Below are 57,345 nucleotides of genomic sequence, written 5' to 3'. Positions count from 1 at the left end.
CCTCCGCAGCGGGCGCGCTTTCCGGCGGCGCGGCCCCTCCCTAGGGGGCAGGCCGCAGCTCGAGCCGTGCCGAGAAGAACGGCGCGTCCCCCGCGTCCACGCCCACCGTCAGCGTGCCGCCCATCGCCTCCGCAAGCGAGCGAGCGACGGCAAGGCCCAGGCCGCTGCCGCCGGCGCTGCGCGAGGCGTCCCCCTGGTAGAAGCGCTCCGTCAGGCGCGCGGGGTCTATCCGGGCGGCGTCGGCGGGCGCAACGGGATTCTCCACCGTGAGAGCCGTTCCTTCCAGACGGACGAGCGGGGCGCCGCTGCCGTGGGCAAGCGCGTTCTCCAGCAGGTTGCCCACCACCCGGGTAAGCGCGTCGGGAGCCGCGAGCACGAGCTCGCTCCGTCCCAGGCGCACGTCCGGATCCCAGCCGCGCGCGGAAAAGTCCTCGTATCGGGCGGCAAGCGCGTCCGTCACCGTGACGGCGAGGTCGCACGGGACGAGCTCGGGCCGCCAGGACGGGTCTGCGGCGCGGGCGTAGGTGAAGAGGTCGTCCACGAGCACGCGCATGGCCGCGAGGCGCTTCTCGGCACCCTCGAGGTAGCGGACGGCACGCTCCGGGTCAGCAGTGCGGCGGGCGAGCTGCAGATAGCCCTGGGCGCCGGCGAGCGGCGTGCGGATGTCGTGGCTGAGCGCCGCGAGCTGCTCGCGGAAGCGCTCGTCCGCACGACGACGCTCCAGGTCTCGCTCGAGGTCCGCGTCCAGGTGGCGGTCCACCGCCCGGGCGAGCGCCACCACCGCCGGGTCCGCGGACTCCAGGCGCGCACGAGGGGCGGGAGAGACGGCGGCGCGATCGAGCAGCTCCGCCAGCCGCGCGAGGTCGCGGGCACGAGCCGAGAGGAGGCCGTCCCCTCTCATCGTCACACCGTCCTTCTCGCCATTGCGGAGCGCGCCAGCGCGAGGAGTCCCGCCAGCCACGCCAGGGGCACCACGAAGGCGCGCAGGGGGTCGAGCGGCATGAGCCGCGCGGCCATCGCGAACATCACGTCGGCCTTGAGGCCCTCGAGGGGCAGCGCGAAGCCGATGGCCTCGGAGAGCGTCATCCCAAGGGGCGTGGGCGAGCCCTCCGGCACGACGATCAGCACGAGCACGCAGAGCACGAGGAATGCCACGACAACGAGGCCCGTTGCCGCAATCGCGCTCTGGCTCCTCGTGACGAGGCCCGCCACAAAGCCGACCTCCGCGACCGTGAGGTACGTGAGCACGCCGGCGAGCACCCGGCCCGGGGCGCACATCGCCGGGGACGCGGCGATGACGGACGCGCCCGGCACCAGCGCGCCGGCGATTACGTCCAGCGCCGCCGCCACTGCGAGCAGGCCCAGGGCGAGCGCGGCCGCCGCCACGAAGCGCGAGGCCACATAGCCCGCCCGTCCGCGCTCCGTGCAGCACGCCGAGCGCAGGGCGCCACCGCGCTGGTCGAAGGCCGCGACCCCCGCCCCCGCAAAGAGGACGACGAGCAGGAGCGCCTTGTCGCGGAAGAGCGAGTCCTGCAGGCCGTAGGTCACCCCCTGCGTCACGCTCCAGGCGGCATACGCCTTGCCGAGCACGACGAGAGCGAGCGCGACCCACGTCCGGTAGTTGCGCACGAGCGCATAGAGTGCGGCGCGAAGCTGGTTTGCCATGGTGGGACCTCCTTTTGGTCTAGAGCGGGGCCCGCACCATCACGCGGCGCGAGAGCGCCCAGAAGACGATGACGTAGGCGACGGGCAGCACGACGAGGCGGGCGTCGGCCACGAAGGCGTCGCCGAGCAGGCTGCTCGGCAAGATGGGAACGATAAGCTGGAACGCCCCGAAGGCGAGCTCCTGGGAGAGCGGGATGAGCACCGCCACCAGCACGAGGAGCAGCGCGTTGAGCACCCCCGCGCCCAGGATGACCGCCGCGAAGAACGCTGAGGCAAAGCCACGGGGGCTCCGGGCGAGCCACAGGAGCAGCATGCCAAAGACGGCGTACGTCCAGCCCACCAGGATGTGGGCCGCCACGCGGAGCGCCAGCTCGCCCGCAGGCATCCCCTCGAAGACCACGCGAGGGCCAAGAAGCGGCGCCATGCCCAGCAGCACCGACCACAGGCCGAGAAGAACCGCGAGCACCAACGCCAGGATCGCCCGGGAGGCCACGTACCCCTCTCGCCCGCGCCCCACGAGGACGGCCGCGCGCAGGCCGCCCGACGAGACGTCGTGCGTGACGATCCCCGCCATGGCGAGGCAAGTACCGAAGAGGGCACCCGTGCGGACGATGCCGAGGAGGCCCGACTCAAACATCACGTGCATGTTGGCGTCAGGGAAGAGCAGCACCAGCAGGATGGTCGACACGGCGAGCAACGCCGGCAGCACGAAGGCGCCCTTCACGTAGGCATCGCGCGAGGCAAGAAAGAACGCGGCACGGAGCTGGTTGGCAAGGTTGGTCATGGCGCTCACCTGCCCTTCTCGGTAGCTGCATCGTCGATGAGGCGAACGAGCTCCGCCTCGACGTCGGGCGTGCTGGCGGCAAGCTCCATCACGGCGATACCCGCGGCCAGGAGCACCTGCGCCAGCACCGCGCGGTTAGGCTCCCCGCCGCCCGGCGCCGTCACGCGCAGGGCGCCGTCCGGCAGCATGCGCACCGTGAGACCCGGCAGCTCCTCGGCGAGCACGGCCACCGCGCGCTCCGGCGCGTCGACGCGCAGCATGAGGTAGGTGGCGCAGGCGTCGGCGAGCTCGTCGGAGGTGAGCTGGCGCACGAGGGCGCCGTCGCGCATGATGCCGTAGTGCGTGCACATGCGCTCGAGGTCCGCGAGGACGTGCGAGCTCACCACCACGGTGACGCCACGCTCGCGGCTGAGACGGACGAGCAGCGCGCGCAGGTCCGCCACTCCGGTGGGGTCGATGCCCGTGAGCGGCTCGTCGAGCAGCAGCACCTCGGGATGGCCGATGAGCGCGAGGGCGACGCCGAGGCGCTGGCGCTGCCCGGTTGAGAGGTCGTCCACGTAGGAGCCGCGCGGCCAGAGCAGGCGGCGGCGCCCGTCTCCTGCGGCGCGCGCGTCGAGGCCCACGAGCTCAAGCGCTTCTCGGCACGCCCTCTTTGGGTCCGCCAGGCCGAGCACCAGCGCACGGTTCATGAGGTTCTCGAAGGCGTCGAGCCGCCCGTAGACCGCCGGCGCCTCCACGAGCACGCCAAGCCGCGGGTCGGACTCGCAGGGCCTGAGCTCGCGGCCGAGCACGGACACCGTGCCCGCGTCCTGCCGCATGAGGCCGGCAATGAGCTTGAGCAGCGTGGACTTGCCCGCGCCGTTCTTGCCCACGATCCCAAAGACCGAGCCGGCCGGCACGGCGAGGCTCACGTCGCGCACGGCACGCACCGTCCCGCGCGAGAAGGACCTGGAGAGGCTGCTCGTCTCTATGGCGTTCATGGGACCTCCCATCCTCGAGTTATCCCAAGACTACCCGGCAGGCATGGGGAAACCCTTCAGAGACTTACAAGACTTCGACAAGGAGTGCGAGAGGGGTGACCGCCCCCCTTGCGCAGCGCTACGCGGAGAGCTTGAAGCCAATGCCCCAGACGGTCTGGAGGTAGGAGTCCGTGCCGGAGGGGCGCAGCTTGGCGCGCAGGTTGCTCACGTGCGTCGAGATGGTGCGCTCCTCCGCGAGGGCCTCCTCGTTGCGGACTATCTCGAAGAGGGCCTGCTTGGTGAAGACGCGGCTCGGCTCGCGCATCATGGCGGCGAGGAGGTCAAACTCGGTGCGCGTGAGGCGCAGGGCGGCGCCGTCCACGGAAAACGTCCGCGCGGCCGGGTCGAGCGCCCAGCGGCCAAAGCGCAGCAGCCCCTCCGGGCGGGCCCCGGGGCCGCGGTCGCGCAGCTGCACCTCCACGCGCGCGAGCAGCTCGTCAAGGTCGAAGGGCTTGACCAGGTAGTCGCTCGCCCCCAGGCGGAGCAGCCCCACGCGGTCCGTCACGGCCGACTTGGCGGAGGTCACGATCACGGGCGCCCCCACGCCGGACGCGCGGAGGCGCCCGATGAGCTCCTCGCCCGGCATGCCGGGCAGCATGAGGTCAAGGATGACGAGGTCGAAGCGCAGGTTCTTCTCGCCCGCGCGCTCGGCGAGCAGCAGCGCCTCGGTGCCGGAGAATGCCGGGGTACACGCGTACCCCTCGCCCCCGAGGAAGGTGCAGACCACCTCGGAGAGCGCGGCGTCGTCCTCGACCACGAGGACGCGGAAGGTGTCAGGCCCCGTCTTCATGGCACGAGTATAGCCCTGAGCGCCGCCCCCCTCCGGGTACGTACACTCCCCTTCCGGGTACGTACGAGATTCAATTATTTGTTTGGTACCTTGCAAAGTGCGCGCCGCAGGTAGAGGAGCTATCGAGAAGAACATCAATCAGGAAAACGTGTACGTACCCGGAGGAGGCGCGTACGTACCCGGAGGGGGCAGGGGGCGCGGAGGCCCTATCCCGCAAACGGTCACCCGCCGGCGGCCAGCGCCTCGATCGCCGCCGCCACGGCGTCGTCCTCGCAGGCGCCGATGTGCCAGCGCGCGGCGGCCGCGGCCTCGCCCGTCGCCCCCGCCACCGCGACGGAGTTGGGCACCGCGGCGAACAGGGGAAGGTCGTTGTCCGCGTCTCCAAAGACCACGACCTCGTCAAGGTCCAGGCCCAGGCGCTCGGCCAGCCACGTAACCGCGGCGCCCTTGTTCCAGCCGCGCGGCATGATGTTGGAGTAGGTGGGCATCGCACGGTCGACGTCAAGCTCGGGAACCTCGGCGTTCAGGCGCGCGACCAGCTCCGCCGCCGCGCCCTCCCCCGCCCCGGTGAAGACGTTGGCCTTCACCACGGGAAAGTCCGGCAGCGCCCGGGTCACGCGGCAGCGCTCGGCATAGGCAGGGAAGTGCGCGGCCAGCACCTCGAGCTCGCCCTCCACCAGAAGCGGCGTCGCGCCGTCAAAGCAGACCAGGCCCGCCCCCGGCGTCTGCGCCACGATCGCGCGCAGCGCCTCGAGGGCGCCCGGGTCGAGCGTCTGCTCCATGACCTTCTCGCCGCCGAGGTAGACCTGCATGCCGTTGGTCGCGAGCGCCGTGGCGCAGCAGGCCGCGTCCCCGCCAAAGAAGCCCGGAATCCACGAGTAGCCGCGGCCGCTCGCGGGTCCCACGGCAATCCCCGCGTCGAGCGCCGCGTGAAACGCGGAGACGGTGCGCGCGGAGACGCGCCGGCGGCCCCGCGGCAGGATGGTCCCGTCGATGTCGGTGAGGATGAGCTTCACGGCCACGTTCTTCTCCCTTCGCCCGGGGCTGGACCCGCGGGCGCCCCGACCCTGCGGCGCCCCGGCCTAGTATATGACGCGGCACCCCTGCTCGGCGGCGTCCCCGGCAACAAGGCCGCCCGGGTCGTCATCCATGACCACGGCCTCGACGCCCGCGAGCGTGCCAAACCAGAGCAGCCCCGGCGAGCCCACCTTGCTCTGGTCCATGAGCACGAACGTCCTGTCCGCGCAGGCCAGATAGGCCCGCTTGAGCTCGGCCATGTCCTGGTTGTTGGTCATGAGGCCGCGCCCGGGGACGTAGGAGGTGGGCGTGACGAAGGCCTTGCGGGGGTGGAGCACCTCGAGCGTGCGCATGGCGAGCGGCCCGGCCGTGTAGCGGTGGCCCTTGCGCAGGCTCCCCCCGAGCATGATGACGTCGAGCGAGGGCGCGGAGCGGTCCACGTAGTCGGCGATCGTGAAGTCGTCGGTCACCACGGTCACGCCCGCGCGGCCCGAGATGGCGCGCACGAGCTCGAGCGCCGTCGTGCCCGAGTCCACGAGCACGGAGTCGCCGTCCTCCACGAGCGGCGCCGCGAGCCGCGCGATGGCGCGCTTGGCCTCCACGTTCACGTTGATGCGCCGCTCCTGCACGGAGACGGTGAGCGTCTTGGAGAGCGAGACGGCGCCGCCATGCGTGCGGCGCAGCTTGCCGTCTCGCGCGAGGGCGTCGAGGTCCGCGCGGGCCGTCACGCGGCTCACGCCAAAGGCGTCGGCGAGCTGCGTCACCTGCACGGACGCGGCGCGGTCGAGCATGGAGAGGATGGCCGAGCGGCGCTCCTCGGACGACATCGGCATCGCGAGCCTCCCTCCGCCCAACGGACGCTCCCCCGCGAATTGTGAGCAGAATATGTTTCCTTTGCTTTCCCTAAAGACAATCTAACACAGTGCCTTTTCTTTTCTTTTGAAAAGTCTGGGATGCGGGGGCTCCCGGCGCGGGCGGGTGACGCGGGGAGCCGGCGTCCCCGGCCGGGCCCTCGGTTAGGGAATCGCGGTCGTTGCGCCCACGACACGCAGGCCCGTTAGAGAATCGCAGCCGCTGCAGGACCCGGGGGCCCGCGCGCGGCGCAGAACCGCCTCTCCCCATGCAAGCCCATTCGCCAGCTGCGCGTTCTTCTCGCCATGGCGAGAAGAACGGCCCAGTGCGGCGCAACGACCGCCGTTTTCCAAGCGGTCGGCGCAGCTCGCCCGCAACGACCCCGCTTTTCTAACCAACCTCTACCGAATCCCAGCAACGACCGGCATTTCCTAACCGGGCACGCGGCAGGGCCCGCGGGACGAGAGCGCCCCGCCCCTGCCTTTGCTTTCCTTTTGACGACCCCCGCGGGACCGCCCGCGGCCCTCGTGGGACCCGAGGGAGGACGCGCCGCCCTACAATGGCGTTGCAGGAGCTGGAGCCGGGATGACCCGGCGCGACGAAGGGAGCAACGATGCTCGTCACCACCAAGGAGATGCTGCTCGACGCCCAGGCCGACCACTATGCCGTCGGCGCGTTCAACGTCGAGAGCCTCGAGTTTGTCATGGCCGTCGTGAAGGCCGCCGAGGAGCTGCGCTCCCCCGTCATCATGCAGACCACGCCCGGCACCGTGAAGTACGCCAACCTCGACTACTTTGCCGCCATGTGCCGCGTTGCCGCCGAGCAGGCGAGCGTGCCCGTGGCCATCCACCTCGACCACGGCGACGGCTTCGACCGCTGCGTCCAGGCCATGAAGGCCGGCTACACCTCCGTCATGATCGACGGCTCCCACGACGCCTTCGAGGACAACATCGCCCTCACCGCCTCCGTGACCAAGGTCGCCAAGCCCCTCGGCATCCCCGTGGAGGCCGAGCTTGGCAAGGTGGGCGGCAAGGAGGACGACGGCCCGGCCGTCGAGGGCGAGAACCCCTACACCGACCCGGAGGAGGCGCGCGAGTTCGTCGAGCGCACCGGCTGCACCTCCCTTGCCATCGGCGTGGGCACCGCGCACGGCGTCTACACCGAGACCCCGCACATCGAGCAGAACGTGGTCAAGGCCATCCGCTCCGTCGTGGACGTGCCGCTCGTGCTCCACGGCACCTCCGGCGTGCCCGACGACCAGGTGGCCGAGGCCGTGAAGAACGGCATCTGCAAGGTCAACTACGCCACGGAGCTCCGCCAGGCGTTCATGCGCGGCTTCATGGGCTTCATGGGCGAGAACCCCGGCGTCTTTGACCCCAAGAAGGCCAACAAGCCCGGCATGGAGGAGATCACCAACCTCGTCAAGATCCGCATGACCAACCTCGGCTCCGTCAACAGGGCCTAGGGGCGCGCGACCACCAGATAGCCCACGGTGCGACCGTCCTCTCCGGAGGGCGGCCGCACCCATATGCGAGCGGGGCCCGGTGCAGCACCGGGCCCCGCTTCATGACAAAATGCCCTGACACCTTTGTCAGGTGGCTACTCCGCGTCGATGCCGGCGTTGATGAGCTCGGCGATCTTGGCCGCGTCGTCGGCCGCCTGGACGCTCGAGCGGAAGCCCTCGTCCATGAGCAGCACGGCGACCTTGGAGAGGAGCTGCAGGTGGGTGGTGCCCGCCTCGGAGGCGGGGGTGAGCAGCGCAATGGCGCAGGTGATCGGGGCGTCGTCCATGGACGGCCAGGCCACGCCCTCTGCGAACTTGTCGACGATGATGGCGGACTGCTTGACGGCATCGCTCTTGGCGTGCGGGATGGCAAAGCCGCCCATCATGCCCGTGGTGCCCTCTGCCTCGCGGGCCTTGAAGGCCTCGAAGAGCGCGTCGGCGTCATCGGCGATGCCGAAGGAGGCCGCCTGCTCGGAAAGGAGCTTCAGGACCTCGTCGACCGTGGAGGCCGAGCAGTCGAGAACAACGTGGGACGCAGAGACAAAATCGCTCATGATGACTCCTCACTCACAATCAACGTTCTTATCGCCCCGCGCGACGTCCTTTCCGGTTGGGGCGGCTTGTTCGCACGTAACGTACCTAGGATACCACCGCGACGGCAGTTCGGGGCGAGCGCATTACGATGCGTCGGCATCGAGGCGCAGGGCCTCCCGGCGCAGGCGGAGCGCCTCGTACGCGCAGCCGTACATGGCGGCCTGGTTGCCGAGGCTCGCCGCCTCGATGCGGGCCTCCCTGCTCGCCGGGAAGGCGTACTCGGCGAAGAGCTTGCGCAGCTCCGGGGCGAAGGTCGCAAACGCCCCCGCCACGCCGCCGCCGATGAGATACATCGCGGGGTCGGCCACGCAGGAGATCTGCGCCATGGCCTGGGCCAGGTAGTCGCACATCTTGTGCACCGCCACGCGGGCGCACTCGTCACCGCCCGCGAGCGCGCGGAAGACGGAGAGGGTGTCGGTGGCGTGCTCCACGGACACGGGCGTCACGCCGCGGCGCTCGCACTCCTCGAGGTAGAGGCGGACGATGCCCTTGGCCGAGGCGTACTGCTCGAGGCAGCCGCGCCGTCCGCAGCCGCAGGTCAGGGTCTCCTCGCGGTTGACCGTGATGTGCCCGATCTCACCGCCGGCGCCAAAGGCGCCCGCCACGAGCTTGCCGTTGGCGACGACGCCCGCGCCCACGCCCGTGCCCAGGGCGATGAGCACGTAGCTCGAGACCTGCTGCGCCACGCCCGCCCACATCTCGCCGAGCGCGGCCGCGTTGGCGTCGTTGATAAAGGCGACCGTCGCGTTGGGGAAGGCGGCGGTCAGCGCGCCCACCATGCCCTCCGGGTCGAGCTTGATGTTGGCGAGGACGCCCACCGTGCCGTCGTCGGCCACGGGCCCGGGGATGTCCAGGCCGCAGGCGATGACGTCTCCTGCCGTGGCGTCGTGCGCGGCGAGGATCTTCTCGATGCCGCTGGTCACGACCGCGTATGCCTCCTCGGTCACGAGCTCGGGCGTGGGGATCTTGCGCTCCTCGAGGAGCTCGCCCGACGGGGTGAAGAGCCCCGCCTTGATGCTCGTCCCGCCGACGTCGATGCCAAGAACCGCTTCCATTGGTGCCTCCTTGCCCCACGGGGTCGCGCCTGCATTTCCGTACCACAGATGATACGGTCTCCACTCGGCATCGTGGGCGTTTTGGGCGCAGATTGCAACTGTTCTGTCATGACCGGTAGGACGGGTAGACTGTGAGGGAGGCCCGGCGGCACGCCGCGGCCGCGCACCCCACGAGAAACCACAAGGAGCAGTCATGGCACCCACGGACAACACGCAGTTCAACGCCGCTCTCCCCAACCCGCGCGCGGACATGGAGGCGCTCTGCGCCCTCGAGCGCACGCTCTTCTCGCTCGGCTACGCCATGGGCGAGATCGACTCCCTCGGCCAGGTGATCGACCCGCCGCGCGCCACGGCCCAGCGCGCCGAGGCCGTGGCCAACCTCCAGGAGATGAGCGTGCGGGCGCTCTGCGACCCCGCGGTGGGCCCGCTGCTCGACCGCCTGGAGCAGCAGCCCGAGCTCCTGGGCGAGACCCGCATGGCGCAGGTGCGCGTCCTCAAGCGCGACCGCGCCTCGCTCGTGGACGTGCCCGCCGAGGAGCAGGCCGCCTTCAGCCGCCTCACCGTGGAGGCCAACGACGTCTGGCGCCGCGCCAAGGCCGCCAACGACTGGGCCTCCTTCGAGCCCTACGTGGACCGCATCGTCGACGCGCTCAGGCGCATGGCCGCCTGCAAGGACGCCGAGAAGGACCCGTACGACGTCTGGCTGGACGAGTATGAGAAGGGCACCGACCGCGCCTTCTACGACCGGTTCTTCTCGCAGGTGAGGGAGTGCGTGGTGCCGCTTCTGGCCGACTGCATGGCAAGCCGGCACAAGCCGAGCCACGCCTGCGTGGACGGCACCTTTGACGAGGAGCGCCAGTGGCGCCTCGCCGAGGACCTCGTGCGCCTTGAGGGGCTCGACGCCGACGCCCTGTGGATCGGCCGCACCGAGCACCCCTTCACGAGCGGCCTCTCCCGCGACTTTGTCATCGTGACCGGGCACGCCTACGCCGACAACGTGCTCTCCAACGTGTTCTCCATCCTGCACGAGGGCGGCCACGCGCTCTACGAGCAGAACGTCGATGCCGCCTACGCGGGGACCTCGCTTGCCGGGGGCACCTCGATGGGCATGCACGAGGCGCAGTCGCGCTTCTTCGAGAACCTCGTGGGCCGCTCCGAGGCCTTTGCCGGGCCGCTGCTCGAGGTGCTGCGCCGCCACTTCCCCGGGCAGTTCGGCCGCGTGACCGCGCACCAGCTCTACCTCGCCGAGAACTGCGCCGAGCCGGGGCTCGTCCGCACCGAGGCTGACGAGCTCACCTACCCGCTCCACATCCTCGTGCGCTACGAGATCGAGCAGCTGCTCTTCTCGGGCGAGGCCACGGCGGCGGACGTCCCGGGCCTCTGGGCCGAGAAGTACCGCGCGTACCTCGGCGTCACCGTTCCCGACGACGCGCGCGGCGCGCTCCAGGACACCCACTGGTCCGGCGGCTCCTTCGGCTACTTCCCCACCTATGCGCTCGGCTCGGCCTTCGGCGCCCAGCTCAAGGCCGCCATGGTGCGCGGCGGGACGGACTTTGACGCCGCGTGCGCCGCGGGCGACCTCGCCCCCGTGCGCGCCTGGCTGCGCGACAACATCTGGCGCTGGGGCCGCGCCAAGGACTCCGAGGAGCTCATCGAGGCCGCGTGCGGCGAGCCCTTCTCGCCCGCCTACTACACCGACTACCTCACGGAGAAGTTCTCCGCCCTCTACCGCCTGTAATTTGGGGACGTGTTTTTTCTCTCAGAGAAAACGGGACAGGTTAGAGGGGACGACGGGAGGGGCGCATGAGGGCACTCATACAGCGCGTTGAGCGGGCATCCGTGGAGGTGGGCGGCGCCGTGGTGGGCAGCTGCGGCACAGGCTACCTCATACTGCTGGGCATCGCGCCCGGCGATGACGAGGCGCTGGCCGAGCGGCTGTGGCGCAAGGTCGCCGCGCTGCGCATCTGCGCGGACGACGCGGGCAAGACCAACCGCTCGCTCGTGGACACCGGAGGCGCCGTGCTCGTGGTGAGCCAGTTCACCCTCTACGCCGACGCGCGGCGCGGCAACCGCCCCTCGTTCACGGGCGCGGCCGGCCCCGAGCTCGCCGAGCGCCTGTACGAGCGCTTCTGCGCCCTCGCGGAGGAGCAGCTCGGCGCGGAGCGCGTGAGCCGCGGCGTCTTTGGGGCGGACATGCGCGTGAGCCTGGTGAACGACGGGCCCTTCACGGTCCTGCTCGATACCGATGAGCTGGGCTGGGGCTCAACACAGGGTTGATGCGACCTTGGGGCACCCTGCTACAATCTCTCGGATTTTATCCCCAGGCAGAAAGGTTCCCGCATGAAGATCGTCGACGAGTTCAAGGAGTTCATCGCCCGCGGCAACGTGATGGACATGGCCGTCGGTATCATCGTCGGCGGCGCGTTCACCGCCATCGTCAACTCGCTCGTGAGCAACCTCATCAACCCGCTGATCACCCTCGTGACCACCTCCACGAGCACCATCACCGGCGGCGCCTCCGACGGCGCCACGGAGGTCATCAACGGCCTGCGCTGGGCCGTCCCCGGCACCGACCAGTTCATCGACCTCGGCGCCTTCATCTCGGCCGTGATCAACTTCCTGATCATCGCCTTCGTGGTCTTCTGCCTGGTCAAGGCCCTGAACACCATGCGCGAGAAGATGGACGCCCTGGCCAAGAAGGAGGCCGACGAGGAGGCTGCCGAGGAGGCCGCCGCCCCGCACTGTCCCTACTGCCTCGAGGAGGTCAAGGCCGGCGCCACCCGCTGCCCGCACTGCGGCGAGAAGATCGAGGCCTAAACCTGACAAAGGTGTCAGGGTCGTTTGTCATGAGCGCCGCCCGGCATCCCGCCGGACGGCGCTTCTGACAGTTTCCCCTGTCACCTTTGTCAGGAGTCGCGGGCCTACTTCGGCAGGTGGGAGGTCACGAGGGTCATGTCGCCCACGAAGGACAGCGTGCCGCAGCCGGCGGGGGCCAGGAAGTGCGCACCCCGGGCGATCTTGTGGGTGACGCCGGCCTCGGCCGCGCACACGGTGCCGGAGCCCTCGATCACGCTCACGCACAGGAACGGCCAGTCCTCGGCCACGTCCTTCTCGCCAGACACGCGGACGCGGTCCACGACGAAGTTGGGGCACTCCATGAGCTCGGTCACGCCGTCGACCTCGGGCGCCGTGACCTCTCCGGACGCAGGGGCCTCGGCCGCGTAGTCCACCACGTCGAGGCTCTGCTGGATGTGCAGCTCGCGCGGCTTGCCGTCGTCGCCCACGCGGTCGTAGTCATAGACGCGGTAGGTGACGTCGGAGGACTGCTGGGTCTCCAGGATGAGCGTGCCGCCCTGGATGGCGTGCACGGTGCCCGGCTCGATGGGGAAGAAGTCGCCCACGTGGCAGGGCACGAGGTTGAGCATGTCGTCCCAGCGACCCTCGTCGATCATGCCCGCGAGCTCGGCGCGGTCGTGCGCGCGCTGGCCGATGACAATCTGGGTGCCCGGGTCCGCGGCGAGCACGTACCAGCACTCGCGCTTGCCGAGGCTGCCGTTCTCGTGCTCGGCGGCGTAGGCGTCGTCGGGGTGCACCTGCACGGAGAGGTTGTCCTTGGCGTCGATGATCTTGACGAGCAGCGGGAAGCGATCGCCGGGCTCGTTGCCAAAGAGCTCGCGATGCTGGTCCCAGAGCTCGGAGAGGTGCCTGCCGTCCCAGGCGCCCCCGCTGACCACGCAATCGCCGTTGGGATGGGCGCTGATGGCCCAGCACTCGCCGATGGGGCCGTCGGGAATCTCATAGCCGAAGTCCTCGGCCAGCTTGCGACCGCCCCAGATCTTCTCGTGGAAGATCGGCGTCGGGAAGATGAGGTCTCTCGTGGTGTCTGGCATGGTTCCCCCGTTTCTGCGCTCACGTCTGGGCCGGGACGCCACGGAGGCGCCCCGGCCCTATCATACCCTGCCGCTGCCTGGAACGACGAGGTCAACCGCCCCGTCGGCCGCATCGGCCCCCGGGGCGCAAGACGCCCTAGATGGCGAGGTCGTACATCCCCACGGGATTGAGCGACTCGTCGAAGAGCATGATCGTGGCGGTGCAGGAGGAGTCCGCCGAGACGCTCACGGCGCTCGCGTCGAAGAAGAAGAACGCCGCCCTGCTCTCCCCCGCCGGGACGGGCCTCACGAGCGTGGCGTAGTCGTCCACGTACTGGCCGTCGACGGCGGTCTCGAAGTTCATGGCCACGAAGTTCGCGCCCGTGCGGTTCTCCACGGTCACGAGGTAGCCCGTGTCGCCCTCGTAGTCGGTCCCGACGCCCGTGACCTTGATGAGCGCGGTCTCGTCGTCGGCCACCGTGATGTCGAGCGGCGCGTCCACGGTAACGCCCTCAGCGTACGCGGTCATCGCGAGGTCGGACTCCGGGGAGAAGAGCTCCTCCATGTCCGAGCCCACGTCCGAGACGTCATCGACGTCCTCGAGCTGGTCCTCCAGCTCGTCCTCCATGCCCTCGACGCCGCCCGAGTTCTCAGAGGGGTCGCGGTCCATATTGGGCTCGTCGTCGGCCTTCTCGAAGGTCATGGTCTGGCCCTCGTAGGAGAGCGTGAGCGTGCCGTCCGCGACCGGCGCGTCGAGCGGCTCGTCCTCGATGGAGAGCGTGAGGGTGTCCTCGTCCTTGATCTCCCACGTACCCGTGGTCTGGTCGCCAAAGACGTCGATGAGCATCGTCCCGTCATCGCCGAGGTCAACCGTCACGTTCATCCCCAGCTCGTTCATCGCGTCGATGTCCTCGGCGGTGATGTCGCCGTCCGTGGACGTAGCCGACTCGATCTCCCACGTGCCGACGAACCCCTCCTTGAGGGACTCGAGCGACGGAATGTCCACGCCGCCCGACCCGCCGCCGCAGGCCCCGAGCGACGCCGCAAGTGCCGCCGCGATTGCCAGGATGCCGATTCTCGTACGCCGCATGGCGCCTCCTTGTCCCGTTTGGTCAGAAACTGAACCCACTCTGAAGGCTACCGCATCGCGCGACGCTTCGCAGCAACTCCGCGGCGACGTCCGGCGGACGGGGCGCATGGCCGCCCTCGTCGGGGGCGGCCATGCGCCTCAGCACCGCAGGGAGAGCACGCCCGCCGAGATGAACCCCGAGACGGTGCGCAGGTGCCGGAGCGCGTCCTCCAGGCTGTCGCTGCGCTCGACCACCACGATGATCGAGCGCAGGGCGACGTTGGCCAGCCAGCCCACCACGAAGTCGTCCTCCGCGACCTCCGGCTTGCCGCTCGCGCGCAGGAAGGAGCGGATGGTCTGCGCAAGGGCGACGACATGCTCCGCGCGCACCTTCTCCATGACGGAGCTCGCGCGGTTCTTCTCGAGCACGGCCACCACGTCGCTGCGCTCCTCGCAGAGCTCGAGGAAGCGGCGCGCGCGGTCCGGGAGCCCCGACTCGGACGCGGCGTTCCCGAGGGCGTAGGCGCTCGCCCGCTCGGACCCCACGCTCCAGATGAGGTCCTCAAGCGGTCCCATGACGGGCGCGATCACCTCCCGAAAGAGGTTCTCCTTGTTCTTGAAGAAGAAGTAGAGGGCGCCCGTGGTCACCCCCGCCGCGGCGCAGATCCCCCGCACGGACGACCCGTCATAGCCCCTCGTCGCAAACTCCTGCAGGGCCGCCCTGACGAGGTTCTCCCTCGTGCCCGCGACCTCACGCTCTTCTCGCTCCCGTGTCATGGCAGCCCCCGTTTCCCCGATAAACGAGTCCGGCCGGTTTTCGTGAGCACGATTATCCGACAACCCGGCTCTGGCGGGAAAGGGGGATGGCGCTACCGTCCGCAGGCTATCGGCGGGCGTCGTGGGACGCGCCCGGCCGCTCGAAGCGCTCGCACACGTAGGAGGTGCGCAGGTACTCCTCGCCGAAGGGGTCCACCGTGGGGACGAGCTCACGCGGGTCCTGGGCGAAGTGGTCCTCGGGACTCGTGTGGACGTGCGGGTTGGTCAGGGTGTAGCCGCGGCTGCACACGCCCTGGTACAGCCCCGAGCGCTCGTGATAGGCGAACGAGCCGAACACGCAGTCGGCGCAGCGAAATCCCATCGGGTCCTCCTCGGGCGGCGTCGCGGCGGATTTGTCTCTCGGAATGGTAGCGCAACGCGAGCGGTCGCGCTCGGTCGGTCAGCGGGCAGCGGGGCCGCGGTTCGCGGGAGTGGTGGATACTTGGGGGCACCGTGGGGAGGAGCCGGCATGAACAGGGACGGGAGCTACGTCATCGCGCTCGACCAGGGGACCACGTCCTCGCGCGCGGTGCTCGTCGACCGCGCGGGACGCATGGTGGACGTCGCCCAGCGGACGTTCCAGCAGACCTACCCCCGTCCCGGCTGGGTGGAGCACAACCCGCAGGAGATCGTCTTCTCCCAGCTGGGCACGCTCTCCGAGCTCGTGGTGCGCCACGGCCTCACCGCCCGGGACATCAACGCCATCGGCATCGACAACCAGCGTGAGACCACGATCGTGTGGGACCGCTCGACGGGCGTCCCGGTGTCCAACGCCATCGTCTGGCAGTGCCGCCGCACGGCGGAGATGGTCGAGCGCGTCTGCGGCACGCCCGAGGTGCGCACGCTGGTACGTGAGAAGACCGGGCTGCTCCCCGACCCGTACTTCTCGGCAAGCAAGATCGCGTGGATTCTGGACCACGTGCCGGGCGCGCGGGAGCGGGCGCAGGAGGGCGAGCTGCTCTTTGGGACCGTGGACGCCTGGCTCGTCTGGACGCTCACCGGCGGGCGCGTCCACGCGACCGACCCCACCAACGCATGTCGCACGATGCTCTACAACATCCACGAGGGGCGCTGGGACGAGGAGCTGCTCGCGCTCTTTGACATCCCCGCGTGCATGCTGCCCGAGGTGCGCCCCAGCTCCGGCCCCTTCGGCGAGACAAGCTACCCGGGGCTGCCGGCGGGCATCCCCATCGCGGGCGTGGCCGGCGACCAGCAGGCGGCCCTCTTCGGCCAGTGCTGCTTTGAGCCCGGCCAGGCCAAGAACACCTACGGGACCGGCTGCTTCATGCTCCTCAACACCGGCGGCGTGCCGCGCGCAAGCGAGCACGGCCTCGTGACCACCATCGCCGCGGCGGCGCCCGAGGCCCCGGGCACGCAGTACGCCCTCGAGGGCTCGGTCTTCGTGGCCGGCGCGCTCATCCAGTGGCTGCGCGACGAGCTGGGCATCGTCCAGACGGCCGCCGAGACCGAGGCGCTGGCGAGAAGCGTGCCGGACACGGGCGGCGTCTACGTGGTCCCCGCCTTCACGGGGCTCGGGGCGCCCTGGTGGCAGCCCGAGGCGCGCGGCGCCATCCTCGGACTCACGCGCGGGACGAGCCGGGCCCACCTGGCACGGGCGGCGCTGGAGGCGCTCGCCTACCAGATCCGCGACCTCGCGGACGCCATGGCGGCGGACGCGGGAGGGCCGCTCTCCGTCCTCAACGTGGACGGGGGCGCCTCGGCAAACGACTTTCTCATGCAGTTCCAGGCTGACCTTCTTGGCTGCGAGCTGCGCCGTCCCGCCAACACCGAGACCACCGCGCTCGGTGCCGCGTTTCTCGCCGGGCTCGCCACGGGCTTCTGGGGCGGCACGGACGAGCTGCGCGGCCTCCGGGCTGCGGACGACACCTTCCGCCGGCAGATGGACCCCACGCGGGTCGACGCCCTCCTCGCCGGCTGGCACGACGCCGTGAGACGCGTTCTGTGATTTGGGGACGGGCTATTTCGGACAGAGATAACCCGTCCTCAAATCACAGGCGGTTGGCGCAGAAGTCGACGCACCACTGGTACGAGAAGTCCGTCTGCCCGGACACCGTGCGGATGTGGTTGGCCGCCGCGAGCTCCTCGGTGTAGTCGGCAAGGGGGTACGTGGTGTAGTCCGTCCCCGAGGCGCGGTGCGTCACGAGCGGCGTGAGCTGCCACGACGCCACGCGTCGCTCGTCGCCCTCGAAGGCAAGCGTCACCTGCGCGAGGCCTCCCACCATGGTGTCCTTGCGCGCCTGCCCGGAGACGAAGTTCCCCAGGGACCAGAACACGGGCACCGCGCGCCCGTCCGGGGCGGCGAGCTCCTCGACCGGCTGCAGGACATGCGGGTGACAGCCCAGGATGACGTCCGCCCCCAGCTCCACGAAGCGCTCCGCCCAGCGGCGCTGCCCCTCGTCCGGGCCCGCCGCGTACTCCGTCCCCCAGTGGGGGCAGACCACGACGGCGTCCGCGCCGCGCTCCCGCGCCAGCGCGAAGTCGCGCTCGACCCGCGCGTCATCGAGCATCCTCACCGCCCAGGGCGCGTCGGCCGGCAGCGGGATGCCGTTCGTGCCGTACGTGTAGGCGAGCACGGCGATGCGCCGGTCGCCCCGCTCGAGGAGGGGGATCTCGGCCGCCGCCTCCTCGCTGTCCGCCATGCCCGTGACCGCCACCTCGGGATGCTCCGCGCGCCAGAACGCAAGCTCGGCCTCGATGCCCGCCATGCCCTTGTCGAGGGCGTGGTTGTTGGCGTGGAGCACCACGTCAAAGCCGGCGGCCGCCTCCGCGGCGCCGATCTCCTGCGGGCTGTTGAAGGTCGGGTAGCTGGAGAGCCCAAGCGCCGTCCCGCCGAGGATGGTCTCCTGGTCCACGATCGCCACGTCCGCCCTCGCCACGGCATCCGCGACGTGCGCGAAGAGGTGCTCGTAGTCGCGCGTGCCGTCCTCGCGCTCGCCGCTCTTCCAGACGCCCTCGTGCACGAGGACGTCGCCCACCATGAGGATGGTGACCTCGGAGCGCTCGGGCGCGGGCGCGGGGTCGTCGAGGATGGTCTGCGCGGGGCGCAGCTCGTCTGCCCGCGGCGCGTCGGGCGTCGCGGAGCAGCCCGCGAGCATGCCGGCGCCCGCCACCGACGCGGCGAGAAACCCGCGACGGGTGAGGGGGCGTTCTGCGAAGGGGGCGCGACGCTCGGACATGACTGCTCCTCGGGTCAGGTTGCCCCTAGGATAGCCGACGCGAGCGTGACAGGGGGACGGAGCGGCGACAATGCCTCCGTCCCCCTGTCACCGTTTAGAAGTCGGCGTTGCCCACGGTGCGCGGGTGCGGGATGACGTCGCGGATGTTGTCCACGCCGGTGAGGTACATCACCATGCGCTCGAAGCCCAGACCAAAGCCCGCGTGCTCGCAGCCGCCGTAGCGGCGCAGGTCGAGGTAGTACTTGTACTGCTCGGGCTCCATGCCGAGCTCGGAGATGCGCCGCTCGAGCACGTCGAAACGGTCCTCGCGCTGCGAGCCGCCCACGATCTCGCCGATGCCCGGCACGAGACAGTCCACGGCGGCCACGGTCCTGCCGTCGTCGTTCAGGCGCATGTAGAAGGCCTTGATCGCAGCGGGGTAGTCCGTCACGAAGGTCGGGCGACGGAAGTGCTCCTCGGTGAGGTAGCGCTCGTGCTCGGTCTGCAGGTCGCACCCCCACTCCACCGGGAACTCAAAGACGTGGCCGGAGGCGGCAGCCTGCTGCAGGATCTCGATCGCCTCCGTGTAGGTGACGTGCGCAAAGTCCGAGGTGGCCACGTGGGTGAGGCGCTCGACGAGGCCCTTGTCCACGAACTTGTTGAAGAACTCCATCTCGTCGGGGCACGCGTCCATAACGTAGTTGATCACGTACTTGAGCATGTCCTCCACGCAGGCCATGTCGCCCGCGAGGTCGCAGAAGGCCATCTCCGGCTCGACCATCCAGAACTCGGCGGCGTGACGACGGGTGTTGGAGTTCTCGGCGCGGAAGGTGGGGCCAAAGGTGTAGACGTCGCCAAACGAGAGCGCGAAGTTCTCGGCCTGGAGCTGGCCCGAGACGGTGAGGTTGGCGGCGTGTCCGAAGAAGTCCTGGGACCAGTCGATGGCGCCGGACTCGGTGCGCGGCGGGTTCTCCACGTCGAGCGTGGTCACGCGGAACATCTCGCCGGCGCCCTCGGCGTCGGAGGTGGTGATGATCGGCGTGTTCACGTAGACGAAGCCGCGCTCCTGGAAGAAGCGGTGGATCGCGAACGCCGCCACGGAGCGCACGCGGAACACGGCGCGGAAGAGGTTGGTGCGGCTGCGCAGGTGCTGCTGGGTGCGCAGGAACTCGCGGGTCTGGCGCTTCTTCTGCATGGGGTAGTCCGGCGCGGAGGCGCCCTCCACGCGAATCTCGGCCGCCTGGAGCTCGAAGGGCTGCGGGCGGTCCGGCGTGAGCACGAGCTCGCCGGTGACGCTGAGCGCCGAGCCCACGCCCGTGGCCGCGATCTCGTCGTAGTTGGCGAGCTTCTCGCGGTTCATGACGACCTGCAGGTCCTTGAAGCACGAGCCGTCGTTCAGCATCACGAAGCCGAAGTTCTTCATGTCGCGGACCGAGCGGACCCAGCCGGCCACGGTGACGGTGGTTCCGCCGAGCTCGTCCATGTCGGCGAAGAGCTGAGAGATGTGGGTGCGTTCCACGGGTACTCCTTTTGCGAGACGAGGTTCTTCTCGATATGCCGGTCTCACTCTAGCGCAACGAGCTAGACGGCGCTCACAGCGCTTGGGGGGCGGAAAAGAACCGTGGAATCAATCTGGCTATTTTGCATTACCAATTTTCGAAGAACTGGTCATATCGAATTACCAGTTTTGTTATTATTAGTAATATAAAGTTACCAGTTTTGGAGAGCAAGCCATGAACGAAACTATTGCGGCCATCCTCAAAGAGTTCTCCCTCGACCTCTATCGACCCATCGTGCCGCGCGACCTCGACCTTGGCGAGCCCCTCGTCCCGCGCGCAGGCAACCTTGTCAAGGTTGTCACGGGCATGCGCCGTTCGGGCAAGTCCTACCGGCTCTTTCAGGAGATGGACGCTCTCATCAGCTCCGGCGTCCCCCAGAGGCGCATCTGCTACTTCAACTTTGATGACGATCGATTGGGTCCCGTGACTCCGGGCACGGGAGACGACCTCCTCGAGGCGTTTCGCTACCTCAATCCAGAAACGTCCCCCGAGGAGGGCCTCTATCTCTTTCTTGACGAGCTTCAGGAGATGGATGGCTGGGGCAGATGGCTTCGCCGCATCGTCGACACCACGCGCGCGACCATCTATGTGACGGGATCGTCCTCCAAGATGCTTTCAAGGGAGATCTCCACGGAGTTTCGTGGGCGCGCGCTCGACTTTGAGCTACTTCCCTTCTCCTTTGGCGAGGTCGTCTCGCTCGAACCCTCGCTTGCTGCACGTCGGGGCGACCCTGTCCATGCACCGTCGCACCAGGCGCAGCTCCAGGCGCTTCTCGACGCATACCTTGACAAGGGGGGATTCCCCGCCGTCCAGGACCTGCCCCGACCGAGGGCAAACGCGCTGCTCCAGTCATACGCCCAGCGAGTCGTCGCCAAAGACGTGGTGGAGCGCCACAATCTGTCCCGGCTGCGCGTCGCATCAGCCCTGGCAACAAGGCTCCTCGGGCTCAACGCCCGGCAGCTCTCGGTAAGAAAGATCGAGAACGACCTGCGCTCGGCAGGCCTCTTCACGGGACGGGGGTACCTTGCGGGACTCGTCTCGTACTTCGAGGAGGCGTACCTTCTCTTTCAGGTGAAGGAGTTCTCGCGCTCGCTCTCCGAGACCACGACCTCACAGCCCAAAATCTATGCAATAGACCCCGGGCTTGCGCTCGCCAGCAGCAGGGCAGGAGCAAGCGACCGAGGCCAGAGACTAGAGGATGCCGTCTACCTTGAGCTGCGCAGGCAAAATCCGTCGGCGCGCGAGGGGACCATCTCCACGCTTCGCACCCGCGAGCACGGCTACGAAATAGACTTCGTCGTTGGAGACGTTCTCGACGGCGCCCCATACCGGCTCATTCAAGTCACGGAGCGCATGGACGAGCCGGAGACCGTGGAGAGGGAGACGCGTGCGCTCTGGGAAGCGATGAGGGAGTCACACCTTGACGAGGGCATCATCGTTGTGGGAAACGGCCCCGAGAAAACGTATGAGTCAGAGGCGGGCCGCATCACGCAGACACCCGCGTGGAAGTGGCTTCTCTCGGGCAACGTGACCTCCTCGGATAAGTAAAATCGAGCTACGCACACGGAACGCCCCCGGAAGGAGCACACATGGAAGCCTACAAGCGCGAGTTCATCGACTTCATGGTGGAGGCAAACGTCCTGAAGTTCGGCGACTTCACCCTCAAGAGCGGCCGCAAGTCCCCGTTCTTCATGAACGCGGGCGCCTACGTGACGGGCTCCCAGCTCAAGCGCCTGGGCGAGTACTACGCGCACGCCATCAACGACAACTTCGGCTTGGACTTCGACGTGCTCTTCGGGCCGGCGTACAAGGGCATCCCGCTGGCCGTGACCACCGCGATCGCCCTCCACGAGCTCTACGGCAAGGAGGTCCGCTACTGCTCCGACCGCAAGGAGGAGAAGGACCACGGCGCCGACAAGGGCGGCCTGCTCGGCACCAAGCTCGCCGACGGCGACCGCGTGGTCATGATCGAGGACGTGACCACCTCGGGCAAGTCCATCGACGAGACCTACCCCAAGGTCACCGGCGCCGCCGACGTGGAGGTCAAGGGCCTCATCGTGAGCCTCAACCGCATGGAGGTCGGCAAGGGCGGCAAGGTGACCGCCCAGCAGGAAATCCAGGAGAAGTACGGCTTCCCCGTGGCGAGCATCGTCTCCATGGCAGACGTCGTGGAGGCCCTCGACGGCACCGTCATCACGCCCGAGCTCAAGGCCGCAATCGACGCCTACTACGAGCAGTACGGCGTGAAGTAGCCGGCATTTGGGGGCGGGCTTTCCCTCTCAGAGAGTTTGGGACAGGCCGGGGGCGCAATAATGGCCCCCGGCCTGTCCCAAACTCTCTGAGAGGGAAAGCCCGCCCCCAAATGCCCTACTCAGCGAGCTCCGTCGCCCAGGTATAGCCCTCGGGGATGTGAGCGTTGCCGGCGGCCACCTCGGCGGGGATGCGGCTGTCGGACGCCATGAGCTCCGCCACGGTCACGAACTCGTAGCCCTCTCCCTGGAGCTGCTCGATGATGCGGGGCAGCGCCTCGAGGTCCTGGTCGCGGTTGCCGCCACCGTCGTGCATGAGGATGATGCTGCCGGAAAAGGCGCCGCTCGTGCAGTTGTTCACGATGGCGTCCGCCCCGGGCAGCTCCCAGTCCAGGCTGTCCAGGTTCCAGATCACCGAGGCCGAGAGCGTGCCGCCCGAGGCCAGCCACGTCGACGTGTCAAAGGAGCCGTAGGGCGGGCGGATGACCGAGGTGTCCCCGCCGCCCGCGCCGGAGATGGCGGAGAACGCCTCCGTGATCTCCGACTGCAGCGTCGTCTGATCGACGGCCGTGAGCTGCTGGTGGTTCATGGTGTGGGACGCGACCTGCGAGCCCTGGTCCTTGATCGCCTTGACGAGGTCGGGGTTGTTGGCCGCCGCGGAGCCGAGGCAGAAGAACGTGGCGTGGATGCCGTGCTCCGTGAGGATGTCGAGGTATTGCTGGGTGTACTTGCTCGGGCCGTCATCGAAGGTGAGCGCGATGAGCTTGTGGCCGTCGTCCGCCTTCGGGTTGATGCTCATGAGCTTCACGTTCTGCGCGGGCTCGACGACGTCTCCGGGAACCGACTCTCCCGAGGTGTCGCCAACCACGAACTTCTGCCTGCCCGTCTTGCCATACTGGGAGACAAAGGTCACCGAGCCCACCGAGTCGGGCGGCTCGAGCAGGGGCTGGATCTCACGCTCCTCCTCGTGCGAGGCCTCGGTCACGTCCGCGCCGTCCCCGAAGGTGATCTCCTCGTTGCCCTCCGCGCGGAACGCGTCGCGGCCGGCGGCGTCCAGCTGCGCGCCGTTGACCGTGGCCGAGAACGCGTCGCCGCCACCCTCCGTGATGACGTTCCCGCTCACGGAGACGAGGTTGCCCGGCTTGGGCGAGAGCTCCTCGCTCTTCACGATCTCCTCGAGCGTGGACCCCACGCGAACGTCGGCGCGCTCGCCGTTGATGCTCACGTTGACCGTCCGGTTGAGCCACAGCCACACGCCGCCGCCCACGATCGCCACGACGACGAGAAGGGCCACGATGGTGACGCCCCTCCCCTCGCGCCGCTTCTTGTAGCGGCTGCGCGGGGCGCGCTGCCGCGGGACAGGCGCCTGCCAGTCGGGCTCGGGCTGCCGGGAGGGGCCGATCCCGCCCTGCGGGGCCGGGGCCTCCTGATGGCCGCGCCGCTCGTGGCCGGCCTGGCGGGTCGTTCGGGCATGGGGCCGCGCATCGCGCGGGGCGCCCGCCGCATGTGTGGGCGCCGCCCCCGAAAGGTCGATGGGGCGCATGTGGGAATTTGATGCCTGCGCGCCCCGCGTGCGGGGGTGCGGGCGCTGGGCGTTGTTTCTGCTGGTCATGGTGCCATCCGTCTGCGCGGGGAAGGTTTCGACTCTTTGTTGTGTTTACCGCTCGCGACGCGGCTCCGCGCACGTTCAAGGGTACCAGTTCGCACGGCGGGCAACCGTGACGGAACCGTCATGCAACCAGAGGTGCACGACAATTTACACATTCGATTCTCGGCCCTCAACGCCCGGCGCCCAGGGCGGAAGGCCCGCGCGCGAGGGCCCCGAAGGGCGCCCCTAGACGCGGCTCACGAGCTCCCCCGCAGGCCGCCGCTTGAAGTGCATCACCGCCGGCTCCGCGTCCTCGGCGGGATAGCCCAGCGGAAAGAGCGCCACAAGGTCGTAGGGCTCCATCTCCGGGAACTCCTCCTTCACGGCGGGGGCGTCGAAGTGCCCCACCCAGGTGGTACCGAGCCCGAGGTCGTGGGCGGCCAGCATGACGTGCGTCCCCACGATGGAGGCGTCGACGTCGGCGAAGTTGCGGCCGTCGTACTTGCGGACCCACGCCTCCTCCGGCGCCGCGCCCAGCACGAGGATGACCTGCGCGCCAAAGTCGAAGCGCGTGTGCGCCGCAAGCCGGGCGACGGCCTCCGAGCTCTCGACGACCCACATGTGCCACGGCTGCTTGTCGACGGCCGTGGGCGCGGCCAGTGCCACGTCGAGAAGCACATCGATCTTCTCGCCCTCCACCGGGCGGTCCGAGAAGGACCTGCAGGAGTAGCGGTCGTGCGCGAGCTGCTGGAAGTCGGTCATGGGAGTCCCTCCTCACGTAGTTTCGGAAAGTATAGCCGCACGGTGCGCCGTGGCGGGGCACCGGTCGGCGGCGGCCTCCCACAGGGAGAGAGGGGCGCCCTCGCCGGGCGGGGCCGGGAAGGAAGGGGAGGAGCGGCGCATCGCATCTGCGTCCGCGGGCGAGGGCACCCCCGTTGGCTTCATGGTATGCCGCCGCGCGCACGCCGCGGCAGCTTCGTCGCAACTGGACGGTTATGCGACACGATTGGCAGGCTGAGACGCTCACGCGGCTGGGCGGGCCGCACGCTCCCCCGCCGCACGCTAGAATGGGGGTCTGTCTATCGAGGAGGCCGCATGCCCGCATTCCCCACATCCGAGTCCGTCGACGAGGGGCCCAACGCCCCCGGGTCGCTGGGACGCCTCATCCCCTGGCCGGACGAGGAGACCTATCCCAACATCCCCGCCGAGGAGGCGCTCGACCTCTTCCTCGGCTGGGTGGAGTCGCGCGGGATCGAGCTCTGGCCGCACCAGGAGGAGGCCCTGCTGTCGCTTGCGGCGGGAGACCACCTGATCCTGGGCACGCCCACGGGGTCGGGCAAGTCCATGGTGGCGCTGGGCATGTGCTTCATGAGCGTCTGCACGGATAGGCGCGCCTACTACACCGCCCCCATCAAGGCGCTGGTGAGCGAGAAGTTCTTTGACCTCGTCGAGCTCTTCGGCCGCGAGAACGTGGGCATGATCACTGGCGACGCGGCCATCAACGCGGAGGCGCCCATTATCTGCTGCACCGCGGAGATCCTCGCCAACCAGGCGCTGCGCGAGGGCGAGAAGTGCGACGTGGGCTGCGTGGCCATGGACGAGTTCCACTTCTACGCGGACCCGGACCGCGGCTGGGCCTGGCAGGTGCCGCTGCTCACGCTCCCCCACACGCAGTTCCTGCTCATGAGCGCCACGCTGGGGGACACCACCGCCATCGCGGAGTCGCTCTCCGAGCATACCGGCGGGCGCACCGTGGACACCATCGCAGACGCCCCGCGCCCGGTGCCGCTCTCCTACGAGTTCGTTGACACGGCGCTCGAGGGCACCGTCGAGCTGGCGCTGCGCGCCGGCGAGGCGCCGCTCTACGTCGTGCACTTCTCGCAGGACGCGGCCCTCACGAGCGCGCAGAGCCTGGCCAGCTACGGCGTCTCCACCAAGGAGCAGCGCGAGGCCGTGAAGGAGGCCATCAAGGGCACGCGCTTCACCACGACCTTTGGCAAGACGCTCCAGCGCCTCCTGGGCTGCGGCGTGGGCGTGCACCACGCGGGCATGCTGCCGCGCTACCGCCTGCTCGTGGAGAAGCTCGCGCAGCAGGGCCTGCTGCCGGTCATCTGCGGCACGGACACGCTCGGCGTGGGCATCAACGTGCCCATTCACACCGTGGTGCTCACCGCGCTCTCCAAGTTTGACGGCCGGCGCATGCGCCACCTCAACGCGCGCGAGTTCCACCAGATCGTCGGCCGCGCCGGGCGCGCCGGCTTTGACACCGAGGGCCACGTCATCGCCGAGGCCACCGAGTACGACATCGAGAACGCCCGGGCCCTGCGCAAGGCGGGTGGCGACCCCAAGAAGGCGCGCAAGATCAAGACCAAGAAGCCCCCCGAGGGCTTTGTGGGCTGGAACAAGCAGACCTTCGAGCGGCTGATCGCCGCCGTGCCGGAGCCGCTGCGCCCGCGCATGAAGGTCACGCACTCGATGGTGCTTGCCGAGGTGGAGCAGGGCGGGGACGCCTGGGCGCGCGTCCACGCGCTCGTGGAGGAGTCCGCCCAGCCCGCCGAGGAGAAGGCCGCGCTCGCCACCCGCGCAGACGAGATCTTTGCCACGCTGCAGGACGCGGGCGTGGTCACGCGCGAGGAGGGCCCGGACGGGGGGGTCTCGTGGAGCACGACCGTGGACCTTCCGGACGACTTTGCGCTGGACCAGCCGCTCTCGCCGTTCCTACTGGCGGCGCTCGAGCTCCTGGACCCGGAGTCGGATACCTATGCGCTCGACGTCATCTCCATGGCCGAGGCCACGCTCGAGGACCCCTGGCAGATCCTGCGCGCGCAGCAGCGCGTGGCGCGCGACCGCGCGATGAGCGAGATGAAGGCCGAGGGCATAGACTACGACGAGCGCATGGAGCGCCTGCAGGAGGTCACCTACCCCAAGCCGCTCGAGGAGCTGCTGGAGCCCGCCTTCGAGCAGTACTGCGAGCAGGTGCCGTGGGCGCGCGACTTTGCGCTCTCGCCCAAGTCCGTCCTGCGCGACATGGTGGAGACCGCGAGCGACTTCAAGGAGTACGTGGGCCGCTACAACGTGGCCCGCTCCGAGGGGCTCCTCCTGCGCTACCTCTCCGAGGCGTTCCGCGCCCTCGACCGCACCGTGCCGCTCGAGAAGCGCGACGAGCGCCTGCGCGACATCATCGCGTGGCTGGGCCTGGTGGTGCGCACGGTGGACTCCTCGCTCGTGGACGAGTGGGCGGCCGCCGGGGAGGGCTCCTCGGAGGGCCTCGATGCCGCCCCGCCCGCGGCCGAGGAGGTCGTACGCGACCGCCGCGGCCTCACGCTGCTCGTGCGAAACGCGCTCTTCGCCCGCGTACGGCTGGCGGCGCACGAGGCGACCGACGAGCTCGGCAAGCTCGACGCCGAGTGGGGCTGGCGCGCTCCCGTGTGGCGGCGCGCGCTCGACCGCTTCTTCGAGGAGCACGAGGAGATCCTGCTGGACGCGGACGCCCGCAGCGCCGCATACCTCTCGATTGACGAGAAGGATGAGAAGTCGGCACACGTGTGGCACGTCCACCAGACGTTCCGCGACTCCGACGACGACCGCGACTTCGGCATCTGGGGAGACGTGGACCTCGACGCCACGCAGGACGAGGGCGCCGTGGTGTTCTCCGCCTACCGCGTGGGCTTCGTGGACGACGAGTAGCGGTTGGACATAACAGGATCGTTTTCCGTTTCTAGGTGTTTTTTCGGCGGAAGTCACAGTAGCGCCCACACATGGAGGGGCAAACGAGCAGGTCAAGGATCTGGCCGTATCCTGGCTACTCGCCCCATCCCTCAAAAAACACCTAGAAACGGAAGACCCAGCAAAAGCGCATTCAAAAGAGCCTTCGCCGAAAGTCTGTCAGGCGCTCATAGAGGGAGATCTGTGCCATGGTCTCCTCAGGGGTGTAGTCACGATGGGGAATTCCAAAGCGCTCCTTAACCATCCAGATGAATGTCTTAAATTTCTCAAACGTATCAATCTGGTGCCAGGTGGCCGACATGGTCTTGACGCCCATCACCTCAAGAATGTTTCGCCGTGCTTGGGTATGGTCGGCACGCCAGCGTCCCGTGCGGAACTCCTCGCTGTCATATTCCATGTCTCCCCTGACGAAGGGAATATAGACGTCTCCGACAAAATGATCGGCCCCTGCCACCTCTTGCAGCCTTTTGTCCACATCAATCCGCTCGTTGGGGACAACCCTGGGAAACCCCCAGCCGCCCAAGCGGGGCGGAAGCACAAAGGCAAGAATGAGCAGCACCTCCATGGGAGATGCAGCCCGGGCAAGCACATAGCGCAACGAGGCGCGAGCCTTCTTCACTCCATATGCGCCCGCCGTCCTGCCAATAAAGCTCGCAAGCTCCTCCGGCGTTGTCAGGGCCATCCGCTGCCCCACGTAACCATAGCCCTCATCGCCAATCGAAAAAACCCCGCAGAGATAGAGTCCTATCTCAAGAGTCGCGATTAGGTCCCTCTTTGCTGCAGCCTGCACGAAGGTAAATTCCGGCGCGCTCACATAGTTTGCTCCAGAAAGCTCGCTAAAGGAGCCGTCGGGCACGGGGCCAGTCCATAGGTGGGGTATCACCAAGCCGGAGGAGTGCAGACTCGCAGGGTCGCAAACAAGCAGGTGAACAGGACAGGCCTCCGAATAGTCAATGGGGAGGAGCGCCTTGCCAAGCTCTCGCGCCGAGGCACTCGCCTGAGCAAGGCTGCCAATGGAAGCGACATCGGGAACGCATTCGTCCCCTCCTTTGGTCAGCCAATAGCGCAGCGCAGAATCGTGGCTCAGAAACAGTGACATAGGCGCCTCCTCCAGCCATCCAATAGTTGGAAGACTGTATCCAAGCACCGCCCCCCCTGGCCTATCCGTCAGCTGACGCCAAGCTGACGTCTGAGGTAGAAAGGCTAAAAGAACTCCGAGCACATAAGAGAATCACGTTTTTACGAGCTGAGCGGCAACATCCGCCCGCGAGCGGCGCAGAAGGCAGAGGTGACGTTTCTAGGTGTTACTTTTCGTCACTACAAAGTAGCTCTTGACCACCGCGTGCGATTTACCTGCGATAACGTAATCTGAGATTCAAGCAATACTCCGAAGCGACCCGAAAAAACACCTAGAAACGGAAAGGTGGGGGCGTCGGCCCAAGTCGATGCAAAACGTCGGAGTGCCCGACTTACCCTGCGAACGGCATCACATGCGCACCGGCATCCTCGGGCCGGAAGTGGGTGTCGCCACTGTTGAGGCACACGAGGGCGTAGCGCCAATTGCCCATCCCCAACTCCTTCATATAGGAAAACCGGCGCGGGTCACGACAGGCCGCCATGCGCCCCATGAACCCCTCGTCAGTCGAGCGTCCTGCGATGCCCCTCGGTGGAGTCACGATCCCCGGCATAGCAGCTGCCAGCCTCCACAATGGCGGCACCCACCAAATCACTCTCAAGAAGATCGGCCACCCACAAACGCGGATGATGCTGGGGCCATGCCGCTCACCGGCACGCAGCTTTACGGCCACCCTGCCGTCAAATCTTCGCGACCGCCTGCTCACAGGCACGTCACAGACCCGCCGCCGGCCGGCGAGAGCAGTTTCTGACAAATTGGTTTACCTCGCCCTTATGTGCCGATTAGCTTGAGGAATGCAGAAGAACTGTAGAGATTATTTGAACTCAACCGCTCGCGGAGACCGCTAGGCCTTTACTGTTGACAAAACCGGTTTACTGTCCTTAACTGAGACTCAACGAACGGCCATCCAACAAGGAGGACACATGGCAGAGCAGTACGCAGATCCCAGCACGTTCAGCATGGACAGCTTCCGCCTCGACGGCAAGGTCGCCCTGGTCACCGGCGCCTCCTACGGCATCGGCTTCGCCATCGCCACCGCGCTCGCCAAGGCCGGCGCCAAGATCGCCTTCAACGACCTCAACGCCGAGAAGGCCGAGATGGGCGAGAAGGCCTACGCCGCCGAGGGCATCGAGGCCAAGGGCTACGTGGCCGACGTCACCAAGGTCGACCAGGTCGAGCAGCTTATCGCCGACATCAAGGCCGACTTCGGCACCACGCCGGACATCCTCGTCAACAACGCCGGCATCATCAAGCGCATCCCCATGCTCGAGATGAGCGCCGAGGACTTCCGCCAGGTCGTGGACGTTGACCTCAACGCCCCCTTCATCGTCTCCAAGGCGGTCCTGCCCGGCATGATCGAGAAGGGCCACGGCAAGATCATCAACATCTGCTCCATGATGAGCGAGCTCGGCCGCGAGACCGTCGCCGGCTACGCCGCCGCCAAGGGTGGCCTCAAGATGCTCACCCGCAACATCTGCTCCGAGTTCGGCGAGCACAACATCCAGTGCAACGGCATCGGGCCGGGCTACATCGCCACCCCGCAGACCGCGCCGCTACGCGAGGTCCAGCCCGACGGCTCCCGTCACCCGTTCGACCAGTTCATCGTCGCCAAGACGCCGGCCGCCCGCTGGGGCACCCCGATCGACCTCATGGGCACCGCGGTCTTCCTGGCCTCCGACGCCTCCAACTTCGTCAACGGCCAGGTCGTCTACGTCGACGGCGGCATCCTCGCCTACATCGGCAAGCAGCCGCAGTAGGCAGCGCGCCATCCGTCCCCTTGCGCCGCAGGTTCGCTCCACGAGCGGCCTGCGGTTTTTCATAGCGAAAGGAGCACCCATGCCCCAGCTCACCCTCAGCCTCGTCGGCGCCGACGGCGTCGCGCGCGGAACCTCGACCGGCGAGGACCTTGTCCAGCTCGACACCCGCTATGCCGAATATCAGCCCGGCGACGTCCTCGTCCTCACCTCGGACGAGAAGAACGTGGAGCTCGAGGTCATGCTCGACGAGTCCCTGCCCCCGAGCGTTGTCTATCTGACCGAGGGACGCCTCGAGTTCCCGATTCCCTTCGAGTCCGCCCGCGACTCGTACCCCAGCCACGCCTTCCTCGGCGACACCCACTGGGGCTATGCGCGCGTACTCGACCCCCGCGAGCGCGCCACCTGGCGAAACCTCGCCCTCAACTCGCATGACCTCGAGGGCACCACGGGCGTCTACCCGCATGCCACGACCAACTCCGGTGCCACCAACCCGCGCTTCATCGCCCGCAACGCGATCGACGGCACCTGGCAGAGCATCCACCACGGACGCTGGCCCTACGAGTCCTGGGGCATCAACGGGCGTGACGACGCCTGGCTCCAGGTGGACTTTGGGCGGCCGGTCCACGCCGAGGAGGCCATGCTCGTCCTGCGCGCGGACTTCCCACACGACAGCTGGTGGGAGCAGGCAAAGCTCACCTGCTCGGACGGATTCGAGCTCACCGTGCACCTGGAGAAGACGGGCGTCCCCCAGCGCTTCTCCCTCGGCGAGGGCGGCCGCGACATCGAGTGGATCCGCCTCTCCGACATGGTGAAGGCCGATGACCCGGCGGAGTTCCCCGCCCTCACCCAGCTCATCGTCATGGGCGCCCTGACCTGTTAGTTGGGGACAGTCCCCAATTAACAGAGCGGGCCGCCGAGGTTCCTCTCGGTGGCCCGCTTCATCAAAAGTGTGTGTTAGTTGGGGACTGTCCCCAACTAACACAACTAACACCTAGGCGCGCAGGACGGTGAGGTCGCGCGCGTCGCCCGCGCCGTGGACGACGACGGCCTTAGCGTGGAAGGAGACGCCCTCGAGGGCGAACGCCTTCACGCCGGTGTAGACCTCACCGTGGAAGAACGCCACGGTGTAGAACTCCCCGCCGGGAAGCTCAAAGCGCACGGCCTCGGCAAGCGCCGGGTCCACGGGCTCGGAGCCGCCGCGGAGCACCTGGGCGGGACTCACGCGCACGTCCGCCGGGGCGAGCCACCAGAGCTGGCCACCCCTCTCGGAAACCGCGGCGCGCGCCTCGACGAGGGCGGCGTCGGACAGGGCATTGTAGTCGAGCGAGATCTGCTCGGAGCCGAGCGTCAGCGCGCCCGTGGAGCCGAGCGTCAGCTCGCCCGCCGGGCAGATGACGCGGCAGCCGCCCTCCGCAGCCTCCACGCGCGCCTCGGGATCGAGGTGGAACCGCGAGACCAGCTCGTGCTTCCCCTCGGCCAGGGCCTCGTCCGCGCAGACCCAGATGCCGCAGTCCAGCGCCACGAGCTTGCGCACGAGCACGTGCATCGGGTCGTGCCCCACGAGAGCACCCTCGAAGTAGTGGGCGCCATCCGCGTGACGGGCGTAGGTCTTGAGCGGGTAGCCAAAGTCGGAGTACCCCCAGCTGCCCTTGGGCGCGCAGCTCGAGCGGCCGTCCAGCAGCGGCACGTTGTGGGCGAGCGGCCCCTTGAGGTACGGCCGCTCCGGCGAGTCCTCGCGGTAGGTGTAGCGCCCGCCGTCAACAAGCACGGGCGCGCCATGATAGACGGCGGTCACGTGCAGGTTGTCCGAGTGCCCGTGGCCAGAGCCCAGGGGCCCGGAGGAGAACTCGGTGAGGTTGGCGTCCGCATCCCATGAGGAGCGGGCCACAAAGAGGCCGGAGTCCATGCCGTCAAAGACGAGCGGCAGCTCGGCGCCCTTCTCGCCCGCGCACGCCACGAGGGCGTCCTCGACGTCGCAGCCAAAGGCAAAGACGTCGCCCGGATCGAGCTCCGTGCGGCCGGACGCCACGGCGAGCGCCGTGTCACCGAGCACGCCCGCGCAGAGGGCCATGAGGCCCCGGACGTCCGTGCGGTCGGAGTCGCCCTGGGCGTCGATACAGCCGTTGGGCATCATCTGCGCCGCAAGGGCGCGGGAGAGCCGCTCTGCCGCACCGCGCAGCCCACGCGGGACCGGGGCGCCCTGCGCCTCCAGCACGTGGAGGGCGCGGAGCGAGTACAGCAGCACCTCGACGTGGTACATCGTGGACTGCTCCCAGTCGATGCCGTCAGGGTAGACCTGCGCGGCCATCTGGGACTCGGCGCGCCCGGCCGCCCAGGCCCAGTCGGGGTCGGAAGCGGGGTCGTCCTCGAGCGTGGCCAGGACCGTGAGGATGGCGAGCGTCTGGATGCTGCCCCAGTTGCTGGTCTCGTACTTGGGGAGGTAGCGCTCGCGCAGCGACGCGATCTGGTCGCGCACGCTCGCGACCGTCTTCTCCAGCAGCTCGTCCGCAAGGACGCCAACGGCGTCCAGCGCGGGCAGCACGCACACCATGGAGCGGATGCGGATGCCGGTGTCGAGCGTGCGCGTGGAGAGCTCGGGCACGATCGTGGGGTGCGCGTCCACCCAGGAGCCGATGAGCTCGGCTGCCTTGCGCGCGTACTTCTCGTCCCCCGTCACCAGAGAGGCGAGCGCCAGGTCCTCGAGGTAGTCCATGCGGTTGAGCATGAAGCACCACTCTTCGTCGTCGTTGTTGACGACGTTCCAGTCATAGGCGCCGGCCGGCAGCGTGAAGGGCACGCGGCAGCGCTCCATGTCCCACGTTTTGGAGAAGGTGTAGGTGTCCGCCATGACCTCGTCCGCGCGGGCGAGAAGAACGGAGAGGTCGCGGCCGTGCAGCCGCTCGCCCATCTCGCTCACGCGCATGAGGCGGGCGGCCCGCCGCAGCCTCTTTCGGATCGCTTCAAGGTTCATAACGTTCCCCCGCTACTCGTGCTTGCCGGCCTTGCGGGCGCCCCAGGCGGCGACAAGGGCGACGGCCCCCACGGCCGCAATCGGCGCGGCGGAGACGAGCGCGTCCCCGGTCTCGGGAACCTTGCCCTCGCCGGGCTTGCCGTTCGCCGTTCCGGAATCGGTCGTGCCGGCCGGCCTGTCGCTGGACCCCGCGCCCCCGTTGCCGCCCGGCTTCTGGGTGTCGTCGGTCGTGGTGCCGGCGGGCTTGAGGGCGGACATAGCATTGTTCAGGGTGACAAGCGCGCCGTCAATGGCAGCCTGGTCACCGGAGACGAGGGCGGCGTTCGCCTGCGCAAGGGCGGCCTGGAACGCGGCCCAGGACTCGGGCGTGTAGTCGGCGGCGTTGAGCGAGCCCGCCTGGTCGATGGCGGCCTCGAGGTCGTCGGTGCTCACCTGCTCGGCGAGTCGGACCTCGAACGCGTGCGTGGCGCCAGCCGTGCCGTCAACGCTCGCCGTATAGGTGCCGTCAAGGTTGTCGGTCACGGTGTCGTCAAGAGAGACGGTGCCGACAACGTTATCCACCTTGACGGTCACGCTGCTGGAAAGGTGGGTCGGATCGCTCACGTAAACCTTGAGGGCGCCATCCTGCTCGACGGCATAGATGGAGGCAGGGCCGTTGACGGTGATTCCGCCAACAGTTGCTCCGCCCTCAGCCCACACGTTGGCGGCGATGGCGCCGGTGGCGCTATCGCGAACCGCCTGCACCTCGGAGGTGTTCGCGAGAACCTCGACCGTGGGGTTGGCGGCATAGGCGGCCATGGAGTCGGTCGTGGCGCCGGGCATCACGATGAAGCCGTAGGTGCCGTTCTCGACGGACTTGCCGTGGTTGATGCCGAGCTTGAAGTAGGAGCGCGTGAACTCCTCGGCATACGGGAAGGAGTCGTTGATCTCGGCGTAGGAGCCGGTGTTCGTCTCCTTGGACATCTCGACGGGCGTACCGTCGATGAAGTAGTAGCCCATGCTCGAGCTGCCGGTGGTGCCGGCGAGCGTCACATAGCTGCCGTCCTCGAGCTCGACGTTCTTCTCGCCGTTCCAAGCGGTGCCGTCAACGGTCACGGCGGCGTCGCCCGCGGTCATCATGCGGTTCTCGACCGTGGTCTCGATCGTGGCGTCAGTGGTTCCGGTGATGCCGGCGCCCAGCTCGACGATCTTGCCGTCGAGGAAGAAGTAGGACTTCTTGGCCACAAGATCCATGCCGAGGTTGTTCTTCTCCGCATCGACGAGGTTGGAGGTATCGAAGCTCATGCCAGCCGCGCCATTGGTGCCGTCGGTCACGCCGCCAACCCAATCCTGGGTGGAGTACATGGGGATGTCCAGGTCGCTCGGAAGCTCGCGCGTGTCGACCGTGGTGCCCGGCAGGCGATACGGGTCAACCGTCGCCCAGTAGCCGATGTCATAGGTGTCATCGTCGGTATAGACGTAGAGCACGCCGTCGCCCTGGTGCCAGCCGTGCTTGTTCTCGCCGTTCATGCACTCGTAGTTGTAGATGCGCGTGGAGTACATGCTGAGGCCCGCGGCGTAGCTCTCGGTCTGCTGGACCACGCGGTCCATCGAGCCGAAGACGCGCATGCCCTCGTAGGTCGTCGCCGCGATGCTTGAGTCGTTGAGAAGGTCCTTGGCGAGAAGCATCGCGTCGAAGTCGCGCGCGTTATCGAAGTAGAAGTCACCAGCGTCGAGCAGCCAGCCCTTGATGGTGGAGAGGAACTCCGTCTTGTAGGGCTCCGGCGCAGACTGGGCGATGTTGAGCAGGTTCGCGATGGTCTCGTTGCCCCAGTACTTCTCGGAGCTGTAGGGGGCGGTGTCCTGGACGCGCGCCGCGGCGCGGCCGTTGACCATCGACATCATCTCGGAGCCGTGCATGAGCGGGATGTAGCCCGTGGACACGGCATTGTAGAGGTTGTAGATTCCCGGATCGTTGAAGGCCCACTCGGTGTCCGCGAGGATGGCCGTGATCTTGGCAACGCCCTTGATGAGCTCGTTGCCGTAGCTGCCGGTGTAGGCCTGGGCGGTGTGCTGCACGATGGAGCCGTCGGCATAGATGCCGTCGCCGGTGGTGACCTCCTGCAGGACCGTGGGCACCTGGCTGTCCACGAGGGAGAGCTTCTCGGCGCCATCATGGGACACGATGGCCATGCCCATCATGGCGTTGGCGATGTCGGTGCGGTTGGAGCCGGTGGAGGTGACCCAGCCGCTGGCGGCATTGAGCTGCTTCTCAGGCTCGACGCAGTACTTGCCCACCGCGTCAACGACGGGCTCGATGGCCTCGTAGTCGCAGTAGTCGGACATGACGATGAGCATGTCGGCGAGGCGGCCGGGGCAGCCGATCTGCCAGTCCCACCAGTTGCTGACCACGCCGGTGCTGTTGAACTCCGTCCAGTCCTTCGTCTGGGAGCCGTAGTCCATGCCCTCGGGGCTCACGAAGTAGTCGAGCACGCTCATGATGTCCTCGTAGAGCGCACGATTCTGGTAGAGGTCGTTGCCCTCGAGGTTCATGCCAAAGGCGATGACGAGCGGGCGGAGCTTCTTGAGCTGCGAGGTGAAGTTCGCCGAATCGCTGTCAGAGGCGATTCTCTCCCAGCACGTGGCGTTGCCGTCCTCGTCCCTCTCGACCGTGTCCCAGTTGCCCTGCGCGTCGGCAAGCTGCTTGTTGGCGTAGGCCACCAGGGCGTCATCGGACATGTCGAGCGGACCCTCGCTCGGCGCGGAGCCCACGATGCGGCGCAGCCAGCGGTCCTGCATAAGATCATAATCCGCGCTGTATTCAGGCTCGGCGACGGTAACCTCAGTCGTGGAAACAACCCCCGACTCGCCAGAGGCGGTAATGGTCGCCGTGCCCGGCGCAACAGCGGTGACGAGGCCCTCCTCGTTTACCGTGGCAACCGCCTCATCGGAGCTCTCCCAGACAAGCGAGCCCGCATCCTGGCCGCCGTCGTCTGCAAAGCGGAACTGGCGCGTGGTCAGCGACATGCTCTGCTCGAGGCCGTGGGTCTCAACGATCCCCTCCGTCTCCCCCTCGGCAAGGGCGGTCACGGGCGCGAGCGCAACTCCGGCACCCGCAAGAGAAAGCGTCAGCAGGCCAACTGCTCCCGCACGGCATAGGCTGGGTCGCCAGCCGACCCTAAATGTAACTTGCTCCATACTCTCCCCTTCATTTCGTGTCGGAGGGGCTCCTCTGCTCCCTTTCCGACAGTCAACAGGCACTTCATCGGTATGCCAAGGGGGACGCCCCGCACCAGCGGCGAAGCGCCCCCCTTGTCAAGTTCTCGGCTAGCCGACTAGACGAGGATGCCGCAGACGGAAAGCACCACGCCGACGACGATCGTCAGGATGACGAGCTGGTAGGTGTTCCAGTTGCGCTTCTTGATGAGGTAGTACATGAGGAGCAGGTACAGCATCGGGAGCAGCTTCGGGGCGATGTTGTCGAGCATGCCCTGGATGCTCACGGTGGACTGCTTGACGCCCTCCTCGGCGGCTCCAGCCGCGAACTCGATGTTCACGTTCATCTTGACGAACGTGGCGGCGAGGCCGGTGATGACCGTGACGCCGACCATGCTGGCGCACTCGGAGATGAGGCCCATGGACTTGGACAGCGTGTCGATGACGGAGGTGCCGAGCTTGTGGCCCAGGTTCATCATCACGTACTTGATGGCGAGCAGCGTCGCGTTGATGGCGAGGAAGAAGCCCACCGGCGCAAAGGCCATGCCCTGCATGGCAAGCGACGAGAAGATCGTCGAGTAGAGCGGGGCGAGGCAGAACTGGGAGAGCGAGTCACCGATGCCGGCGAGCGGGCCCATGAGGGCCATCTTGAGACCACGGATCTCGCTGTAGGGGACGCCCTCGTCGGCCATGGCCAGGTGAAGCGACGTCACAAACGGCAGCAGGTTCGGGTTCGTGTTGTAGAACTCGCAGTTGTCGGCGAGGTCCTTGCACAGGGCCTCCTTGTTGCTGCCGTGAATCTTCTTGAGAGCGGGATAGACGACATAGGAGTAGCCATTGCCCTGGTAGTTGCTGTAGTTGAAGCCGTTCTGCAGCAGCCAGGCACGAATCATCGTCTTGGTGTAATCGCCCTTGACGAGCTTCTTCTCGTTAGATCCAGTCATCGTGGCTGACCTCCTCGGTGGCGGCAGCGGGAGCGAGCTCCTCCTGCTTCTTCACTTCAAAGTAGTGCTTGAGGGCGAACACGAGGCCAACCATGGCGATGCCGACCGTCGGGATCCCGAGGTAGCCGGCGCAGATGTAGCCGAGCAGCGCGAAGGGGATGAACTCCTTGGTGAGCATGACGCTCATGATCATCGCGAAGCCGATGGCGGGCAGCATGCCGCCGGCGACGGAGAGGCCCGAGGTAAGCCACTCGGGGATGGCCTCGATGACGACCTGGAGGGCCGGCATTGCGAAGGCGGCGAAGAAGCCGAGCAGGAAGCCGCCCACGGCGAACAGGATCACGGTGATGTTGCAGACGAAGCGGTACTTGCCAAGCTTGTTGGCGGCGAGGGCGCGGGCAGCGGCCTCCTGGTTACCGGAGCAGGCCGTGTAGATGGCGGTCTGCAGGAACTGAATGGCAACCGCGAACGGGATGGAGAGGGCAAGCGCGCTCTCCGGGGTGACGCCCTCGGTGGTGATGGCCATCAGGGTGCCCACGATGCCGGGGCCGATGGCGTTGGGCGGGACGGTGCCGCCGGCACCGACGCCAAAGCCCATGAATGCGAGCTCGGCCACCGCGCCGACGCCAAGCGCCGTCGGGATGTCGCCGAGGATGACGCCCACACCGAACGCCAGCACGAGGCTGCGGTTGGTGTAGATTCCGAACAGCATGCCGCTCCAGCAGACAGCTGTCCAGAGGCCAATCAGAATGGCCTGGATGAACGAGATCTCCACGTTCCCTCCTTTTTCCTACCTGACACTACGTTCCGCCCTCCCCTTGGCGGGCGGTATGCTCAGCAGGGGCTACTTCCTGCAGAACTCCACGATGTCGACCTCGGCCGCGCCGTCAGCGCCGGACGGGGTGGTCTTGGTGTTGAACTTGACGCCCTTGTCGGCCATGGCGAGAATGGCGGCCTTGTCCTCGGCGCCAACGAAGATGGAGCGAGTGACCTTCTCCTTGCCGTCGGCGTTGTGGATGTTGCCGACGTTGATCTCGGTCACGGGCACGCCGCCCTCGACGAGGGTGAGCGCGTCGGCCGGGTTCTTCACGAGCAGGAAGATGCGCTGCGCGGGAGCGGCCTTGTGGATAATGTCAATCGTCTTCTGCAGCGTGAAGAAGCGCATGGCGATGTTGCCGGGGATGACCGTCTTCATGAGGGTCTGGGCCATCTTGTCACCTGCCGCCTCGTCGTTGGCCACGATGACGGTGTTGACTCCCAGGGACTTGATCCAGAGCTGGCCCTGACCGTGGACGAGACGCTCGTCAATGCGGGTCATAACGATGTTGGGTGTTGCCATTTCTTCCTCCTACCAGTACGGGTTCCAGCTCTTGGCGCTGCGAACCAGGGCTTCCATGAAGTAGTAGTCGCCCCAGATGTTGCCCTCGTCGACGCCCTTGCCGGAGTGCCAGCTGTAGACGCCGTGATAGAGGATGGGGCGCAGGGGCGCGTGGTCCTCGGAGGTGTACGAGTTGATGAGGGAGCGCATCATCTGCGCGGTGACGCCGGCATAGACGGGCGCGTCGGGGTCGTCAACGGGAAGCATGGGCGCGACCTCCATGAACCCGCAGGCGGCCGCGGCGGCGGCGCTGGAGTCGCGGGACTGGCCGGAGCCGTCGCCGAAGATGAGGTCCCAGTAGCAGATGGAGTCCTCGGGAAGGCGGTTGATGAAGTAGTTCGCCATCGCGCGCCAGGTGTCGAGGTACTTGCGGTCGTTCAGGTGACGCATGTTCAGCGGGATACCGTAGATGCCCCAGGCCTGGCCACGGGCCCACGCGGAGTCGTCGGAGTAGCCCTGACGGGTGGCGCCGTGGTCGGGGCCGCCGGTCTCGGGGTTCATATAGAAGGTGTGGAAGGCGCTGCCGTCCTCGCGGATGATGTTGTTGACCGTGGTGTCAAAGTGCATGCGGCAGACGTCGCGGTAGTGCGTGTCGCCGGTCTCCTCCGTGGCGAAGTAGAGAATCGGCAGGTTGAGCATGCAGTCAATGATGAAGCGGTAGTGCTCGGGGCTGTCCATGGGGCCCCAGGCCTGCAGGAACTTGCCCTTGGGCTGCCAGCGCTCCATGAGCTTGTCGGCGGCGAGAAGGGCGGCGGTGCGGGCGTCCTCGCTGCCGGTGAGGCGATAGGCCGCCACGCAGGAGGGCACATAGAGGAAGCCGAGGTCATGGTGATCGAGCTCGATGCGGTTCTCGACGCGGTGCTTGAAGCTCTGGACGTTCTCGAGGGCGCGGTCGCGGTACTTCTCGTCCCCCGTCACCTCGTAGGCGAGCCAGAGAAGGCCGGTCCAGAAGCCGTCGGTCCACTCGATGCAGTCAATGACCGGGTACTCAAGGCCCTTGGTGGCAGACCAGGGAAACCTCGTGCCGAAGGCCTCCATGTTGGCGTCAATCTGGGCGAGGCAGCAGGCCAGGCCGCGATCGACCTCCTCCTTGGTGAGCGGCTCGACCGAGAGCCAGCGCTCGCGATCGGCGATCTTCTCCGTGTGCACGTGAGCCATCCCTACCGTCCCTTCCTGCCTCGTTCCACTTCCCGCTTCTTTCCGGTCCAGCTTATTATAAACCGGTTTATTTCGCCACCGTTTATAGAAGATGACAGCTAGAGGAACAAGACGGTCAGTTTTTTAATCACGTAAACGGTCCATGTTTCTCGGTGAGCGGGTCTCTCGGCCGTAACTGTTGACAAAACTAGTTTTGCTCTTACTCTGGTTCTGATTACGTTTCCTCTCAGGGAGCGCACTGGACCGCGGAAGGAAGGATTTGAGACCCATGAAGATCGCCCTCATCAACGAGAACAGCCAGAACGCCAAGAACCCCATGATCGAGGCCGCCCTCAAGAAGGTCGTCGAGCCCATGGGCCACACCGTGTTCAACTACGGCATGTATGCCGAGGAGGGCTCCAACCCCCTCACCTACGTGCAGAACGGCATCCTCGCCGCCGTCCTCATCAACTCCGGCGCCGCCGACTACGTGGTCACCGGCTGCGGCACCGGCGAGGGCGCCATGCTCGCCTGCAACAGCTTCCCGGGCGTGCTGTGCGGCCACGTGGCCGACCCGCTTGACGCCTACACCTTCGCCCAGGTCAACGACGGCAACGCCGTGGCCATGCCGTTTGCCCTCAAGAACGGCTGGGGCCAGGAGCTCAACCTCGAGTACACCTTCGAGAAGCTCTTCGGCTTTGGCTCCGGCAACGGCTACCCCGCCGACCGCGTGGTCCCCGAGCAGCGCAACAAGAAGATTCTCGACGGCGTGCGCGCCGCGGCCTTCAAGCCGCTGACCGAGATCCTCGACGCGCTTGACCCTGAGCTCGTGAAGGGCGCCCTCTCCGGCGAGCACTTCCAGGAGTACTTCTTCGCCAACGCCACCGACGAGGCCATCGTCGCCAAGGTCAAGGAGATCCTGGGTCTCTAGGCCAGCGCCGAAAGCGCGATCTTACATGCGGAAGACGCGGGTTCTTCTCGCCCTTCTGCGCCCTGCCGCGGGCGGCCCTCGGGTCGCCCGCCTTTTTGTGCCTCGCGCATCGCGCCCACGCCAACTGATATGTAAGCGTTTTGTTGGGGGCATATTTGCGTTCCCAGCTGCCGCGAATTGAGTAAACTATGTTTACTAAACATCCCGGGCCGGACGTAGTGGGGAGCGCGAAGAGCATCATGGCGCAGAAGAGACGCATCACCATCAAGGACATCGCCGAGATGGCGGAGACGTCGAAGACCACCGTCTCGTTCTATCTCAACGGCAAGACCGAGCGCATGTCCGAGGACACCCAGAAGCGCATCAAGAGGGCGATTGAGAAGACCGGCTACGAGCCCAACCCGCTCGCGCGCGGCATGAACGCCAAGAGCTCCAAGCTCATCGGCGTCATCATCGGCGACGTCACCAACGAGTTCTCCAACCGCATCGTCAAGGGAATCGGCTCGGTGGTGGACAAGGCCGGCTACCGCCTGCTCTGCTGCTCGTCCAACTACAGCGCCGACGGCGAGCGCGCCTACATCGACCGCCTGCTCGCGCTTGGCGTGGACGGCTTCATCGTGCAGCCCACCTCCCAGTTCAAGACCGTCGCGGACGACATCGAGGCCGCGGGCAAGAAGCTCGTCTTCTTTGACTCCAAGTACTACGACTACACCTCGAGCTGGGTGAAGACGGACAACTACGAGGCCACCTACCGCACGGTGAAGTCCTGCGTGGAGCGCGGCTACCGCCGGTTCCTGCTCATCGCCGCTGCGCCGCAGCTCCTGAGCTCGCGCATCGAGCGCTTCTCCGGCTTTGTCGACGCGCTGGAGAAGGAGGGGACCGGCTTCACGCAGTACGAGATAGCCCCAGGCGGCATCGACGGCGAGTCGCTCTCCCAGTTCCTGCGCGCCAACATCGACGGCGAGACCCCGACCCTCGTCTTTGCCCCCAACTGCTGGGCGCTGCCGGAGATCTACATGGCCATGCGCGAGTTCTACCCGCTCATGCCCGAGAAGGTGGGCCTCGTGGGCTTTGACAACTTCGACTGGACGGGCGTGGCCTCGCCGAGCGTCACCGCCATCGAGCAGCCCGCCTTCGAGGAGGGCCGCGAGGCCGCGCGCATCCTGCTCGACCTGCTCGAGAACGAGGACAAGAAGTCCGTCCACCAGGAGCTCGGCTGCAACGTCCAGTGGCGCTCGACCACGATGTAGCGCGCCGCGATCTTGTCGGGCCCGCCGCCAGATGCCGCCGCGCCCGCCCCTACTCCGCCAGATAGCCCGGCTCGCCGCAGACCACGCAGGCGAGCCACGTGGTCCCGGCGGTGATGCGCGCCCGCAGCACGGGCACGGCGCTCCGCTCGCAGCTGTAGATGTTGGTGTTGGGGTCCTGCAGGACCACCCCGGCGTCGCGGTCGCTCCACAGGACGCCGCGCATGGCGTCGGCAAGGCCCGCCCCCCCGATGGCGCGCTCGAGCGTGTCGTCGCACGCGCGCGCGTCCACGATGCCCGAGCGCCAGAGCCTCCCCGCGCCCGACACGCGCGAGAGGAGCACGGCGCCGTCGCGCTCCTCCTCGGGGACGTCGCGCTTGGGGTTCCAGCCAAAGAGCGGGAAGGCGCCCTCGCAGACGTCGAGCGCAGAGGAGGACTCCACGTGGTGGATCCGCACGTGCGTGGACTCGTTCACCGGGATGAGCCAGGTCTCCACCTGCGCGATCGAGGCGTAGCGCCAGAGGGTGTGCGCAAAGCCAGGGCGCACCTCGCCCATGTCTATGCGGTCGCGCGAGACATACTGGTCAAGCCCCGCCACGGAGAGCGCGAGGCACGAGTCCGCGGCAAAGTAGGAGAGCCCGCAGACGTCGCGCGAGACGTTCCACCCAAAGGCGGAGGAGTAGCAGAGCTTCCCGTAGCGCGACATGCCGCCCCAGACGGAGGGGCCGCCAAACTGCGAGGCGGAGAGCAGGTAGCTGTGGTGAGGCCCGCTCACGGCGAGCACCCCCGGCCCCTCCTCCACGCGCACGGCCTCGCGCTCCGGGTCCCTCTCGCCCATGCGCCAGAACTCGTCTTCGGACGGGAGTGCCAGGAGCACGAGCGAGCGCAGCGCGCGCAGCGGCGAGGCGGGCGAGCAGTAGTCCTCCACAAGCGCGAGGTTGGGATAGCCGTAGCCCGGCGCAAGCGGGTTGGCGAGCTCCTCCAGGTGGTCGTGCCACCAGCGGAGGTTCTGCATGATGAGGCGCTTGACCTCGCCGAGGGGGCGCTCGTGCACCCCCGTGAGGGCCTCGGCGGCCCAGAAGCACGCATGGCCAAAGCGGTAGAAGATGCTGCGGCCAAACGGGACCGAGCGCCCCTGGCGATCAAACCAGGGGAGGTAGTCCGCCTCGAACTCCGCCGCGCGGGCGGGCTCCTCCGGCAGCGGGCACGCCTCGGGCGCAAAGCGGTGCAGCAGCAGGAGCACGAAGTGGAACGAGAGCCCGATGTAGTGATCGCGCTGGAAGGGGCGGCCGTTCTCGTACCAGCCGCCGCCCGCGTACATGGACTCGATCGAGCGCAGGTCCAGCGCGAGCCGCTCGGCGTCGTACGGCAGCCCCGCGGCGGCGAGGCCCGCGTTCACCAGCGCGCGCGAGCAGAACCAGCCGCCCCAGGGAAGCTCCACCCCGTTGGCAAGGTTGAGCCAGGCGACGAGGCGGTCGCACTCGGCCGCGCTCAGGCGGGAGAGCAGGTCCTCCGCGCAGACGAGGAGGCCATACCCAAAGACCTCCATCTCCATGATGATCTGCCGGCGCGGGAGCGTGGGCTCGGGGAAGGCGAACGGCCCCGCCGGGTCAAGCCCGTCGTGCACGCGGCGGATGAACGGCGCCACGTCCCTCTCGTCATACTCGCCCGATGCCATGAGCGAGAAGACCGCCCAGAGCGGCCGGGCCGCCCACTCGAAGCGGCGGATGTCCTCGTCATAGGTTGAGCCCGAGGTCGCGGGGTAGGCATACGGGTCCGGGAGCAGCCGCCGCGTCCACGCGACGAGGTCGTCCCTCGTGCTGAGCTCGTGGCACTCCTCCGACATGGCGCCCTCCGCGTCTCGGTTTTCGTAAACGTTTATCGTTACCATACCACGCGCGTGAGGCGGCGCACGGGCGGGCGGCGAGTGGTCGTTCTTCTCGCCATGCGGCCTCCCGGCCGCAAGGTGCCCCCTCGCGCCACCCGCGCCGTCCGCGCCGCCCGCGCCAACCGCGCCACCAGCTTAGGAAAGCCGGGTCGTTGCAGGATTATCCGGCAACGCACTTAGGGAATCGAGGTCGTTGCATAGAAGGAGCACCGAGAAGGACCGTCGGGGGAGCCGCAGAGCCGCCGCAGGGGGACTTAGGGGCGCAACAAGCCCCGTTCTTTATGCGTGCGAGGGCCGGCGGCTGCAACGAGTCCCATTTTCTAAGCGCGCCAAGGCCGCGCGGCGCAACAGCCCGCATTTCCTAACCACGTCACGGCTCGTGGACGCAGCCCCCCGTTGTGCGCCAACACCCCGATGGCGTACCATTATCTACTCGAAATTCCGCGCAACGGAGGGAGCGCAATGCCCGAGAACATCGACGCCGCCAGCAACGTCGACCCCATCTTCCAGGCAGAGCAGGACCATCTCACGGAGCTCTACGCGCAGCTCCTCAAGATCCGCGACGACATCTCGGCCGACCTCGAGTCAAACCACCGGGGCGCCAAGCAGGACCTCATCGCCATGAGCGAGGAGGTGCGCCTGGACTTTGGCGGCGCGGACGAGACCATCGAGACGCTCGCCGCCATCGAGACGCTCAACTCCGTCATCGACGCCTACAACCAGTACCACGACTTCAACGTGGACAAGCTCCGCCGCGTGATGCTGCTGCTCATGCAGCCCTACTTTGCCAAGGTCACGCTCGAGATGCGCCCGGGACGCCCCCCGCGCGACGTCTACATTGGCACCGCGGGCATGACCGACGAGCGCAGCCGCCCGCTCGTGGTGGACTGGCGCTCGCCCGTGGCCGAGACCTACTACAACCAGGAGATGGGCCCCACCAGCTACGAGGTGGACGGCAAGGTCCGCACCGTGAACCTCACGCTGCGCCGGCAGTTCGACATCGTGCGCGACCAGCTCAACTCCTACTTTGACACCACCGTCGCGATCCAGGACTCGCTCTTGCTGGGCGCCCTCAAGAAGCACCACACCGAGAAGCTCCAGGCCATCACGGCCACGATCCAGCGCGAGCAGAACCAGGTGGTCCGCCACGAGGACGTGCCCGTGCTGCTGGTCAACGGCATCGCGGGCTCCGGCAAGACGTCCGTGCTGCTGCAGCGCATCGCCTACCTGCTCTACCAGGAGCGCAAGACCCTCTCGCCCGATCAGGTCTGGCTCTTCACGCCCAACGACGTCTTCGAGCACTACATCGACACGGTCCTGCCCTCGATGGGCGAGGCCAACCCGCAGACGCTCACCTGGCGCGCCTTCGTCGAGGCGCAGGGCGCCGGCGAGCGCGACCTCGGCGTGGACACCGCGCCCGAGTCCCTGCGCCGGCTCGAGGAGGCCGTGGCCGAGCTCACGCTCGAGCCGGACGACCTGCGCGAGATCCGCTTTGCGGACGAGGTCCTCCTCAGGGCGGGCCAGGTCCAGAGCGCGGCGGAGAAGTTCGCGCAGTTCCCCATTGGCCCGCGCTTCACCGCGCTCGTGAAAGACGAGCTCCACGAGCGGCTGGAGCGGCGCTTCACGCAGCTCTCCAAGAGCGACGAGGTCCAGGAGGAGATGCTCGACATGGACGTCGAGCAGCAGGTGGAGGTCTTTGGCGAGACCATCTCCCCCGACGATGACGACGAGGTCGCCGCCTACGCGCGCCGCCTCGTGGAGCAGCGCTACGCCGGCGCGCACGATGAGATCGAGCGCCTCTCGTGGATCCGCTTCGACCGCATTGGCATGCGCCTGCTCGGCCAGCGGGCCCTCTCCGCGACCGAGTGGCTCTACCTGCGGCTGCTCTTCACCGGCACCGGTGACAAGTCCGCGCGCTTCGTCATGGTGGACGAGGTCCAGGACTACACCGAGGCCCAGCTCATGGTGCTCGCGCGGCACTTCTCGCGCGCGCACTTCCTGCTCCTGGGAGACGAGCACCAGGCCATCATGGAGGGCACGGCCACGTTCCCGCGGATCGCGGAGATCTTCCGCGCGAGCCACGGCAGCGTGGACGAGTGCCGCCTGCTCACGAGCTACCGCTCCTCGCCGGAGATCACCGAGCTCTTCTGCGGGCTTCTCGAGCCCGACGAGCGGCGCCGCCTCACCTCCGTGCAGCGCGCCGGCATCAAGCCCGACGTCCGCTCGTTCGCCGAGAAGGACGCGTATCTCGCGGCGCTGCGCGAGGCCGTGGCCGAGCCCGGCGAGGGCCTCACGGCCGTCATCGCCGAGTCGGACGCGCGCGTGAGCTGGCTTGCCAAGCAGCTTGGGGACGCCGCCTGCGTGCTGGGCAAGAACTCCGACCTGCCCGCCTCGGGCGTGGTGCTGCTCTCCCTGCGCGTGGCCAAGGGGCTGGAGTTCGACCACGTGATCGTGCCCGACGCGCAGGCCGAGGTCTACCCGGACACCCCGCTCGCGCGCCGGCGCCTCTACACCGCGCTCTCCCGCGCGATGCACCGCGTGACCGTGCTCGCCCAGGGCCCGCTCACGCCGATGCTGGGCTAGCGCCGGGCGACCTTCCGGCCGTTCTTCTCGGCGGCTCTTCTCGCCCGGTCCTTCTCGCCAGCCGTGAGTGACGGTTTTGAACGGATGGGGCCTCCCGAGGGCCCTCGTTTGTTCAAAACCCGTCACCCACTGCGCGCCACCACCCGCGGCCCGCCCTCCGCCGCTCCCTGCGAGAACGTGCTACGCTGCTCTTGACCGGCCCCGCACGCAGACTGGCACGTTCTTTGGAGGCCCCATGTTCAGCCCGTTTCGCGATAGGCAGGGCGCGCCCAAGGCGCTTGCGGACGTGGAGTACGCCGACCTCACGCAGCTCGCGGACTACGAGGAGGGCTTTGCCCTGGAGTTCAAGCAGTCCTTCTCGCCGAGCGTGCGCCGCAAGGTCCCCAAGATCGTGGCCTCGTTTGCCAACTCGCGCGGCGGCTGGCTCGTCATTGGCGTGTCGGATGCCGAGAAGGACGTCTGCCCGGTGCCGCGCCCCAAGGCCGACGTCAGCCAGACGATCGGCGAGCTCTGCCGGCGCCACGTCTCCCCCGCGCCGCGCTTTGACGCGCGCTTCGTGCCGGACCCCGCCGCGCCCGGGCAGGGCGTCATCCTCGTGCAGGTCTTCGAGGGGGACTTTCCGCCCTACGTGGCGGACGGCATCGTGGAGATCCGCGAGGGCTCCACGTCCGGGCCCGCCGCCGGCACCGCGCTCGTCGACCTCTACGACAAGGCCACGCGCCGGCGCCTCGAGGTGCGGATGTTCTGCAAGCGGACCGTCCACTACCCCATGGGCGGCGAGTCCCTGCCGCTCTTCAACCTCTATCTCTTCCGCATGGGGCGCGTGGCCGAGGAGTCCTTCTCGCGCGAGCGCGACGGCGAGCACGCGCGCGCCATGAGCGCCGCCTTCACCCAGCAGGGACTCGAGTGCCGCGTTCAGCATGCGCACGACAGCCTGGTCTTTCGCATCCCGGCGCGCGACGAGACGGTGGTCCCGCACTCCGCGATCGAGCTCTTCCCGGACGAGTCGATGAAGCTCTCGGTGCCCGCGGTCCTGCTTGGCGGGGACGAGCGGGCGCGCGCCATTGACGTCCTGGCCGCGCGCGCCCTCTTCCCGCCCGCCGCGGACGCCCAGCTCATCGACGCGCCCGCGACCCTCGGGCGCGTGACGCGGATGGCATCGCTGCTCGACCGCTACGCGCGCGCCCGGGGCATTGGGTGGCGCGAGTACGCCGTGGCCTACGAGCTCGAGAACATGGCCGGCGTGACCCTGTGGTCGGACGACCCGGTCTACCTCGCCTACGCCGAGCGGCACGGCGTGCTCTACTGCGCCACGACCGACTGCCTCTCGCGCGTCCGCTATCTCGACGACGGCGCGCACGACACGTTCCGGGCGCGCCAGTTTGCCGGCAGCCACTTCTTCGAGGCGTGCGGCCTGCCGCTGGGCTCGCCGGACCCGGAGGACAACGCCCTCGTGGACGCCCTGCTGCGCACCTCCTGACATTGGTGACAGGGTCGTTTGTCAGGAAAAACCTGACAAACGACCCTGTCACCAATGTCAGGACGCCCCCGCCCTCCCATCGGCTACGTTGCGCTATGGTTGGTTGTCGGAAAACGCAACAGAGGGGGGCTCATGGACGCGAGTCAAAGGCGCGTTGTTGTGACGCTGGGTTTTTGCGGGCTGGTGTCCGCGGCGGACAACTGGTTTGTCTCGCCGGCGCTGCCCGCCATCGCGCAGACGCTCGCCGTGATGCCGTCCGTCGCAGCCGTGGTGCTGACGGCGTACCTCGTCCCCTACGGCATGCTGCAGCCGGTCTGCGGAGCCATCGGCGACCGCGTGGGTCGCCAGAGGCTGTTGCGCATCATCGTCCTGGGGCTGGCGATAAGCACCGTCATCTGCGCCGCGGCCCCGACGCTGCCGCTCCTCGTGGCGGCACGCATCCTCACGGGCTGCTTCGCCGCGGGCATCATCTCCGTCTCGCAGGCGCTCGTGGGCGACGTCGTCCCCGCAGAGGGGCGCGCGGGTGCGGTGGGCCTGCTCATGGGCATCACCTTCACCGGGCAGGGACTCTCCGCGGGGCTCGGCGGCATCATCACCGACCTCATGGGCTGGCGGGCGGCGTTTGTCTCCTTCGGCGTGCTGGGGCTTTTGGCGTGGGTCGGCCTGCTGCGACTGCGCGGCGTCACCGAGGCCCTGCCGCCCGCCGGGGAGCGCCGCTCCCCCGCCGCCGAGGCGCGCGACTTCCTTGCGCGGGCAGGGCGCCTCTTCTTTGTGCGCGGTCGCGCAATCTACCTCACCGCCTGCTCAACGGGCATCATCTACCTCGGCGTCTATGGGTTTATGGGGACGTTTCTCTCCGAGCGGTGCGGCCTTTCCTCCACGGCCGCCGGCCTGCTCATGATGTTCTACGGCATCGCGTGCCTCGTGGGCGGAACCATCTCGGGGCGCATCGGCGCGCGCGGCGGGCTGCTGCGCGTGATCCAGGTGGGCGAGGTCTCGGGGCTCTGCGCCGTCATCCTGCTCGCCGCGAGCGCGCTGACCGGCTCCTGGGTGCCCGCGCTCGGGGCGGCGGCGTGCCTCGGCCTAGGGTACATCCTCGTCCAGCCCACGCTCGTCTCGCTTTCCATGGACGTGGACCCGTCCCAGACGGGCCTTTGCACCGGCCTCATCGGCCTCGGCGTCTTTGCGGGCGGCGGGGTTGGCTCGGTGCTCGGCCAGCTCGCCATCGGCGCGGGCGGCTACCTCGCGCTCTGGGCCTGCGCCGGCGCCGCGCTCGTGGCCCAGGCCGTCCTGAGCACGCGCGCGCTCGCGCGACGCGGACGAGCGTAGGTACGACGGGCCCTCCGCAGCACGCGTTCCGAGCGAGGCTCTTCTCCCCATCCGGGCGTTTGTTCGTCCAGCCGCACAGGTCGCACGCTGTCCTCGCCGCGCATCGTGGCGTCACGCATAGCGTCGCGCCGTCGCGATGGTCTCAGCAAGATACCAGCCGCCAAAGAGCACGCAGTGCAGGAGCAGCGGCGCCAGCTGGTGAATGCCCACCCGCTCCCGCCAGCCGTCGGCAAGCGGCGACGCCTCGTCGTATCCGGCGATCACCTCATCCAGAAACGGGTAGCCAAAGAGCGCGAGCATCGCGAGGTCGGTCTCGGCGTGGCCTCCGTAGGCCATCGGGTCGATGAGGACACCGCCGGTGGGCGCGTCTCGGTCGGCGTCCCAGAGCACGTTGCCCGCCCAGAGGTCTCCGTGCAGGCGGGCGCACGGGAGGCCCGACGCCCGCACGAGCGCCGGCTGCGGGGCGTCGAACTGCCCGCCGGCAATCCGGGAGGCCACCCGCTCCAGAACTGCGGCGTCCCCGTCGCTGAAGTCCCCGCGGTCGACGAGCGTGCGCACGTAGTTCATGACCCGGTGCTCGGCAAAGAACACGCCCCAGGCGTCCGCCGCGTCCTCGCGCGCCACGTAGGGGGTGCGGGCCCGGCCACACCACGGGTCGCCCGACCACCCCTCGGGGGCGCAGCCAAGCCAGGGGGCGCCCGCCGCATGCGTCCTCGCGAGGGCCGCACCGATCCTGCGGGCCGCCCTCGCGGAGGGAGCGCCCGTCTCGATGCGCTCCTCGACGAGCTCGTCTCTCGTCACGCTCACCACGCGCGCCACGCGAATGCCGCCGAGGGGCTCTGCCTCGGCGAGCCAGCGCAGGCCGGCCGCCTCACCGGGCAGGTTGTCGCCAAAACCGGCCTCCTTGACGAAGGTGCCATCTCTCATGAAGCCCCCTTCTGTGCGCAGTTAGGCCCTTGGTGCGAAGAAATGGACGCCGTCTGCGCAATCAGCCCCTTGGTGCGAAGCCATTCTATGGCTCCTCGGCTTCTTTTGACGCTTCGAGGGGCGGTGTCTCCGCAAAAGGCCAGGTGCGGAGCAGCCATCATCTTGTGAGCGCGCGAAATGCCTTCGCACCAAGGCGCTGATTGCGCATCAAAACCGCGTTTCTTCGCACCATCGGCCTGACTGCGCAATTCAGCGGCACCGGCTCAAAGTACAATGGGTCATCGCACAACATCGAGAAAGGACCCCCATGGCCGGCAGCATCAACTACCAGACTGCGCGCTTCGAGGCCTCATACGGCACCGTGGCCCAGCTTCCCGAGTCGACCACGCCCGAGGTCGCGGTGGCCGGCCGCTCCAACGTGGGCAAGTCGTCCCTGCTCAACAAGCTCTTCAACCGCAAGGGCCTCGTCAAGGTCTCGAGCACGCCCGGCAAGACGGCCAACATCAACTTCTTCGAGGTCGACGGCATTCGCTTTGTGGACCTGCCCGGCTATGGCTTTGCCAAGGTCTCCCAGAAGGAGAAGCAGCGCTGGGCGGACCTCATCTCCGGCTACTTTGCGCAGGAGCGCAGCTTCAACCTCGTCATCGCCCTCGTGGACATCCGGCACGACGCGCAGCGGCTCGACCACGAGATGGTGGGGTTTTTGCGCGAGAGCGGCCTTCCCTTCGTGGTAGCGCTCACCAAGGCGGACAAGCTCGGGCGCTCCAAGCAGGCGCAGCAGGCGGCCGCGATCGCGCGACAGCTCGGCATCGAGCGCGACCAGGTGGTCGTCACCTCCTCGGAGACGGGCCAGGGCATCGATGACCTGCGTCGCCGCATCGCCGACGCCTGTCTGTAGTTTGGGGACGGGCTATTTCTCTCAGAGAGCTCGGGGCAGGCCCGGGGCTCTCTGAGAGAAATAGCCCGTCCCCAAACTACAGAACGCCCAGGTGCTCGAGGAGGACCTTGAGGCCGATCAAAATCAGCACCACGCCGCCCACAACGCTCGCAGGTTTCTCGTAGCGCGCGCCGAAGTAGTGGCCCACCGCGACGCCGGCAAACGAAAGGCCAAACGTGATGACGCCGATGAGGGCAACCGTCGGGACGATATCCACCGCGAGCGCCGCAAAGGAAATGCCTGCTGCCAGCGCGTCGATCGAGGTGGCCACCGCCAACACGAGAAACTCCCGCAGGTCAATCCCGCTCGTGTCCTCGCAGCCGCAGCACCCCTCCTCCTCATGGAAGGCCTCCCAGAGCATCTTGCCGCCAATGAAGGCGAGCAGCACAAACGCCACCCAGTGATCCACGGGCTCGATGAGCCACATGAACTGGCTGCCAAGCGCCCATCCGATGAGCGGCATCAGCCCCTGGAAGCCGCCAAAGAAGAGCGCCAGAACGGCCGCCGTCCGCAGGTTGAGCCGCCGCATCCCCAGGCCACGGCAGATGGAGACGGCAAACGCGTCCATGGACAGCCCCACGGCAATGAGAAGCAGCTCGACAATACCCATGACGTCCCCTCTCGTCAGCGTCAAAGAAAAAGACTCGCGACAAGGGCCCTCACCCTCGTCGCGAGTCTCGTTGATTAAGGCGCGCCAGGCCCTGCGGCCAGCGTGTTGACGCACCACACGCCGCGGGCGGCGTGCCACTACTCCCTCGTGGGGCGCCATCATACCACAGCCGCTCTGTTACCAACCTGAAAACCTGCACGCACCCACCTTGTACTCCACCACGCTAAAGCGTATATTCATCCGTGCTTTAGCAGAGTAAAGTACCGGCCCCGCCGAGAAGAACCATACGGAAGGAATCCCATGCGCGCCATAAACAGAAGGTCGTTCGTCCTCTCCTCCCTCGCCGCCCTCTCCGCCGCCGCGCTTGCCGGCTGCGGCGGCACGCCCGCGACCAGCGATGACGCGGCGGAGCCCGCCGCCGATACCGGCGGGGCCGGCACCGGGGCCGCGGACACCGGCACCCTCATCGTGGGCTTTGACTCCTCCTACCCGCCCTACGGCTACGTCGGCGACGACGGCGAGTACACCGGCTTCGACCTCGAGCTCGCCCAGGAGGTCGCCAGCCGCAACGACTGGGGAATCCAGCTCGAGCCCGTCGACTGGGACGCCAAGGACACCCTGCTCGACAGCGGCGCCATCAACTGCATCTGGAACGGCTTCACCATGGAGGGCCGCGAGGAGGACTACACCTTCTCCGAGCCGTACATGCTCAACGCGCAGGTCGTCGTCACGCGCGCGGACTCAGGCATCGCGAGCTTTGACGACCTCGCCGGCAAGGCCGTGATCACGCAGGTCGACTCCGCCGCCTACAACGTGCTCGCCGGAGAGGACGCCACACAGGCGGAGCTTGCCGCCACCTTTGCCAGCCTCGAGACCATCGGCGATTACAACACCGCCTTCATGCAGCTCGAGTCCGGCGCCGTGGACGCCGTGGCCTGCGACCTCTCCATCGCCGCCTATCAGCTCGCCGCCAAGCCCGACGCCTACGTCCAGATGGACGAGCCCCTCTCCGAGGAGCACTACGCCGTCGGCTTCAAGAAGGGCGACGACGCCACGGCAAGCACGGTCACCGAGACCCTGCGCGCCATGGACGAGGAGGGCTTCGTCGAGGAGCTCTGCGAGAAGTACGCCGACCAGGGCATCGACTACGCCAACTGGTGCCTCGAGTAGCGGCACCCGACCCAAAGGTTCCTCCCAGGGATGCCTAAAAGGGGCCTGTCCCCTTTTAGGCATCCTGGTCGTGAAAGGAGCAGCGTGGACGCGCTTACCATGACCGGCATGCTTGCCGAGGGATTCCTCGTCAGCCTGCAGATATTCCTCTTCACCCTCGTGGGGTCACTGCCCCTTGGCATGCTCGTCGCCTTCGCCCGCATGAGCCGCGTGAGGCCGCTCGCGCTCCTCGCCCGCTTCTACATCTCCCTCATGCGCGGCACCCCGCTCATGCTGCAGATGTTTGCCATCTACTTCGTGCCGTACTACGTCTTTGGCATCAGCCTCACCACCGACAGCAAGTGGTACGCCACCATCGTGGCCTTCATCGTCAACTACGCCGCCTACTTCGCCGAGATCTACCGCTCCGGCATCCAGTCCATCCCACAAGGCCAGCACGAGGCGGCCGAGGTCCTCGGCTACTCCAAGGCGCAGACGTTCGTGCGCATCGTGCTGCCGCAGGTGGTCAAGCGCATCATGCCCGCCATGACCAACGAGGTCATCACGCTCGTTAAGGACACCTCGCTCGCCTTCTCCATCGGCGTCATCGAGATGTTCACCGTGGCCAAGCAGCTCGTCGCAAGCCAGGTGAGCATGCTGCCCTTCGCCATCGCGGCAGCCTTCTACTGGGTCTTCAACCTGCTCGTCGACTTCGTGGCCGGGCGCATCGAGAGAAAGCTGAGCTACTACCATGACTAACGCCGAGAAGAACGAGGCGCGTCCCGTCGTCTCCCTCGAGCACGCGCGCAAGAGCTTCGGCGACGTGGAGGTCCTGCGTGACATCTCGCTCTCCGTGAGCCCCGGCGAGGTCGTGGCCATCATCGGCCCCTCGGGCGGCGGCAAGTCAACCCTGCTGCGCTGCCTCACGCTGCTCGAGCGCCTGGATGACGGCGACCTCTCCTACGAGGACGTGACCGTCGCCCACGGAGGCGCATATGGCGACAAGAACGTGCTCGCCCAGGCCCGCCAGCGCTTTGGCCTGGTGTTCCAGAACTACAACCTCTTCCCGCACTTCTCGGTGCTGCGCAACGTCATGGACGCGCCCGTGTGCGTGCGGGGGCGCGACCGCGCCGAGGCCGAGGCGGAGGCCCGTGCCCTTCTTGCCAAGATGGGGCTCGCCGGCAACGAGGACAAGGTGCCCTGCCAGCTCTCCGGCGGCCAGCAGCAGCGCGCGAGCATCGCCCGCGCCCTGGCCATGCACCCCGACATCGTCTACTTCGACGAGCCCACGAGCGCCCTCGACCCCGAGCTCACGGCCGAGGTCCTGCGCGTCATCAAGGAGCTTGCGGCAGAGAACATGACGCTCGTGATCGTCACGCACGAGATGGGCTTCGCCCGCGAGGTCGCGGACCGCGTGGTCTTCATGGACGGCGGCGTCATCGTAGAGCAGGGCCCGGCCGAGCAGGTCATCGAGCACCCGCGCGAGGAGCGCACCCGCGCGTTTCTCGCCCAGCGCGAGTAGCAAAAGGGCACCCCACGGCGAGTGACAGCTTTCGGATAAACGAGGCCCCCGAGGGGGCCTCATCCGTACAAAAGCTGTCACTCAGCCAGACCGCACTCGAACTGACGGAGGCGACCTGACAAGGGTGACGGGGGCGTTTGTCATGAAAACCATGGCAACGCCCCCGTCACCCTTGTCAGGTCGCCCTTGCCAGGTCACTCGGCGGACTTGAGGGCGCCCACCATGTCGATGCGATCGAGGGAGCGGTTGGTGATGAGGTTCACCATCAGCGTGAACGCGAAGGCCATCGCCGCGGAGATTGCATACGTGAGCGGGTCCACGACCACGTCAAAGTAAAGGGACGGCATGCGGAGGATCCACGTGAGCGAGCGGGCCAGCACATAGCCCATCGGAAGCCCGACCACGATGCCGATCGCCGTGAGGATGAGCGTCTCCTTGTTGATGTAGCGATGCACCTCGGGCCGCCTGAAGCCAAGCACCTTGATGGTGGCGAGCTCGCGCTCGCGCTCGGAGATATTGGTGTTGGAGAGCGTAAAGACCACCGTGAACGAGAGCGCCGCCGCCAGCACGATGACCACGTAGACCACGGTGTTGATGAGCGTGAACGCGCTCGAGAAGTCATTCACGAGCTTCTGCGTGGAGACCACCGAGAGGTAGCGACCGTCCTCGGTAAGCCCCTCGGAGAAGGCAATCTGCTCGTCGGCGCCCCCTGAGAGGTGCGCGAGCACGCCGTTCTGCTCGCAGGGCGCGCCGAAGGCGGCCTCGTAGGCGCTCTCGGTCATGTAGAGCGTGTTGCCCAGATAGCCCATTGCGATGCCGGCCGCAGGCGTCGTCCCCTCAGCAAGCGTGGAGTCCTGGAGATGAAGCTCGTCACCGAGCGAGAAGCCCATGACCTGCTCGGCGTTCTTGGTGATAACGGCCCCGTCCTCCGGGAGCGCCATGGGCTGCCCGGACTCGTCCACGAGCCGCACGTAGCCCGACAGGTCGACGTCATCCGGGACCACGATGAGCGAGACGCTCTCCTTGGAGTCGCCATAGCTCACGGTGAGGCTGTCGATGGAGACGCGCAGCACGTCCTCGACCTCGGGGCTCCCCTCGAGGTCGGCCACCGCAGAGTCGAGGTCGTCCGCCGAGGTCACGGCCATGAGGTCGTAGCGGGTCACGCCGGCATCCCCATACTGGCGCCCGGGAAGCGAGAGGACCGTGTCCCGGATGCCAAAGCCCGTGATGAGCAGGGCCACGCACCCCGCGATGCCAAAGACCGTCATGAGGAGGCGGCGCTTGTAGCGGAAGAGGTTGCGCGCCGTGACCTTGTTGAGGAAGCCGAGCCGGCGCCACACGGGCGCCACGCGCTCGAGCAGGATGCGCGAGCCCGCCTTGGGGGCCTTGGGCCGCATGAGCGAGGCGGGCGACTCGTGGAGCTCCCGCCAGCAGGTGAGAAGCGTCGCGCCCACGATGCCCGCGGCAAAGAGCGCAAACGCCGCGAGCGCCCACGCCGCGTCAAAGCCGTAGCTAAACCCCGGCAGCGCGTACATGGTCGAGAAGATCGTGAAGATGATGGCCGGCAGCACCACGAAGCCGAGCACGTTGCCCACCACGCCCCCGACGAGGCACGCCGCCAGCGCGTAGAGGGAGTACTTGGCGAGGATGCTCCCGCGGCCGTAGCCGAGCGCCTTGTAGACGCCGATGAGCCCGCGCTCCTCCTCCACCATGCGCGTCATCGTGGTGAGGCTGATGAGCACCGCCACCACGAAGAACACGACGGGGATCACGGTGCCGATCGCCTCGATCGAGGAGGCGTCGGAGTCCACGCTCGCGTAGCTCGAGAGGCTCGAGCGGTCCTGCACGTACCACGTGGCGTCGGGGAGGTCCGCGATCTCCTCGCGGGCGTCCGCAATCTCGGCGAGGGCGTCGTCGCGCTCCTGCTCGAAGGTGGCGCGCCCCTCGTCGAGCTCGGCCTGGCCATCGGCGATCTCCGCAAGGGCGTCGTCGAGCTGACGCTGGGCGTCGGCGAGCTGTGCCAGGGCATCGGCGCGCTGGCGATCGAGCTCGGCCTGGCCCTCCGCAAGCTGGGCCCGCCCGTCGGCTATCTGCTCCGCGCTCTGGGCGAGAAGGACGCGGGCGCTCTCGAGCTCGGCATAGGCGTTCCGGAGCTCCTGCCAGCCCTGGTCGATGGCCGCCTGCCGTGCGGCAAGCTCCGCCTCGACGGCACTCCTCGCCTGCTCGATCGCGGGGTTGAGACGGTCGAGCCCCTCCTGGGCCTGGGCAAGGCCCGCCTGCGCCCGCACGCGGCCGCTCGCCAGGGCCGTGGCGCCCTGGCCGTCCGCAGACTCATCGCTTCCGAAGGAGATGAGCTGGTCGAGGCTCGTCTGGTATCCGACGTAGGTGTCGAGCTGGCCCTGGAGGGCGTCGCGCTGGCCCTGGAGGTCCTCGCGGCTCTTCCGCTGCTCCCCGAGCGTCCCCTCGAGCTCCATCTTCTGATTGAGAAGTCCCTCGAGGTCGGGAGACTCGGGGTCAGACTCCTGAAGCTCCTCGATCCTGCTCGTGAGGTCCGCGAGTTTCCCCTCGTTCTCCTCGATGGCACGGCCGAGCTCCTCGATCTGGCCGTCGAGGTCGGCAATCTTCACGCCCAGCTGGTCTATCTGGGTCCCGAGGAGCCCCGAGAGGGCGGAGAGCGTCTTCGAAGCCCGGGAGAGCACCTCGGCGTACCCGCCCACGGCGGCGCTGACGGCCACGTCGTCACTCGGGTCGACGGCCACCACGGCCGCCCAGGCGTCGCGCGCCTCCGTCGCAAGCCCCCCGATCCCGAAGTCCGTTCCCAGAAGGCCCTTGAGCGCCTCCGATATCTGCTCGAGTCCTGACGCCACGCCCTCGGCGGTGGCGTCAATCGACG

At 67.8% G+C, this 57,345-nt stretch carries 47 protein-coding genes (1 of these 47 only partly in view); 19 read left to right on the top strand and 28 right to left on the bottom strand.

What is annotated here, in order from left to right:
- Positions 1-40: 40 nt before the first annotated feature.
- The 7 genes from H6A23_RS01025 to H6A23_RS00995 all read right to left on the bottom strand — a co-directional run bounded on the left by H6A23_RS01025 (position 41) and on the right by H6A23_RS00995 (position 6,108).
- Entirely contained in the window at positions 41-901 is an 861-nt protein-coding gene (locus H6A23_RS01025; RefSeq protein WP_286165731.1) for a sensor histidine kinase, read from the bottom strand.
- 2 nt (positions 902-903) lie between these two features.
- Positions 904-1,665 carry a hypothetical protein gene (locus H6A23_RS01020; RefSeq protein WP_204830336.1) on the bottom strand — a complete coding sequence of 254 codons (762 nt, stop codon included), beginning with the start codon at positions 1,663-1,665 and terminating at the stop codon, positions 904-906.
- A 19-nt stretch (positions 1,666-1,684) separates the two neighbouring features.
- Positions 1,685-2,458: a hypothetical protein gene (locus H6A23_RS01015; protein ID WP_204830335.1), complete on the bottom strand. Its 774-nt coding sequence runs from the start codon at positions 2,456-2,458 to the stop codon at positions 1,685-1,687.
- Positions 2,455-3,429, bottom strand: coding sequence for an ABC transporter ATP-binding protein (locus H6A23_RS01010; RefSeq protein ID WP_204830334.1), 975 nt, complete (start codon positions 3,427-3,429; stop codon positions 2,455-2,457). Before H6A23_RS01010 ends, H6A23_RS01015 begins: the two co-directional genes overlap by 4 nt.
- A 118-nt stretch (positions 3,430-3,547) precedes the next feature.
- Entirely contained in the window at positions 3,548-4,258 is a 711-nt protein-coding gene (locus H6A23_RS01005) for a response regulator transcription factor (RefSeq protein WP_204830333.1), read from the bottom strand.
- Positions 4,259-4,479: 221 nt separating this feature from the next.
- Positions 4,480-5,280: an HAD family hydrolase gene (locus H6A23_RS01000; protein WP_204830332.1), complete on the bottom strand. Its 801-nt coding sequence runs from the start codon at positions 5,278-5,280 to the stop codon at positions 4,480-4,482.
- A 60-nt stretch (positions 5,281-5,340) separates the two neighbouring features.
- A complete protein-coding gene (locus H6A23_RS00995; RefSeq protein ID WP_204830331.1) occupies positions 5,341-6,108 on the bottom strand; it encodes a DeoR/GlpR family DNA-binding transcription regulator in 768 nt (255 codons plus the stop codon).
- 632 nt (positions 6,109-6,740) lie between these two features.
- On the opposite strand from H6A23_RS00995, the gene H6A23_RS00990 reads away from it, so the two are divergent.
- Positions 6,741-7,592: a class II fructose-bisphosphate aldolase gene (locus tag H6A23_RS00990; protein ID WP_204830330.1), complete on the top strand. Its 852-nt coding sequence runs from the start codon at positions 6,741-6,743 to the stop codon at positions 7,590-7,592.
- Positions 7,593-7,726: 134 nt separating this feature from the next.
- On the opposite strand, the gene H6A23_RS00985 is transcribed toward H6A23_RS00990, so the two are convergent.
- A complete protein-coding gene (locus H6A23_RS00985; protein ID WP_204830329.1) occupies positions 7,727-8,185 on the bottom strand; it encodes a PTS sugar transporter subunit IIA in 459 nt (152 codons plus the stop codon).
- A 123-nt stretch (positions 8,186-8,308) separates the two neighbouring features.
- Positions 8,309-9,280, bottom strand: a complete 972-nt coding sequence (locus H6A23_RS00980) for an ROK family protein (protein ID WP_204830328.1) — start codon at positions 9,278-9,280, stop codon at positions 8,309-8,311.
- A gap of 193 nt (positions 9,281-9,473) precedes the next feature.
- Here H6A23_RS00980 and H6A23_RS00975 point away from each other — a divergent pair, with 193 nt between their 5' ends.
- The 3 genes from H6A23_RS00975 to mscL all read left to right on the top strand — a co-directional run bounded on the left by H6A23_RS00975 (position 9,474) and on the right by mscL (position 12,097).
- Positions 9,474-11,018 (top strand): carboxypeptidase M32, encoded by a 1,545-nt coding sequence (locus H6A23_RS00975; protein WP_204830327.1) that lies wholly within the window; start codon positions 9,474-9,476, stop codon positions 11,016-11,018.
- A gap of 65 nt (positions 11,019-11,083) precedes the next feature.
- On the top strand, positions 11,084-11,557 hold the full coding sequence (gene dtd / locus H6A23_RS00970; protein WP_204830326.1) for a D-aminoacyl-tRNA deacylase: 474 nt from the start codon (positions 11,084-11,086) through the stop codon (positions 11,555-11,557).
- A 63-nt stretch (positions 11,558-11,620) separates the two neighbouring features.
- Entirely contained in the window at positions 11,621-12,097 is a 477-nt protein-coding gene (gene mscL / locus H6A23_RS00965; RefSeq protein ID WP_167930388.1) for a large conductance mechanosensitive channel protein MscL, read from the top strand.
- A 104-nt stretch (positions 12,098-12,201) separates the two neighbouring features.
- Here mscL and H6A23_RS00960 read toward each other — a convergent pair whose 3' ends face one another.
- The 4 genes from H6A23_RS00960 to H6A23_RS00945 form a co-directional block, all read right to left on the bottom strand.
- Positions 12,202-13,170, bottom strand: a complete 969-nt coding sequence (locus tag H6A23_RS00960) for a type I phosphomannose isomerase catalytic subunit (RefSeq protein WP_204830325.1) — start codon at positions 13,168-13,170, stop codon at positions 12,202-12,204.
- A gap of 136 nt (positions 13,171-13,306) precedes the next feature.
- Positions 13,307-14,239, bottom strand: coding sequence for a hypothetical protein (locus H6A23_RS00955; protein WP_204830324.1), 933 nt, complete (start codon positions 14,237-14,239; stop codon positions 13,307-13,309).
- A gap of 138 nt (positions 14,240-14,377) precedes the next feature.
- On the bottom strand, positions 14,378-14,995 hold the full coding sequence (locus tag H6A23_RS00950) for a TetR/AcrR family transcriptional regulator (protein WP_204830323.1): 618 nt from the start codon (positions 14,993-14,995) through the stop codon (positions 14,378-14,380).
- Positions 14,996-15,101: 106 nt separating this feature from the next.
- On the bottom strand, positions 15,102-15,356 hold the full coding sequence (locus H6A23_RS00945; protein ID WP_204830322.1) for a hypothetical protein: 255 nt from the start codon (positions 15,354-15,356) through the stop codon (positions 15,102-15,104).
- A 147-nt stretch (positions 15,357-15,503) separates the two neighbouring features.
- Here H6A23_RS00945 and glpK point away from each other — a divergent pair, with 147 nt between their 5' ends.
- On the top strand, positions 15,504-17,000 hold the full coding sequence (gene glpK, locus H6A23_RS00940; RefSeq protein WP_204830321.1) for a glycerol kinase GlpK: 1,497 nt from the start codon (positions 15,504-15,506) through the stop codon (positions 16,998-17,000).
- A gap of 43 nt (positions 17,001-17,043) precedes the next feature.
- Here the strand turns inward: glpK and H6A23_RS00935 are convergent, their stop codons facing one another.
- Positions 17,044-18,231 (bottom strand): CapA family protein, encoded by a 1,188-nt coding sequence (locus H6A23_RS00935; RefSeq protein ID WP_204830320.1) that lies wholly within the window; start codon positions 18,229-18,231, stop codon positions 17,044-17,046.
- Positions 18,232-18,325: 94 nt separating this feature from the next.
- The gene (asnS, locus tag H6A23_RS00930; RefSeq protein ID WP_204830319.1) at positions 18,326-19,729 is read right to left on the bottom strand and encodes an asparagine--tRNA ligase; all 1,404 of its coding nucleotides are present in this window, start codon (positions 19,727-19,729) and stop codon (positions 18,326-18,328) included.
- A gap of 214 nt (positions 19,730-19,943) precedes the next feature.
- On the opposite strand from asnS, the gene H6A23_RS00925 reads away from it, so the two are divergent.
- Positions 19,944-21,317 (top strand): ATP-binding protein, encoded by a 1,374-nt coding sequence (locus H6A23_RS00925; RefSeq protein WP_204830318.1) that lies wholly within the window; start codon positions 19,944-19,946, stop codon positions 21,315-21,317.
- Between the two features lie 41 nt (positions 21,318-21,358).
- Positions 21,359-22,021 carry an orotate phosphoribosyltransferase gene (gene pyrE / locus H6A23_RS00920; RefSeq protein ID WP_204830317.1) on the top strand — a complete coding sequence of 221 codons (663 nt, stop codon included), beginning with the start codon at positions 21,359-21,361 and terminating at the stop codon, positions 22,019-22,021.
- A gap of 115 nt (positions 22,022-22,136) precedes the next feature.
- Here pyrE and H6A23_RS00915 read toward each other — a convergent pair whose 3' ends face one another.
- Both H6A23_RS00915 and H6A23_RS00910 read right to left on the bottom strand, forming a co-directional pair.
- The gene (locus H6A23_RS00915; protein WP_204830316.1) at positions 22,137-23,630 is read right to left on the bottom strand and encodes a polysaccharide deacetylase family protein; all 1,494 of its coding nucleotides are present in this window, start codon (positions 23,628-23,630) and stop codon (positions 22,137-22,139) included.
- A gap of 222 nt (positions 23,631-23,852) precedes the next feature.
- A complete protein-coding gene (locus H6A23_RS00910) occupies positions 23,853-24,368 on the bottom strand; it encodes a nitroreductase family protein (protein ID WP_204830315.1) in 516 nt (171 codons plus the stop codon).
- A gap of 333 nt (positions 24,369-24,701) precedes the next feature.
- On the opposite strand from H6A23_RS00910, the gene H6A23_RS00905 reads away from it, so the two are divergent.
- On the top strand, positions 24,702-27,293 hold the full coding sequence (locus H6A23_RS00905) for a DEAD/DEAH box helicase (protein WP_204830314.1): 2,592 nt from the start codon (positions 24,702-24,704) through the stop codon (positions 27,291-27,293).
- A 172-nt stretch (positions 27,294-27,465) separates the two neighbouring features.
- Here H6A23_RS00905 and H6A23_RS00900 read toward each other — a convergent pair whose 3' ends face one another.
- Positions 27,466-28,431 carry a hypothetical protein gene (locus tag H6A23_RS00900; RefSeq protein WP_204830313.1) on the bottom strand — a complete coding sequence of 322 codons (966 nt, stop codon included), beginning with the start codon at positions 28,429-28,431 and terminating at the stop codon, positions 27,466-27,468.
- Positions 28,432-29,390: 959 nt separating this feature from the next.
- Here H6A23_RS00900 and H6A23_RS00895 point away from each other — a divergent pair.
- Positions 29,391-30,224 carry a gluconate 5-dehydrogenase gene (locus H6A23_RS00895; protein ID WP_286165705.1) on the top strand — a complete coding sequence of 278 codons (834 nt, stop codon included), beginning with the start codon at positions 29,391-29,393 and terminating at the stop codon, positions 30,222-30,224.
- A gap of 79 nt (positions 30,225-30,303) precedes the next feature.
- On the top strand, positions 30,304-31,104 hold the full coding sequence (locus tag H6A23_RS00890; RefSeq protein ID WP_204830312.1) for a hypothetical protein: 801 nt from the start codon (positions 30,304-30,306) through the stop codon (positions 31,102-31,104).
- Between the two features lie 111 nt (positions 31,105-31,215).
- On the opposite strand, the gene H6A23_RS00885 is transcribed toward H6A23_RS00890, so the two are convergent.
- The 6 genes from H6A23_RS00885 to H6A23_RS00860 all read right to left on the bottom strand — a co-directional run bounded on the left by H6A23_RS00885 (position 31,216) and on the right by H6A23_RS00860 (position 39,870).
- Positions 31,216-33,195, bottom strand: a complete 1,980-nt coding sequence (locus tag H6A23_RS00885) for a heparinase II/III family protein (protein WP_204830311.1) — start codon at positions 33,193-33,195, stop codon at positions 31,216-31,218.
- A gap of 12 nt (positions 33,196-33,207) precedes the next feature.
- Entirely contained in the window at positions 33,208-36,264 is a 3,057-nt protein-coding gene (locus tag H6A23_RS00880; protein ID WP_204830310.1) for a polysaccharide lyase family 8 super-sandwich domain-containing protein, read from the bottom strand.
- 245 nt (positions 36,265-36,509) lie between these two features.
- A complete protein-coding gene (locus tag H6A23_RS00875; RefSeq protein ID WP_204830309.1) occupies positions 36,510-37,334 on the bottom strand; it encodes a PTS system mannose/fructose/sorbose family transporter subunit IID in 825 nt (274 codons plus the stop codon).
- The gene (locus H6A23_RS00870) at positions 37,321-38,109 is read right to left on the bottom strand and encodes a PTS mannose/fructose/sorbose/N-acetylgalactosamine transporter subunit IIC (RefSeq protein ID WP_075279517.1); all 789 of its coding nucleotides are present in this window, start codon (positions 38,107-38,109) and stop codon (positions 37,321-37,323) included. Before H6A23_RS00870 ends, H6A23_RS00875 begins: the two co-directional genes overlap by 14 nt.
- 69 nt (positions 38,110-38,178) lie before the next feature.
- Positions 38,179-38,673, bottom strand: coding sequence for a PTS sugar transporter subunit IIB (locus H6A23_RS00865; protein WP_075279516.1), 495 nt, complete (start codon positions 38,671-38,673; stop codon positions 38,179-38,181).
- 9 nt (positions 38,674-38,682) lie between these two features.
- Positions 38,683-39,870: a glycoside hydrolase family 88 protein gene (locus tag H6A23_RS00860; protein WP_204830308.1), complete on the bottom strand. Its 1,188-nt coding sequence runs from the start codon at positions 39,868-39,870 to the stop codon at positions 38,683-38,685.
- 268 nt (positions 39,871-40,138) lie between these two features.
- Between H6A23_RS00860 and H6A23_RS00855 the strand changes: the two genes are divergently transcribed.
- Together H6A23_RS00855 and H6A23_RS00850 are read left to right on the top strand one after the other, a co-directional pair.
- Positions 40,139-40,780 (top strand): RpiB/LacA/LacB family sugar-phosphate isomerase, encoded by a 642-nt coding sequence (locus H6A23_RS00855; protein ID WP_075279514.1) that lies wholly within the window; start codon positions 40,139-40,141, stop codon positions 40,778-40,780.
- A gap of 239 nt (positions 40,781-41,019) precedes the next feature.
- Complete coding sequence (locus tag H6A23_RS00850; protein WP_273447615.1) at positions 41,020-42,030, top strand: LacI family DNA-binding transcriptional regulator; 1,011 nt, start codon at positions 41,020-41,022, stop codon at positions 42,028-42,030.
- A gap of 49 nt (positions 42,031-42,079) precedes the next feature.
- Here H6A23_RS00850 and H6A23_RS00845 read toward each other — a convergent pair whose 3' ends face one another.
- Positions 42,080-43,873 (bottom strand): DUF2264 domain-containing protein, encoded by a 1,794-nt coding sequence (locus H6A23_RS00845; protein WP_204830307.1) that lies wholly within the window; start codon positions 43,871-43,873, stop codon positions 42,080-42,082.
- Positions 43,874-44,377: 504 nt separating this feature from the next.
- Between H6A23_RS00845 and H6A23_RS00840 the strand changes: the two genes are divergently transcribed.
- From H6A23_RS00840 to H6A23_RS00830, 3 genes are all read left to right on the top strand, one after another.
- Positions 44,378-46,498 (top strand): HelD family protein, encoded by a 2,121-nt coding sequence (locus tag H6A23_RS00840; protein WP_204830306.1) that lies wholly within the window; start codon positions 44,378-44,380, stop codon positions 46,496-46,498.
- Positions 46,499-46,733: 235 nt separating this feature from the next.
- The gene (locus H6A23_RS00835; RefSeq protein WP_204830305.1) at positions 46,734-47,978 is read left to right on the top strand and encodes an AlbA family DNA-binding domain-containing protein; all 1,245 of its coding nucleotides are present in this window, start codon (positions 46,734-46,736) and stop codon (positions 47,976-47,978) included.
- 132 nt (positions 47,979-48,110) lie between these two features.
- On the top strand, positions 48,111-49,307 hold the full coding sequence (locus H6A23_RS00830; protein ID WP_204830304.1) for an MFS transporter: 1,197 nt from the start codon (positions 48,111-48,113) through the stop codon (positions 49,305-49,307).
- Between the two features lie 111 nt (positions 49,308-49,418).
- Here H6A23_RS00830 and H6A23_RS00825 read toward each other — a convergent pair whose 3' ends face one another.
- Complete coding sequence (locus H6A23_RS00825; protein ID WP_204830303.1) at positions 49,419-50,234, bottom strand: fructosamine kinase family protein; 816 nt, start codon at positions 50,232-50,234, stop codon at positions 49,419-49,421.
- A gap of 307 nt (positions 50,235-50,541) precedes the next feature.
- Between H6A23_RS00825 and yihA the strand changes: the two genes are divergently transcribed.
- The gene (gene yihA / locus H6A23_RS00820; protein ID WP_204830302.1) at positions 50,542-51,132 is read left to right on the top strand and encodes a ribosome biogenesis GTP-binding protein YihA/YsxC; all 591 of its coding nucleotides are present in this window, start codon (positions 50,542-50,544) and stop codon (positions 51,130-51,132) included.
- A 76-nt stretch (positions 51,133-51,208) separates the two neighbouring features.
- Here yihA and H6A23_RS00815 read toward each other — a convergent pair whose 3' ends face one another.
- On the bottom strand, positions 51,209-51,781 hold the full coding sequence (locus tag H6A23_RS00815) for a manganese efflux pump MntP (protein ID WP_204830301.1): 573 nt from the start codon (positions 51,779-51,781) through the stop codon (positions 51,209-51,211).
- A gap of 300 nt (positions 51,782-52,081) precedes the next feature.
- On the opposite strand from H6A23_RS00815, the gene H6A23_RS00810 reads away from it, so the two are divergent.
- The 3 genes from H6A23_RS00810 (at position 52,082) to H6A23_RS00800 (ending at position 54,452) form a co-directional block, all read left to right on the top strand.
- A complete protein-coding gene (locus tag H6A23_RS00810) occupies positions 52,082-52,951 on the top strand; it encodes a transporter substrate-binding domain-containing protein (RefSeq protein WP_204830300.1) in 870 nt (289 codons plus the stop codon).
- A gap of 84 nt (positions 52,952-53,035) precedes the next feature.
- Positions 53,036-53,689 carry an amino acid ABC transporter permease gene (locus H6A23_RS00805; RefSeq protein ID WP_435793489.1) on the top strand — a complete coding sequence of 218 codons (654 nt, stop codon included), beginning with the start codon at positions 53,036-53,038 and terminating at the stop codon, positions 53,687-53,689.
- Positions 53,682-54,452, top strand: a complete 771-nt coding sequence (locus H6A23_RS00800) for an amino acid ABC transporter ATP-binding protein (RefSeq protein WP_204830299.1) — start codon at positions 53,682-53,684, stop codon at positions 54,450-54,452. Before H6A23_RS00805 ends, H6A23_RS00800 begins: the two co-directional genes overlap by 8 nt.
- Positions 54,453-54,646: 194 nt before the next feature.
- Here the strand turns inward: H6A23_RS00800 and H6A23_RS00795 are convergent, their stop codons facing one another.
- Positions 54,647-57,345: the 3' portion of an FtsX-like permease family protein gene (locus tag H6A23_RS00795; protein ID WP_353652985.1), read on the bottom strand. Its footprint extends 1,279 nt past the window's final position; the window shows 2,699 of its 3,978 coding nt (coding positions 1,280-3,978); its start codon lies beyond the right edge, outside the window; it ends in the stop codon at positions 54,647-54,649.

The sequence above is a fragment of the Olsenella uli genome, assembly GCF_016900775.1.
GTDB lineage: Bacteria > Actinomycetota > Coriobacteriia > Coriobacteriales > Atopobiaceae > Thermophilibacter > Thermophilibacter uli_A.
The sequence above is the reverse complement of the archived record's forward strand: the minus strand, read 5'-3'. Positions and strand labels throughout refer to the sequence as shown.

Bases quoted from the DNA above. Each gene is read 5' to 3' on its own strand.
- H6A23_RS01025 (WP_286165731.1), bottom strand. From the start codon at position 901: ATGAGAGGGGACGGCCTCCTCTCGGCTCGTGCCCGCGACCTCGCGCGG.
- H6A23_RS01020 (WP_204830336.1), bottom strand. From the start codon at position 1,665: ATGGCAAACCAGCTTCGCGCCGCACTCTATGCGCTCGTGCGCAACTAC.
- H6A23_RS01010 (WP_204830334.1), bottom strand. From the start codon at position 3,429: ATGAACGCCATAGAGACGAGCAGCCTCTCCAGGTCCTTCTCGCGCGGG.
- H6A23_RS01005 (WP_204830333.1), bottom strand. From the start codon at position 4,258: ATGAAGACGGGGCCTGACACCTTCCGCGTCCTCGTGGTCGAGGACGAC.
- H6A23_RS00995 (WP_204830331.1), bottom strand. From the start codon at position 6,108: ATGCCGATGTCGTCCGAGGAGCGCCGCTCGGCCATCCTCTCCATGCTC.
- H6A23_RS00990 (WP_204830330.1), top strand. From the start codon at position 6,741: ATGCTCGTCACCACCAAGGAGATGCTGCTCGACGCCCAGGCCGACCAC.
- H6A23_RS00985 (WP_204830329.1), bottom strand. From the start codon at position 8,185: ATGAGCGATTTTGTCTCTGCGTCCCACGTTGTTCTCGACTGCTCGGCC.
- H6A23_RS00980 (WP_204830328.1), bottom strand. From the start codon at position 9,280: ATGGAAGCGGTTCTTGGCATCGACGTCGGCGGGACGAGCATCAAGGCG.
- H6A23_RS00975 (WP_204830327.1), top strand. From the start codon at position 9,474: ATGGCACCCACGGACAACACGCAGTTCAACGCCGCTCTCCCCAACCCG.
- dtd (WP_204830326.1), top strand. From the start codon at position 11,084: ATGAGGGCACTCATACAGCGCGTTGAGCGGGCATCCGTGGAGGTGGGC.
- mscL (WP_167930388.1), top strand. From the start codon at position 11,621: ATGAAGATCGTCGACGAGTTCAAGGAGTTCATCGCCCGCGGCAACGTG.
- H6A23_RS00960 (WP_204830325.1), bottom strand. From the start codon at position 13,170: ATGCCAGACACCACGAGAGACCTCATCTTCCCGACGCCGATCTTCCAC.
- H6A23_RS00955 (WP_204830324.1), bottom strand. From the start codon at position 14,239: ATGCGGCGTACGAGAATCGGCATCCTGGCAATCGCGGCGGCACTTGCG.
- H6A23_RS00950 (WP_204830323.1), bottom strand. From the start codon at position 14,995: ATGACACGGGAGCGAGAAGAGCGTGAGGTCGCGGGCACGAGGGAGAAC.
- H6A23_RS00945 (WP_204830322.1), bottom strand. From the start codon at position 15,356: ATGGGATTTCGCTGCGCCGACTGCGTGTTCGGCTCGTTCGCCTATCAC.
- glpK (WP_204830321.1), top strand. From the start codon at position 15,504: ATGAACAGGGACGGGAGCTACGTCATCGCGCTCGACCAGGGGACCACG.
- H6A23_RS00935 (WP_204830320.1), bottom strand. From the start codon at position 18,231: ATGTCCGAGCGTCGCGCCCCCTTCGCAGAACGCCCCCTCACCCGTCGC.
- H6A23_RS00925 (WP_204830318.1), top strand. From the start codon at position 19,944: ATGAACGAAACTATTGCGGCCATCCTCAAAGAGTTCTCCCTCGACCTC.
- pyrE (WP_204830317.1), top strand. From the start codon at position 21,359: ATGGAAGCCTACAAGCGCGAGTTCATCGACTTCATGGTGGAGGCAAAC.
- H6A23_RS00915 (WP_204830316.1), bottom strand. From the start codon at position 23,630: ATGACCAGCAGAAACAACGCCCAGCGCCCGCACCCCCGCACGCGGGGC.
- H6A23_RS00910 (WP_204830315.1), bottom strand. From the start codon at position 24,368: ATGACCGACTTCCAGCAGCTCGCGCACGACCGCTACTCCTGCAGGTCC.
- H6A23_RS00905 (WP_204830314.1), top strand. From the start codon at position 24,702: ATGCCCGCATTCCCCACATCCGAGTCCGTCGACGAGGGGCCCAACGCC.
- H6A23_RS00900 (WP_204830313.1), bottom strand. From the start codon at position 28,431: ATGTCACTGTTTCTGAGCCACGATTCTGCGCTGCGCTATTGGCTGACC.
- H6A23_RS00895 (WP_286165705.1), top strand. From the start codon at position 29,391: ATGGCAGAGCAGTACGCAGATCCCAGCACGTTCAGCATGGACAGCTTC.
- H6A23_RS00890 (WP_204830312.1), top strand. From the start codon at position 30,304: ATGCCCCAGCTCACCCTCAGCCTCGTCGGCGCCGACGGCGTCGCGCGC.
- H6A23_RS00885 (WP_204830311.1), bottom strand. From the start codon at position 33,195: ATGAACCTTGAAGCGATCCGAAAGAGGCTGCGGCGGGCCGCCCGCCTC.
- H6A23_RS00875 (WP_204830309.1), bottom strand. From the start codon at position 37,334: ATGACTGGATCTAACGAGAAGAAGCTCGTCAAGGGCGATTACACCAAG.
- H6A23_RS00865 (WP_075279516.1), bottom strand. From the start codon at position 38,673: ATGGCAACACCCAACATCGTTATGACCCGCATTGACGAGCGTCTCGTC.
- H6A23_RS00860 (WP_204830308.1), bottom strand. From the start codon at position 39,870: ATGGCTCACGTGCACACGGAGAAGATCGCCGATCGCGAGCGCTGGCTC.
- H6A23_RS00855 (WP_075279514.1), top strand. From the start codon at position 40,139: ATGAAGATCGCCCTCATCAACGAGAACAGCCAGAACGCCAAGAACCCC.
- H6A23_RS00850 (WP_273447615.1), top strand. From the start codon at position 41,020: ATGGCGCAGAAGAGACGCATCACCATCAAGGACATCGCCGAGATGGCG.
- H6A23_RS00845 (WP_204830307.1), bottom strand. From the start codon at position 43,873: ATGTCGGAGGAGTGCCACGAGCTCAGCACGAGGGACGACCTCGTCGCG.
- H6A23_RS00840 (WP_204830306.1), top strand. From the start codon at position 44,378: ATGCCCGAGAACATCGACGCCGCCAGCAACGTCGACCCCATCTTCCAG.
- H6A23_RS00835 (WP_204830305.1), top strand. From the start codon at position 46,734: ATGTTCAGCCCGTTTCGCGATAGGCAGGGCGCGCCCAAGGCGCTTGCG.
- H6A23_RS00830 (WP_204830304.1), top strand. From the start codon at position 48,111: ATGGACGCGAGTCAAAGGCGCGTTGTTGTGACGCTGGGTTTTTGCGGG.
- H6A23_RS00825 (WP_204830303.1), bottom strand. From the start codon at position 50,234: ATGAGAGATGGCACCTTCGTCAAGGAGGCCGGTTTTGGCGACAACCTG.
- yihA (WP_204830302.1), top strand. From the start codon at position 50,542: ATGGCCGGCAGCATCAACTACCAGACTGCGCGCTTCGAGGCCTCATAC.
- H6A23_RS00815 (WP_204830301.1), bottom strand. From the start codon at position 51,781: ATGGGTATTGTCGAGCTGCTTCTCATTGCCGTGGGGCTGTCCATGGAC.
- H6A23_RS00810 (WP_204830300.1), top strand. From the start codon at position 52,082: ATGCGCGCCATAAACAGAAGGTCGTTCGTCCTCTCCTCCCTCGCCGCC.
- H6A23_RS00800 (WP_204830299.1), top strand. From the start codon at position 53,682: ATGACTAACGCCGAGAAGAACGAGGCGCGTCCCGTCGTCTCCCTCGAG.